This window comes from Anaeromyxobacter sp. Fw109-5, from assembly GCF_000017505.1.
In the GTDB taxonomy this organism is placed as follows: domain Bacteria; phylum Myxococcota; class Myxococcia; order Myxococcales; family Anaeromyxobacteraceae; genus Anaeromyxobacter.
In genome coordinates, this window is the sequence record NC_009675.1 from 1,186,240 (window position 1) to 1,240,825 (window position 54,586).

General features: G+C 71.1%; 55 protein-coding genes, 1 tRNA gene and 3 pseudogenes (1 of these 59 cut by a window edge). 27 read left to right on the forward strand and 32 right to left on the reverse strand.

Annotated features, from left to right (window positions below; all coding sequences use genetic code 11):
• Positions 1 to 149: 149 nt before the first annotated feature.
• From ANAE109_RS05325 to ANAE109_RS05340, 4 genes are read right to left on the reverse strand one after another with little or no spacing between them, the layout of a single operon-like run.
• On the reverse strand, positions 150 to 854 hold the full coding sequence (locus ANAE109_RS05325) for an ABC transporter ATP-binding protein (RefSeq protein ID WP_011985358.1): 705 nt from the start codon (positions 852 to 854) through the stop codon (positions 150 to 152).
• A 1-nt stretch (position 855) separates the two neighbouring features.
• Entirely contained in the window at positions 856 to 2,058 is a 1,203-nt protein-coding gene (locus ANAE109_RS05330) for an ABC transporter permease (RefSeq protein WP_011985359.1), read from the reverse strand.
• Positions 2,055 to 3,248 carry an efflux RND transporter periplasmic adaptor subunit gene (locus ANAE109_RS05335; protein ID WP_011985360.1) on the reverse strand — a complete coding sequence of 398 codons (1,194 nt, stop codon included), beginning with the start codon at positions 3,246 to 3,248 and terminating at the stop codon, positions 2,055 to 2,057. The genes ANAE109_RS05330 and ANAE109_RS05335 overlap by 4 nt, the downstream gene beginning before the upstream one ends.
• Positions 3,245 to 3,850, reverse strand: a complete 606-nt coding sequence (locus tag ANAE109_RS05340) for a TetR/AcrR family transcriptional regulator (protein ID WP_011985361.1) — start codon at positions 3,848 to 3,850, stop codon at positions 3,245 to 3,247. The genes ANAE109_RS05335 and ANAE109_RS05340 overlap by 4 nt, the downstream gene beginning before the upstream one ends.
• Positions 3,851 to 4,050: 200 nt before the next feature.
• Here ANAE109_RS05340 and ANAE109_RS05345 point away from each other — a divergent pair, with 200 nt between their 5' ends.
• From ANAE109_RS05345 to ANAE109_RS05355, 5 genes and pseudogenes are all read left to right on the forward strand, one after another.
• Positions 4,051 to 4,521: an HAD family hydrolase gene (locus tag ANAE109_RS05345; protein WP_011985362.1), complete on the forward strand. Its 471-nt coding sequence runs from the start codon at positions 4,051 to 4,053 to the stop codon at positions 4,519 to 4,521.
• 30 nt (positions 4,522 to 4,551) lie between these two features.
• Positions 4,552 to 4,681: pseudogene (locus ANAE109_RS26115) on the forward strand (DUF6125 family protein); the annotation flags it as partial.
• On the forward strand, positions 4,661 to 4,828 hold the full coding sequence (locus ANAE109_RS26120; protein ID WP_369730633.1) for a DUF6125 family protein: 168 nt from the start codon (positions 4,661 to 4,663) through the stop codon (positions 4,826 to 4,828). The pseudogene ANAE109_RS26115 and the gene ANAE109_RS26120, both read left to right, overlap by 21 nt.
• 184 nt (positions 4,829 to 5,012) lie before the next feature.
• The gene (locus tag ANAE109_RS05350) at positions 5,013 to 5,498 is read left to right on the forward strand and encodes an SRPBCC family protein (RefSeq protein WP_011985364.1); all 486 of its coding nucleotides are present in this window, start codon (positions 5,013 to 5,015) and stop codon (positions 5,496 to 5,498) included.
• Between the two features lie 340 nt (positions 5,499 to 5,838).
• Positions 5,839 to 6,801 carry an NADP-dependent oxidoreductase gene (locus tag ANAE109_RS05355; RefSeq protein WP_011985365.1) on the forward strand — a complete coding sequence of 321 codons (963 nt, stop codon included), beginning with the start codon at positions 5,839 to 5,841 and terminating at the stop codon, positions 6,799 to 6,801.
• A gap of 22 nt (positions 6,802 to 6,823) precedes the next feature.
• Here the strand turns inward: ANAE109_RS05355 and ANAE109_RS05360 are convergent, their stop codons facing one another.
• From ANAE109_RS05360 to ANAE109_RS05395, 9 genes and pseudogenes are all read right to left on the reverse strand, one after another.
• Positions 6,824 to 8,245, reverse strand: coding sequence for an NAD(P)/FAD-dependent oxidoreductase (locus ANAE109_RS05360; RefSeq protein ID WP_234945247.1), 1,422 nt, complete (start codon positions 8,243 to 8,245; stop codon positions 6,824 to 6,826).
• 658 nt (positions 8,246 to 8,903) lie between these two features.
• Positions 8,904 to 9,194: a DUF6510 family protein gene (locus ANAE109_RS05370; protein ID WP_011985368.1), complete on the reverse strand. Its 291-nt coding sequence runs from the start codon at positions 9,192 to 9,194 to the stop codon at positions 8,904 to 8,906.
• A complete protein-coding gene (locus tag ANAE109_RS05375; protein WP_011985369.1) occupies positions 9,191 to 9,937 on the reverse strand; it encodes a ferredoxin reductase in 747 nt (248 codons plus the stop codon). Before ANAE109_RS05375 ends, ANAE109_RS05370 begins: the two co-directional genes overlap by 4 nt.
• Before the next feature lie 3 nt (positions 9,938 to 9,940).
• The gene (locus ANAE109_RS05380) at positions 9,941 to 10,549 is read right to left on the reverse strand and encodes a sulfite oxidase-like oxidoreductase (RefSeq protein WP_011985370.1); all 609 of its coding nucleotides are present in this window, start codon (positions 10,547 to 10,549) and stop codon (positions 9,941 to 9,943) included.
• A gap of 59 nt (positions 10,550 to 10,608) precedes the next feature.
• Positions 10,609 to 10,986 (reverse strand): SDR family oxidoreductase, encoded by a 378-nt coding sequence (locus ANAE109_RS23965; RefSeq protein ID WP_234945322.1) that lies wholly within the window; start codon positions 10,984 to 10,986, stop codon positions 10,609 to 10,611.
• An 80-nt stretch (positions 10,987 to 11,066) separates the two neighbouring features.
• Positions 11,067 to 11,150: pseudogene (locus ANAE109_RS26125) on the reverse strand (hypothetical protein); the annotation flags it as partial.
• Between the two features lie 18 nt (positions 11,151 to 11,168).
• Positions 11,169 to 11,888 carry a VOC family protein gene (locus ANAE109_RS05385; protein WP_200860882.1) on the reverse strand — a complete coding sequence of 240 codons (720 nt, stop codon included), beginning with the start codon at positions 11,886 to 11,888 and terminating at the stop codon, positions 11,169 to 11,171.
• A gap of 22 nt (positions 11,889 to 11,910) precedes the next feature.
• Positions 11,911 to 13,335: an epoxide hydrolase family protein gene (locus tag ANAE109_RS05390; protein WP_011985372.1), complete on the reverse strand. Its 1,425-nt coding sequence runs from the start codon at positions 13,333 to 13,335 to the stop codon at positions 11,911 to 11,913.
• A 281-nt stretch (positions 13,336 to 13,616) separates the two neighbouring features.
• Positions 13,617 to 14,681, reverse strand: a complete 1,065-nt coding sequence (locus ANAE109_RS05395; protein ID WP_011985373.1) for an alpha/beta fold hydrolase — start codon at positions 14,679 to 14,681, stop codon at positions 13,617 to 13,619.
• A gap of 116 nt (positions 14,682 to 14,797) precedes the next feature.
• On the opposite strand from ANAE109_RS05395, the gene ANAE109_RS05400 reads away from it, so the two are divergent.
• Together ANAE109_RS05400 and ANAE109_RS05405 are read left to right on the forward strand one after the other, a co-directional pair.
• Positions 14,798 to 15,064, forward strand: coding sequence for a hypothetical protein (locus ANAE109_RS05400; protein ID WP_011985374.1), 267 nt, complete (start codon positions 14,798 to 14,800; stop codon positions 15,062 to 15,064).
• A gap of 228 nt (positions 15,065 to 15,292) precedes the next feature.
• A complete protein-coding gene (locus ANAE109_RS05405) occupies positions 15,293 to 17,104 on the forward strand; it encodes a sigma-54-dependent Fis family transcriptional regulator (RefSeq protein ID WP_200860883.1) in 1,812 nt (603 codons plus the stop codon).
• 48 nt (positions 17,105 to 17,152) lie between these two features.
• Here ANAE109_RS05405 and ANAE109_RS26130 read toward each other — a convergent pair whose 3' ends face one another.
• Genes ANAE109_RS26130 through ANAE109_RS05420 form a run of 4 tightly spaced genes read right to left on the reverse strand, consistent with a single transcriptional unit; the run spans position 17,153 to position 19,218 of the window.
• Positions 17,153 to 18,058: a DUF1801 domain-containing protein gene (locus ANAE109_RS26130; protein WP_011985376.1), complete on the reverse strand. Its 906-nt coding sequence runs from the start codon at positions 18,056 to 18,058 to the stop codon at positions 17,153 to 17,155.
• On the reverse strand, positions 18,055 to 18,309 hold the full coding sequence (locus tag ANAE109_RS26135; protein WP_011985377.1) for a DoxX family protein: 255 nt from the start codon (positions 18,307 to 18,309) through the stop codon (positions 18,055 to 18,057). The genes ANAE109_RS26130 and ANAE109_RS26135 overlap by 4 nt, the downstream gene beginning before the upstream one ends.
• A 13-nt stretch (positions 18,310 to 18,322) precedes the next feature.
• Positions 18,323 to 18,889 carry an SRPBCC family protein gene (locus tag ANAE109_RS05415; protein WP_011985378.1) on the reverse strand — a complete coding sequence of 189 codons (567 nt, stop codon included), beginning with the start codon at positions 18,887 to 18,889 and terminating at the stop codon, positions 18,323 to 18,325.
• On the reverse strand, positions 18,886 to 19,218 hold the full coding sequence (locus ANAE109_RS05420) for a helix-turn-helix transcriptional regulator (RefSeq protein ID WP_041448138.1): 333 nt from the start codon (positions 19,216 to 19,218) through the stop codon (positions 18,886 to 18,888). The genes ANAE109_RS05415 and ANAE109_RS05420 overlap by 4 nt, the downstream gene beginning before the upstream one ends.
• A 42-nt stretch (positions 19,219 to 19,260) precedes the next feature.
• On the opposite strand from ANAE109_RS05420, the gene ANAE109_RS24740 reads away from it, so the two are divergent.
• Complete coding sequence (locus ANAE109_RS24740; protein WP_143827905.1) at positions 19,261 to 19,461, forward strand: hypothetical protein; 201 nt, start codon at positions 19,261 to 19,263, stop codon at positions 19,459 to 19,461.
• 125 nt (positions 19,462 to 19,586) lie between these two features.
• On the opposite strand, the gene ANAE109_RS23275 is transcribed toward ANAE109_RS24740, so the two are convergent.
• Positions 19,587 to 22,325, reverse strand: coding sequence for a hypothetical protein (locus ANAE109_RS23275; RefSeq protein WP_011985380.1), 2,739 nt, complete (start codon positions 22,323 to 22,325; stop codon positions 19,587 to 19,589).
• 405 nt (positions 22,326 to 22,730) lie between these two features.
• Between ANAE109_RS23275 and ANAE109_RS05430 the strand changes: the two genes are divergently transcribed.
• On the forward strand, positions 22,731 to 23,081 hold the full coding sequence (locus ANAE109_RS05430; RefSeq protein WP_011985381.1) for a nuclear transport factor 2 family protein: 351 nt from the start codon (positions 22,731 to 22,733) through the stop codon (positions 23,079 to 23,081).
• Between the two features lie 579 nt (positions 23,082 to 23,660).
• Positions 23,661 to 23,828 (forward strand): helix-turn-helix domain-containing protein, encoded by a 168-nt coding sequence (locus ANAE109_RS25475; protein ID WP_200860884.1) that lies wholly within the window; start codon positions 23,661 to 23,663, stop codon positions 23,826 to 23,828.
• Positions 23,829 to 23,874: 46 nt separating this feature from the next.
• Here ANAE109_RS25475 and ANAE109_RS05440 read toward each other — a convergent pair whose 3' ends face one another.
• The 3 genes from ANAE109_RS05440 to ANAE109_RS05450 are packed head-to-tail and all read right to left on the reverse strand — an operon-like array spanning position 23,875 to position 26,029.
• On the reverse strand, positions 23,875 to 24,531 hold the full coding sequence (locus tag ANAE109_RS05440) for a hypothetical protein (protein ID WP_011985383.1): 657 nt from the start codon (positions 24,529 to 24,531) through the stop codon (positions 23,875 to 23,877).
• A 23-nt stretch (positions 24,532 to 24,554) separates the two neighbouring features.
• Complete coding sequence (locus ANAE109_RS05445; RefSeq protein WP_011985384.1) at positions 24,555 to 25,454, reverse strand: nucleotidyl transferase AbiEii/AbiGii toxin family protein; 900 nt, start codon at positions 25,452 to 25,454, stop codon at positions 24,555 to 24,557.
• Entirely contained in the window at positions 25,451 to 26,029 is a 579-nt protein-coding gene (locus ANAE109_RS05450; RefSeq protein ID WP_011985385.1) for a type IV toxin-antitoxin system AbiEi family antitoxin domain-containing protein, read from the reverse strand. Before ANAE109_RS05450 ends, ANAE109_RS05445 begins: the two co-directional genes overlap by 4 nt.
• Positions 26,030 to 26,213: 184 nt before the next feature.
• Here ANAE109_RS05450 and ANAE109_RS05455 point away from each other — a divergent pair, with 184 nt between their 5' ends.
• The 12 genes from ANAE109_RS05455 to ANAE109_RS05510 all read left to right on the forward strand — a co-directional run bounded on the left by ANAE109_RS05455 (position 26,214) and on the right by ANAE109_RS05510 (position 41,762).
• Positions 26,214 to 27,752 carry a DUF2397 domain-containing protein gene (locus ANAE109_RS05455; RefSeq protein WP_158305868.1) on the forward strand — a complete coding sequence of 513 codons (1,539 nt, stop codon included), beginning with the start codon at positions 26,214 to 26,216 and terminating at the stop codon, positions 27,750 to 27,752.
• On the forward strand, positions 27,749 to 29,056 hold the full coding sequence (locus tag ANAE109_RS05460) for a TIGR02678 family protein (protein ID WP_011985387.1): 1,308 nt from the start codon (positions 27,749 to 27,751) through the stop codon (positions 29,054 to 29,056). The genes ANAE109_RS05455 and ANAE109_RS05460 overlap by 4 nt, the downstream gene beginning before the upstream one ends.
• The gene (locus tag ANAE109_RS05465) at positions 29,053 to 33,216 is read left to right on the forward strand and encodes an SbcC/MukB-like Walker B domain-containing protein (protein ID WP_011985388.1); all 4,164 of its coding nucleotides are present in this window, start codon (positions 29,053 to 29,055) and stop codon (positions 33,214 to 33,216) included. Before ANAE109_RS05460 ends, ANAE109_RS05465 begins: the two co-directional genes overlap by 4 nt.
• Complete coding sequence (locus ANAE109_RS05470) at positions 33,213 to 34,553, forward strand: DUF2399 domain-containing protein (RefSeq protein ID WP_011985389.1); 1,341 nt, start codon at positions 33,213 to 33,215, stop codon at positions 34,551 to 34,553. The genes ANAE109_RS05465 and ANAE109_RS05470 overlap by 4 nt, the downstream gene beginning before the upstream one ends.
• Before the next feature lie 267 nt (positions 34,554 to 34,820).
• Positions 34,821 to 35,999, forward strand: coding sequence for an IS256-like element ISAnsp14 family transposase (locus ANAE109_RS05475; RefSeq protein ID WP_011985390.1), 1,179 nt, complete (start codon positions 34,821 to 34,823; stop codon positions 35,997 to 35,999).
• A complete protein-coding gene (locus ANAE109_RS23280; protein ID WP_049768523.1) occupies positions 35,996 to 36,358 on the forward strand; it encodes a DUF6572 domain-containing protein in 363 nt (120 codons plus the stop codon). The genes ANAE109_RS05475 and ANAE109_RS23280 overlap by 4 nt, the downstream gene beginning before the upstream one ends.
• 120 nt (positions 36,359 to 36,478) lie before the next feature.
• Positions 36,479 to 37,231: a uracil-DNA glycosylase family protein gene (locus tag ANAE109_RS05485; protein ID WP_011985392.1), complete on the forward strand. Its 753-nt coding sequence runs from the start codon at positions 36,479 to 36,481 to the stop codon at positions 37,229 to 37,231.
• Between the two features lie 890 nt (positions 37,232 to 38,121).
• A complete protein-coding gene (locus ANAE109_RS05490) occupies positions 38,122 to 39,483 on the forward strand; it encodes a hypothetical protein (protein WP_041448140.1) in 1,362 nt (453 codons plus the stop codon).
• Between the two features lie 262 nt (positions 39,484 to 39,745).
• The gene (locus ANAE109_RS05495) at positions 39,746 to 39,925 is read left to right on the forward strand and encodes a hypothetical protein (protein ID WP_041448141.1); all 180 of its coding nucleotides are present in this window, start codon (positions 39,746 to 39,748) and stop codon (positions 39,923 to 39,925) included.
• Positions 39,925 to 40,173 (forward strand): AlpA family transcriptional regulator, encoded by a 249-nt coding sequence (locus ANAE109_RS05500; RefSeq protein WP_011985395.1) that lies wholly within the window; start codon positions 39,925 to 39,927, stop codon positions 40,171 to 40,173. Before ANAE109_RS05495 ends, ANAE109_RS05500 begins: the two co-directional genes overlap by 1 nt.
• A complete protein-coding gene (locus ANAE109_RS05505; RefSeq protein ID WP_011985396.1) occupies positions 40,173 to 41,090 on the forward strand; it encodes a hypothetical protein in 918 nt (305 codons plus the stop codon). Before ANAE109_RS05500 ends, ANAE109_RS05505 begins: the two co-directional genes overlap by 1 nt.
• Positions 41,091 to 41,762, forward strand: a complete 672-nt coding sequence (locus ANAE109_RS05510) for an ATP-binding protein (protein ID WP_011985397.1) — start codon at positions 41,091 to 41,093, stop codon at positions 41,760 to 41,762.
• A 323-nt stretch (positions 41,763 to 42,085) separates the two neighbouring features.
• Here the strand turns inward: ANAE109_RS05510 and ANAE109_RS05515 are convergent, their stop codons facing one another.
• On the reverse strand, positions 42,086 to 43,000 hold the full coding sequence (locus ANAE109_RS05515; RefSeq protein ID WP_011985398.1) for a restriction endonuclease: 915 nt from the start codon (positions 42,998 to 43,000) through the stop codon (positions 42,086 to 42,088).
• Positions 43,001 to 43,539: 539 nt separating this feature from the next.
• Between ANAE109_RS05515 and ANAE109_RS05520 the strand changes: the two genes are divergently transcribed.
• Positions 43,540 to 44,562, forward strand: a complete 1,023-nt coding sequence (locus ANAE109_RS05520; protein WP_011985399.1) for an abortive infection family protein — start codon at positions 43,540 to 43,542, stop codon at positions 44,560 to 44,562.
• Between the two features lie 163 nt (positions 44,563 to 44,725).
• Positions 44,726 to 45,445, forward strand: coding sequence for a hypothetical protein (locus tag ANAE109_RS23285; protein ID WP_049768525.1), 720 nt, complete (start codon positions 44,726 to 44,728; stop codon positions 45,443 to 45,445).
• A gap of 59 nt (positions 45,446 to 45,504) precedes the next feature.
• Here the strand turns inward: ANAE109_RS23285 and ANAE109_RS05530 are convergent, their stop codons facing one another.
• The 7 genes from ANAE109_RS05530 to ANAE109_RS05560 form a co-directional block, all read right to left on the reverse strand.
• Positions 45,505 to 46,047, reverse strand: coding sequence for a hypothetical protein (locus ANAE109_RS05530; protein WP_011985401.1), 543 nt, complete (start codon positions 46,045 to 46,047; stop codon positions 45,505 to 45,507).
• A 97-nt stretch (positions 46,048 to 46,144) separates the two neighbouring features.
• A tRNA-Pro gene (locus ANAE109_RS05535) sits at positions 46,145 to 46,218 on the reverse strand.
• Positions 46,219 to 46,521: 303 nt separating this feature from the next.
• Positions 46,522 to 47,079 carry a hydrolase gene (locus ANAE109_RS05540; protein WP_011985402.1) on the reverse strand — a complete coding sequence of 186 codons (558 nt, stop codon included), beginning with the start codon at positions 47,077 to 47,079 and terminating at the stop codon, positions 46,522 to 46,524.
• Between the two features lie 57 nt (positions 47,080 to 47,136).
• Positions 47,137 to 48,789 (reverse strand): thiamine pyrophosphate-binding protein, encoded by a 1,653-nt coding sequence (locus ANAE109_RS05545; protein WP_011985403.1) that lies wholly within the window; start codon positions 48,787 to 48,789, stop codon positions 47,137 to 47,139.
• A gap of 95 nt (positions 48,790 to 48,884) precedes the next feature.
• Entirely contained in the window at positions 48,885 to 49,187 is a 303-nt protein-coding gene (locus ANAE109_RS05550) for a YfhL family 4Fe-4S dicluster ferredoxin (protein WP_011985404.1), read from the reverse strand.
• Positions 49,188 to 49,368: 181 nt separating this feature from the next.
• The gene (locus ANAE109_RS05555) at positions 49,369 to 49,557 is read right to left on the reverse strand and encodes a YfhL family 4Fe-4S dicluster ferredoxin (protein WP_011985405.1); all 189 of its coding nucleotides are present in this window, start codon (positions 49,555 to 49,557) and stop codon (positions 49,369 to 49,371) included.
• A gap of 141 nt (positions 49,558 to 49,698) precedes the next feature.
• Positions 49,699 to 50,079, reverse strand: coding sequence for a hypothetical protein (locus tag ANAE109_RS05560; protein WP_011985406.1), 381 nt, complete (start codon positions 50,077 to 50,079; stop codon positions 49,699 to 49,701).
• Positions 50,080 to 50,148: 69 nt separating this feature from the next.
• On the opposite strand from ANAE109_RS05560, the pseudogene ANAE109_RS05565 reads away from it, so the two are divergent.
• A pseudogene (locus ANAE109_RS05565) lies at positions 50,149 to 50,775 on the forward strand (SAM-dependent methyltransferase); the annotation flags it as partial.
• A gap of 291 nt (positions 50,776 to 51,066) precedes the next feature.
• Positions 51,067 to 51,207: a hypothetical protein gene (locus tag ANAE109_RS25215; protein WP_158305869.1), complete on the forward strand. Its 141-nt coding sequence runs from the start codon at positions 51,067 to 51,069 to the stop codon at positions 51,205 to 51,207.
• Here ANAE109_RS25215 and tyrS read toward each other — a convergent pair.
• From tyrS to ANAE109_RS05580, 3 genes are read right to left on the reverse strand one after another with little or no spacing between them, the layout of a single operon-like run.
• Positions 51,204 to 52,454 carry a tyrosine--tRNA ligase gene (gene tyrS, locus ANAE109_RS05570; protein ID WP_011985408.1) on the reverse strand — a complete coding sequence of 417 codons (1,251 nt, stop codon included), beginning with the start codon at positions 52,452 to 52,454 and terminating at the stop codon, positions 51,204 to 51,206. The genes ANAE109_RS25215 and tyrS overlap by 4 nt on opposite strands.
• A 2-nt stretch (positions 52,455 to 52,456) precedes the next feature.
• Positions 52,457 to 53,251, reverse strand: a complete 795-nt coding sequence (locus ANAE109_RS05575; RefSeq protein ID WP_041448142.1) for a TIGR00282 family metallophosphoesterase — start codon at positions 53,249 to 53,251, stop codon at positions 52,457 to 52,459.
• 35 nt (positions 53,252 to 53,286) lie between these two features.
• The gene (locus ANAE109_RS05580; RefSeq protein WP_011985410.1) at positions 53,287 to 53,904 is read right to left on the reverse strand and encodes a 5-formyltetrahydrofolate cyclo-ligase; all 618 of its coding nucleotides are present in this window, start codon (positions 53,902 to 53,904) and stop codon (positions 53,287 to 53,289) included.
• A gap of 389 nt (positions 53,905 to 54,293) precedes the next feature.
• On the opposite strand from ANAE109_RS05580, the gene ANAE109_RS05585 reads away from it, so the two are divergent.
• On the forward strand, positions 54,294 to 54,586 hold the beginning of the coding sequence (locus ANAE109_RS05585) for a serine/threonine-protein kinase (protein WP_011985411.1). The gene runs 619 nt beyond the window's last position; the window shows 293 of its 912 coding nt (coding positions 1–293); its start codon is at positions 54,294 to 54,296; its stop codon lies beyond the right edge, outside the window.

Sequence of the window (54,586 nt, forward strand, 5' to 3'; positions counted from 1 at the left end):
AGGGCGATTCGCCCCCCTCGAGGTCGGCTCGACGGCGACGAGCGCAGGTCGACCCGCGCCCGAGGGTGAAGCGCCTACGTGTCGCGGTGCGACGCTGCCAGAGCGACCCTACGGTCGATGCTCCGGGCGCGAGAGCCGGCCTCGCCGGGTCACGCGATCGCTCTCCCCTCGCCGGCCTCCTCCTCGGTGCGCCCGTCGCGGATATGGTAGATGCGCCGGAACGTCGGGATGATCTTCTCGTCGTGCGTCACGACGATCACCGCCGTCTCGAACCGGCGCGCCATGTCGTTGAGGATGCGGATGACGCCGAGCGCGCGAGTGCTGTCGAGCGGAGCGGTGGGCTCGTCGGCCAGGATCACCGGCGGGTGGTTCACCAGGGCCCGCGCGATGGCGACGCGCTGCTGCTCGCCACCCGAGAGCCGCGACGGCATGGCGCCGGCGCGGTGGCCGACCTCGAGCGCCTCGAGCAGCTCCTTGGCGCGCGCGCGCGCCTCGCCGTCCGGACGCCCGGCGAGCATCGGCAACAGCGCCACGTTCTCGATCACGTCGAGGAACGGGATGAGGTACGGCGCCTGGAAGACGAAGCCGATGCGATCGCGCCGCAGCGCGCGCAGGTCGGGGATGCGCCAGCCGCCGTCGTAAACGGTCTCGCCGCCGAGCAGGATCCGGCCGGCGGTCGGCTCGATCACCGCGCCGAGGCACTTGAGGAGCGTGCTCTTCCCGGAGCCGGAGGGGCCTATGAGGCCGATCACCTCGCCGGGCTCGACGCGCATGTCCACGCCTTTCAGCGCGTCGACGGCGGTGTCGCCCTCGCCGTACCTCTTTCGGACGCCGTGGACCTCGATGCCGTGCACGTCAGCCTCCCACCGCGTCGGCCGGGTCCACCGCCAGCGCCGCGCGGATCGCGACGCCGCTGGCGAGGACGCAGATCACCATGACCGCTGCGAAGCCCCGCACGGCGTCCCCTGGGAGCAGCAGGACGTACTTCGGGAAGACCGGCGCCCATGCGGTCGCCGCGAGCTTGCCCACGACGAACGCGATCGCGCCGAGGGCGAGCGCCTGCTGCACGATCATCGCGGCGATGGTGCGATTCCGCGCGCCGATGAGCTTCAGCACCGCGATCTCGCGGATCTTGCCGGCCGTCATCGTGTAGATGATGAACGCCACCACCGCGGCGCTCACCACGGAGAGGATGACGAGGAACATCGCGATCTGCCGCGCCGAGGTCGCGATGAGCTTCCCGACGAGGATCTCCTCGACCTGCGGGCGCGTATAGACCTGCAGCCGCTTCCAGCGCTGGATGTCGGCCGCGACCGCCGCCGGCTCGTACCCGGGTTCCACCTGTACGAGCACGGCGTTCACGTAGGGGCTCTTGGTCTGCGACGCGACCACCGCCCCCACGACACCGGGGGCGCCGGGCGGGTTCAGCGAAGCGTTCGCGGCGGTCCGGCGGCGCTGCTGCACGATCGCGTCCGCGTCCTTCAGGAACTGCGCCTCCTGCGCGTCCTTCAGCGGCACGAACACCATCGGGTCGCCGCTCGAGGACACCGCGCGACGGGTGAGCCCGACGACGGCGTACTCGGTGCGGCGGATGCGGATGCGGTCTCCCACGCGGAAGCCCGTCGCGACGTCCACGACGGCCTCGTAGTGACCGCGGGTGATGTGCCGGCCCGCGACGAGGTGGCCGGGCTGGCCGGGCTCTCCGGGGCCGCCGGGCACGATGCCCACGACCATGGCGCGCACGTCGCGGTCGCCGAGCCGCACCTGCATGGTGAGGTAGGTCACGTTCGACGCCCGGGCGACGCCGGGCATCGCGAGCACCCCGCGGTACGCGTCGTCGTACACGCTCGAGGGCTCGGCGTACGGCCCGAGCGTGCCCTGCTGCACGACCCACAGATCGGCCCCGCTGTTGTCGAGCAGCACCTGCGCGTCGTCGACCATCCCGCGGTAGATGCCGGCCATCGAGAGCGTCACGCCGACGAGCAGGCCGAGGCCCACGCCGGTGAACACGAACTTTCCCCAGGCGTGCAGGATGTCGCGGCCAGCGAGGCTGATCACGGCGACGCTCCCGGGATCCGCTCCACCACCTCGACGCGGGTGCGAGCCCGGAGCGCGCGCTGGCTGTAGACCACGACGCGCTCGCCGCCCTGGAGCCCCTCGACCACCTGGACACGGCCGTCGAGGTCGTTGGCGCCGGTCTTCACCGGCGTGAACTGCAGCTCACCGTCGGCGACGGTCCACACGCCGAGCCGCCCCGCGACGCGCTGCACGCTCGCGTTCGCCACGACCGGCGCCGGCGGCGATCGCGGCAGCGCGACGGTGACCTCGGCCAGCTCGCCCACGGCGGGCAGCGGCTCGGGCGGGACCGCGAAGACGACCTTCGCGACGAGCTCCTCGGTGATGGGGTCGGCGACGGGCTCCACGCGCAGCAGGCGCCCCTTGACCGCCTCACCCGTTCGCGACCGCAGCGCGATCCGGGCGGGAAGCCCGGCGCGCAGCCCCGCCGCCCGGAGCTGGTCGAACCGCACGTTGATCCACAGCGTCGTGGGGTCGATCACCTCGATCACCGGCTGCCCCGCGACGACCGTGCTGCCGGGGTCGGCGCCGCGAGCGCTCACGAGGCCGTCCACCGGCGCGACGAGCCGCAGGCTCGAGCGCTGCCGTCCGATGGCATTCGCGTCGGCGCGAGCGCGCGCCAGCTCCTCGCGAGCCGCCTCGAGCCCGGCCCGCGCGGACGCGACAGCGGCCTCGCTGACGAGCAGCTCCTGCCGCTTCGTGTCCGAGACCTCCTCGCTGGCGGCGCCCTGCCGCGAGAGCTCACCGTAACGCCTCGCCTGCGTGGCGGCGTGCGCCGCTCGCGCGCCCGCGTCGCTCAGCTGTGCATCTGCGGCGTCGACGTTCGCCTCGGCTCGTGCGAGCGCGGCCTGCTGCGCGGTGAGGCGCGCGTCGAGGTCCACCGGATCGATCTCCGCGAGGAGCTGCCCCGCCCGTACGCGCTCGCCGACGTCGACCTCGACGCGCAGCACGCGCCCGGCGCTGGTGGGGCCGACCCGGTGCGTGTAGCGCGCCTCCACCGTGCCGATCCCGTGCAGCGCCGGCTCGAGCGGCTTCGTCTCGACCGTCGCGACCGTGACCGGCACGGGAGCGAGCGGGCCCGAGCGGGCGGCCACGTAGGCGAAGGCGGCGCCGAGCGGGACGAGGAGGGCGGCGAGGACCATCCAGCGACGGCTCTTCCACGGCAGCTTCATGAGGTGCTCCCGATGCCGCGCCGATAGATCGAGAACGCCCCTGGTGCCGCGGCGCGGAGCCGCGCGGGGCGTCCGCTGATCAGAGACGACAGCACGAGCCCCTGGATCGTGCCGATGAAGAGGGTGGCCGCCGCGGTCGCGTCGGTGACGGCCGCGACCTCGCCGCGCTCCTTCCCCTCCTCGATGAGCGACCGGATGCGCTCACCGTAGCGGCGGAGCAGGCCGTGCACGGTGCGCTTCGCGGCGGTGTCCTCCGCACGTTGCAGCTCGGCCAGCAAGACCCGCGGCACGCCGGGGTGACGGGCCACGAACTCGACGTGGCCCATGAACGTGGCCTCGAGGGCCGCGAGCGGGGAGGCCGTCGACGCGGTGCAGCGGTCCACGTTCGCGAGCAGCCGCTCCGCGACCCACTCCATCACCCCCGCCCAGATCGCGTCCTTGGTCGCGAAGTGCCGGAAGAGCGCGGGCTGCGTGACGCCCATGGCCTGGGCGATGGCGCCGGTGGTCACGTCGCTGGGGTTCTGCTCCCCCGCGAGCTGGACGGCCGCCTCGATGGTGGCGATGCGGCGCTGATCCGCGGGAAGGTGTCGAGCGGCAGGCATCCTCTGTCCTCTGAAAGTGAGTTATCAATAACTAACTGCGGGGGGCCGCCAGGTCAACCGGGCGCCCCCAGCTGCCGCGCGCTGGGGTCGAAGTACCCCGTCGAGCCCCGCTTCAAGGCTGCACCGATCGCTGGGTCGCCGGCTCGAAGCAGGAGAATGGGTCAGCCCCGGGGTACGACCTCGCATCGCGGAGGAACATCATGCTGACCATCCCCATCCCCGGATTCGGCGAGCTGCGCCTCGTGCATCTGGTTTCCGACTTCAATGGAACCCTCGCTCGAGACGGGCGGCTCGTTCCCGGGATGCGCGAGGTGCTCGCAGACCTCGCGCGGGACCTGCGCATCCACGTCGTCACGGCCGACACGCACGGCGGCGCCGCGGAGGAGCTCGATGGCCTACCGGTGTCCGTCGAGATCATCCCGCCCGGCGGTCAGGGAAGGGCGAAGCGCGCCTTCGTCGACCGCCTCGGCGCGGAAACGGTCGTGGCGCTCGGGAACGGCCTGAACGATCGGGAGATGCTCGCGGCCGCGGCCCTGGGAATCGCGGTGGTGCAGGGCGAGGGCGCCGCCGCGGCGACGCTCGCCAGCGCGGACGTGGTCGTCACGGCTGCGAGCGACGCGCTCGACCTGCTCCGGCACCCGAGGCGCCTCGTGGCCACCCTGCGGGACTGAGGACGCGAAGCCTCCGAGAGGAACGACCGCATGGCCCAGCCGCGCACCCCCGCAGACGTCGCCGCCGACCTCCGCTCGCTCGACGAGGAGGAGCTGGTCCGGATCGTGATGGACGACGCCAAGAACTGGCTCGCGCACGATGGGCTCTGGTTCCAGGCGGTGGAGGCGGCGCACGGTGTTCGCGCGGACCGTCGACCCGAGAATCCGGACGCGGTGCCTCGCGTGCCCGCCCGACGACCACCCGGACGAGCTCTGGTGCGCGTGGGAGTTCACGATCGGGAGCTCCCCGGGCTCAGACCCAGAGTAAGTGATCGCTCGCCCGGCGCCCCCCTCGAGCACCTCCAGGCCGGCCGTCCAGCGCGTGATCGGGTAGTCGCCTGCCCTCGCCGAGGCCATGAGCGCAGGCGGCGGCGCTCGCGCAGGCTAGAAGCCACACATGACGAAGGGGAGCCGCCCGGCTCGCGCCGGCGATCGCCGGAGAGGAGATAGCGATGGCTCATGTCTCGGTGGACAAAGACACCACGCTCCCAGCGCAAGCCGTCATCGGCGCGCTCACCGACTTCACGGAGAGGCGGGTCGAGCTCTGGCCCAACATCGATCGCAAGTACTACAAGGTGCACGACGTCGCCCAGACCTCGGCCGAGGTGACGGAGGGATCCCGCGGCGTGTGGGAGAGGACGCGCTACGACTGGTCGGAGGCGGGGAAGGTGCGCATCCAGGTGCAGGACTCGAACGCGTTTCGTCCGGGGAGCTGGTGGCTCTACACCGTCCAGCCACGACCGGAGGGCGGCAGCCACGTACACCTGGAGTTCCAGCGAAGGGCACAGAACGTGAAGGGGCTGCTCCTGAGCGGGCTGCTCACGCTCGCCGGAAGGAGGATCTTCGGAGACTTCCTCGCGGAGACGCTCCGGCGACTGGAGAGGCGCGGGCAGGTGGGCGCACAGGAAGCTGCGCCGCGGCACGCACCTTCTTCCTAGCGGCCGCGCGCCGGGTCTGAACGAACCTCGGCCCCGGGCCGCGCCCCGCGGAGCCGGACTCCGCGGCAGCGTGCCGGAGGCTCGGCAAATGCCGACCGTTCGGCGTGCTCCTGCGAGCCCACGTCCGGCGGACCTCGAGCGGGCGCCGAGCCGAAGTGGTGGTGGTCGTACGCCGAGAGGATCGCACGTCATCCCGGTTCGGAGGCGCACTGGCGGGCACTCCTCTTGCTGTCACCACGATGCACGGCGACTCCGCAGGAGGAGCGAAACGTTCATCACGAGGGCATGTCTTCGAGAGTAGTTGCCGCGGCGGCTACGGTGGCGGAGGAGGCGATCTGAAATGGCGAAGACGACCATGAAGGCGATCCGTATCCACCGCCGGGGAGGCCCGGAAGCGCTCGTCTACGAGGATGCCCCCATTCCCGCGCTCCGGCCGGGCGACGCGCTGGTCCGCGTCCATGCCGCCGGGATCTCCCCGGCCGAGTTCACCTGGCACATCTGGGAGACGCCCGACGGCCGCAGCCGGCTTCCGTTGATTCCCTCCCACGAAGTCTCCGGCGTCGTCGCGGCTGTCGCACCGGAGGTGCGAGAGGTGGAGGTCGGCGGGGCCGTCTACGGGCTCACTGACTTCTTTCGGGACGGAGGAGCGGCCGAGTACTTAGCGGTGCGCGCTGCCGAGCTCGCCCCGAAACCCCGCAGTCTCGACCATGGGAGCGCCGCGGCAACCCCGCTCTCCGCCCTGACCGCGTGGCAGGCTCTCTTCGACCACGCGCGGCTTGCGCCCGGGCAACGGGTGCTGATTCATGGTGCGGCGGGCGGGGTTGGCAGCTTCGCCGCCCAACTCGCCCGCTGGCGCGGGGCTCACGTCATCGGGACGGCCTCCGCCCGCAACGTGGACTTCGTGCGCAAGCTCGGCGCCGACGAGGTCATCGACTATGGCGCAACGCCGTTCGAGACCGTGGTGCGGGATGTCGACGTGGTTCTCGACACGATCGGCGGCACGACTACGGAGAAGTCCTGGTCCGTCCTGCGGCGGAACGGGCTGCTCGTCACCATCGTCAGGCAGCCATCGGCGGAGTGGACGGCGGGTCGCGCGGCGAGAGGATTGTTCTTCATCGTAGAATCGAGCCGCACGCAACTGAACGAGCTGTCTCGCCTGATCGACGCCGGGGTGATCCGACCGATTGTCGAGGCGGTCCTGCCGCTCCACCAGGCCCGCGAGGCCTATGAGCGCGGGATCAGGGATCACCCCCGAGGAAAACTGGTCCTTTCGGCCGTGGGCGAGGACGGAGGAAGCGGGTGAGGTGCACGCCCCTCGGCGTCCGTCAGGCGCGTTCGGGCGCGTCCGGAACCGCGACCTCCGGCGGCGGCGGGCGCCGCAGCTCGTGCTCGAATCGGCACTGCTCGGCGGTCTCGGTGATGACGCGCGCCTCGCGGGTGAACGTGGCGTAGGACCAGGCCCACTCGAGCAGCACGGCGACCCGGTTCCGGAAGCCGATGAGGAACGCGATGTGCACGCCGAGCCACGCGAGCCAGGCGGGGAGCCCCGTCAGCTCGACGTGGCGCACGCGCCCGACGGCCGCCGCCCTCCCGATCGTCGCGAGCATCCCGCGATCGAAGTAACGGAAGCGGAGCGTACGCCGGCCCTGGACTCGGCGGAGCGCGTTGCGCGCCGAGCGGCGCCCCGCCTGGATGGCCGCGGGCGCGATGCCCGGCACCAGCTCGCCGTCCTGGACGACGCGCGCGAGGTCGCCTGCCACGAAGACCTCGGGCCTCCCCGGGACAGAGAGGTCCGGCAGCACCTCGACGCGGCCGCTGCGGTCGAGCGGGACCCCGAGCGACCGCGCGAGGGGCGACGCGGCGACGCCAGCGCTCCAGAGCACGGTGCGGCTCCAGATCCGCTCGCGGCCGACGTGGACGCCGTGATCGTCGATGCCCGTCACCGTCGCTCCCGTCTGCACCTCGACCCCGATTCGCTCGAGCTGGGAGCGCGCCGCCTCCGAGAGGCGCTCCGAGTACGTGGGGAGGACGTGGGGCGATGCCTCGACGAGCACGACCCGGGCGCTCTCCGGCGCGATGTGGCGGAAGTCCCTCGCGAGCGTGTTGCGGGCGATCTCCGCGAGGGCGCCGGCCAGCTCGACGCCGGTCGCCCCGCCGCCCACGACGACGAACGTCATCAGGGCGCGCCGCACGTCGGGATCGCTCTCCCGCTCGGCCAGCTCGTACGCGGTGAGGACGCGTCGGCGGATCTCCAGCGCGTCCTCCAGGGTCTTCAGCCCCGGGGCGAGCGGCTCCCACTCCGGGTGGCCGAAATACGAGTGGGTCGCGCCGGTCGCGACGACGAGCGCGTCGTAGGGGACGACGGCCCCGTCGGAGAGGTGGAGCACCCGGGCGGCGGCGTCCACCCGCTCGACGTCGCCCAGGATCACCTCCGTGTTCCGCTGGTGGCGGAGCACGTGGCGGATGGGCGCGGCGATGTCCGCGGGCGAGAGCGCGGCGGTGGCGACCTGGTACAGGAGCGGCTGGAAGAGGTGGTGGTTGCGCCGGTCCACGACCAGGACCCGGACCGGCTGCCCCGCGAGCGCCCGCGCGGCGTTGAGGCCGGCGAACCCCGCGCCGACGATGACCACGCGGGGACCCGCGTCCGGCGCGGGCCGGCTTCGTGCGGTCCGGCGCGCGCGCCACGTCTCCACCGCCGCGATCGCGACCGCCGCCGTCCCGAGGATGACCCCGACCCGCGCCCGCACCGGGCAAAGGTAACACGCACCCCCCGCGGCTGCCGGCGCGCGCGGCCGCCCGCGCCCTCGCCCGAGGCGCGAGCGCCGGGCGACAGGTTCCGAGCCGAAGCGCTGCCAGGCGTCGTCCGCGAAGCCCGAAATCGCCGTCCGATTCTTGCACGCTCAGGTCGTTGAATCTCGAGTGCCGGCTGTCCCCGAGCGACGAATCGCCGAGCGCGCGCTCCCATCAGGAACCGCTTCGGCGACCCTACGGTCGGTCAGTCGTCGCGACGATCGGAGAAACGCGATGCCCCCGAGCTTCGGCGAGATCTGCGCTGTCCTTGCCTGGGGTGCGGTCTCCTCGGTCGGGCTGGTGGTCGGAGCCGTCGCCGGGTCCTTCTCCCGGCTGTCCCATCAGAAGATCGCTCTGGGCATGTCGGTGGGTGCGGGCCTGCTGCTCGCCGCAGCATCGCTGGAACTCGCGGCCGAGGCGATCCGGATCGCCGGTCCCGTCCCAGCCGTCATGTCGCTGCTGCTCGGGGCAGCCGTCTTGAGCGCGGCCAACGCGCTCCTGGCCCGTTTCGGCGCCGCCCACCGCAAGCGCTGCGGGGAATGCACGCGGCAGCCATCGGAGTCCTCCTCCTGGTCGACGCTGCCACGCACTAGCGAACGCGTCGGCGTAGTGCGTTCACCCTTCGCCTGCGCCGAAGGGCCGGACGTGCATGACGGCGTGCAACTCGATGAAGTGCCCCGTCGGCCCGCTCGTGACGCGGAGCACGAGCGCCTCGCAGCTCGGGCAGCGCAACACGGAACCCAGCGCTCCGCCGTAGAGGTGAAGCCCGCCGACGGCGGAGATCCGACCGCAGTCCAGGCACGTGCACGACGCGGTCGTCATCTCGACCGCGAAGACCTCTCGCAGGAGACCTGCGGCTGCGTTCCCGTCGAGGTGAGTGCGTTCGTTGCTTGCGCCGCCGGTCATCGTGCGCCTCCCGTGGGCCCGAACCGCTCGGTCCGGATCCGGTCCGGCGCGTGCCCGAGCGACACGAGCAGCGTCGCCACGGATTCGACCATCGCCGTCGGACCGCAGACGTACGAGAGCGGCCGCGCGTCCGGTCCGGGCAGGCGCTCCGAGAGCATCTCACGGTCGATCCGGCGCGTGAGACCTCGCCAGTCCACAGGCGCGCGCCGAGTCAATGTGTGCGTCACCTCGAGGCCGTCCGCCTGCGCCGCGAGACGGGCGAGCTCGTCGCGGTAGATGACGTCGTCCGCCGTTCGCCAGGAGCACAGGACGTGCGTCGGGACGTGGCTCCCTCGCGCCGCACGGTGGCGGATCATCGCCATGAGCGGCACGATCCCGCTTCCCCCGGCCACGAGCGCGAGCGGACCACGTCGAGCCGCGGTCCAGGTGAAGTACCCCCCGAGCGGCCCTCGCAACTCGAGGCGATCGCCGGCCCGCAGCTCGTCCGTCAGGAACGTGGAGACCTCGCCGTCGTCGAGGCGCTCGACCGTGAGCGCGATCCCATCCTCCTCGGGCGGCGAGGAGATCGAGTAGCTCCGCTGCGCCTGGTAGCCGTCCTCCGCCGTGAGTCGCACGTCCACGTGCTGGCCCGGGAGATGCCCGGGCCAACCCGGGACCTCCAGGCGGATCGTCTTCGCGCGTGGCGTCTCCACCACGATCTCCCGCACTTCCGCGGAGCGCCACGCGATCGGTGCCGTCGGCATGGCTCAGTCTCCCGCGTACCGCTCCTCTTTCCAGGGATCTCCGCGGAGGTGGTAACCATGAGTCTCCCAGAAGCCGGGCTCGTCCTCCTCCATGAACTGAAGCCCGCGCACCCACTTCGCGGACTTCCAGAAGTACAGGTGCGGGACGAGCAGCCTCGCGGGGCCTCCGTGCTCGGGCTCGATGGGTGCCCCGTCGAACTCGTAGGCGACCATGCCTCGTCCGTCGAGGAGATCCTCGACCGCCAGGTTCGTCGTGTACCCGCCGTCGCAGAAGGCCGTGACGTAAGGTGCAGGCGGATCGAGGCCTGCGGCCTCGAGGAGAGCGTCGATGGTGACCCCTCTCCAGCGCGTATCGAGCTTCGACCAGCTCGTCACGCAATGGATGTCGACCGCGATCGGGGTCGAGGGCAGCGCGAGGAACTCCTTCCAGCCCCAGGTCGCGAGCTCGCCATCTCCGTCGACGTCCCGCAGCGCGAACGACCAGTCGTCGAGTGACGTACGCGGGGTAGGGCCGGCCGACAGGACGGGGAAGTCGCTCGTGACGTACTGACCGGGCGGAACTCGGGATGGGTCGGGGCGCTGTCGCTTGTTCCTGAATCCTCGCGTGATCACGACGGGCCTTCTTGCCCCCCGACGGCAAGGGGCGGTTTGCGGGAGACGGTGGTACCGACTCAGCGCTGCGCAAGCCCCCGCCGGCCACCTCGACGCCGGAGAGGTTGGCTGGAGGCGGCGGGCGGGCGGCAACTCCTCAGGCACGGCCATAAACAGGGATCACGGCTCCGCTCACATCGCGCGCCGCGTCCGAGAGCAGGAACTCCGATGACCGCGGCGAGCGACTCGGGCTGGACCCAGCGCGCCGCGTCGCCGTCCGGCATGGCACGGCGGTTCGCGGCAGTGTCGATCGTGCTCGGCAGGACGGCGTTCACGCGTACGCCCGCATCGAGGACCTCGACAGCGAGCGCGCGGGCGAGCGCGACGACGGCGGTCTTCGCGACCGTGTACGCTGCGGCGGGTGCACGCCGCGAGGACGAACACGAGGAGCTCTGCATCTCCACGCCCGCTCGCCGCGAACTCCAGCGCGGGCCTCATTCGTGCCCACCGTCGCGGCGCGTGGCACGTGGCCGTTCACCGTGAGATCCCCGCGAGCTACCTGCAGCCACGCCGCCCGGCCAGGCGGGATCTCGTGATGGACCTGCTCTGCGCTCGAGAGGTCCGCGCTCGCGAGCGTGAATCATCGGGGAAGAACATGATGGACCTCTTCCATGTAGCGGTCGGCGGCGGCGCCTGCATCCTCCGGACTGCTGCCGTTCTGACGGGCGCCGAGGTAGGGCGCGTACCAGTCCCACCAGCGGTGCTCGGCGTGCGTCTTCTCGTAGCGGTCGTGGTGCTCTGCCGTCTCGCGGAGGAGCTCTGCGAGGTTTGCGACGTCCGAAGCTCCCGCTCGCGTCGACTTCCACTCGCGGCCGGGGAGCCGCGTCCGGATCTCCTGGAGGAGCCAGCAGTTCCCGTCCGGATCCTCGAACGAGGCAAACGAGAGGTAGGGACGACCTTGCGGGTCGCGCCCGCGGACGCGCGGGTTCTCCAGGGTGTTGTTGAAGGGGCCGCCGGCGTAGTGGAAGACCTCGCTCACGTCGACGCCGCGAGCGATCAGGTCGGCGCGGGCGGCGTCGATGTCGCTCACGGCGAGGACCAGGCTCTCCGCCGAGCCAGCGTTGGTCGCCGTGACTCCCTTGCCGATGATGATCGAGGCTTCGGAGTTGTGCGGCGTCAGCTGCACGCCGCGGAAGCCGCCCGCCGCGACGTCGATGTCCAGCCGCCAGCCGAGCTTCTCGTAGAACGCCTTCGCACGGTCGACGTCGGAGACGGCGATCAAGATGACTTCGAGCTTCATGTCGACTTGTGGTTCGGTCATCGTGTGTTCTCCTCCAGACAGCACGTACCGCGGAGCCACGGGTGGACCAGCACGACCTCTCCTACGGGTTCGTGGAGGGCGCCGGTGCCGGTGACGTGGGCGGCCGCCGCACTTTCGGTGGGTCGTCTCCCTTTTGCGCGGAGCGCAGTGACCGGAACGCAGCGCGGAGCTCGGACGAGAACAGGTCCGGGTGTTCCCACGCCGCGAAGTGTCCGCCCTCGTCGACCTCGTGGAAGTAGATCAGGTTGGGATAGGCGCGCCGGGCCCACGTCTCAGGGGTTCGATAGACTTCCTCGGGGAATACCGTGATGGCCACCGGCAGCGAGATCTCGGCGGTCCTCTGTCCGGTCGCGCTCGTGACGCTGCGTCCGCCGTTCTCCCAATACAGCCGCGCCGACGACGCCGAGCTGTTCGTCAGCCAGTAGAGCGTGATGTCGTCCAGCACCTCGTCTCGCGTCGGGGACTCCTCGGGATCGTCGCCGTACGTCCACCGCGCGAAGCCGGGATGCACGAGAATCCACGCCGCGAGGCCGGCCGGGGAGTCCGTCAGCCCGTACCCGACGGCCTGCGGCCGCGCGGACATCAGGACGAAGTAGGCCGAGCTCCCCGTCTTGCGGTACGTATTGAGCGCCTCGAACACCGCGCGTTCCTTCTCGGAGAGTCCCGTGGGCGCGGGCCCGCCGCCGGCGAGCGCCGCCTCCACCTCGAGCGGTACCGTTGCCGGTAAGTTGACGTGGATGCCGAGCAATCCTGCCGCCGCCTGGCGCGCCATCGCGCTCGCGACGGGGGCGCCCCAGTCGCCGCCCTGGGCGACGTAGCGGGGGTAGCCGAGGCGCTTCATGAGCTCCGTCCAGGCTCGCGCGATGCGGTCGGGGCCCCAGCCGATGCCAGTCGGCTTGCCGGAGAACCCGAAGCCCGGCAACGACGGGATCACGACATCGAAGGCGTCCTCGGCGCTCCCTCCGTGCGCGGTGGGATCCGTGAGCGGACCGATGAGCTTGGTGAGCTCGAGCACGGAGCCCGGCCAGCCGTGCGTGATGATCACCGGAAGGGCGTTCTCGTGACGAGAGCGGACGTGGATGAAGTGAACGTCGAGCCCATCGATCTTGGTCGTGAATTGCGGCAAGGCATTCAGCTTCGCCTCCGCCTTGCGCCAGTCGTAGGTCGTCCCCCAGTAGCGAACGAGCTCCTGTAGCTTCGCCAGCTGCGCGCCCTGGGATCGATCGTCGACCGTCTCTCGATCCGGCCACCGTGTGGCGGCGATGCGTCGACGGAGGTCGACGAGGGAAGCGTCCGGAACGTCGACGCGGAAGGGACGGATTTCACCTGTGTCCGCTTTCCGCTGGCTGGGGTCGGGGATGTGCTCGGCGGCCACCGCGATCGCGCCGTACGAGGAGGCGGCGAGCAGGATGAGGCAGAGGGCGCTCGCAGCCGCCGAGGTGGCGAGAAGGGCGCACCGGAACGTCGACGACGATGCTGCGGACATGATGGCCTCGGAATGGGTCTCATTGCCCGGGGCGACAGCAGGCGGGAAGGCGGCGCGACGGCGGAGACCCCCACGCCGCGCGGGAGCAGCAAACGGCATGCCCTCCGGACGCGACACGGATCCCGGATCACGTGAGCCTCGCGGCAGACGGCACCGAGGCGGATGGTCCGTTCGGCGCCGCTCGAGAGGAGGGCGCCTGGTGGGCTCGCACGCGCACGCCGAGAACCGGGCAATTGCCGAGCTTCGGGCAGCGGGCGTGGAGGAGCTCTCCTGCGCGAAGGTCAATAACGATCGACCTCGACGACCGCGTCGGCGAACGCCTCCGGTGCCTCCTGAGGGAGGTTGTGGCCGACGCCCTTCACGACGCGGTGCGTGCGCTTCCCGGAGAACTTCCGGGCATAGGACGTCCCGTCCGAGGCAGGGGCGACGCCGTCGGAGTCGCCGTCCAGGGTGATCGTCGGCACGCCGATCACGGGACCCTGTGCGAGTCGCCGTTCCAGCTCGTCGTACCGAGGGTCGCCTTCGGCCAGGCTCAGCCGCCAGCGGTAGTTGTGGATGACGATGCTGACGTGATCCGGGTTGTCGAAGGACGCCGCGGTGCGATCCAGCGTCGCTTCCGAGAAGTTCCACCTGGGGGAGTTCACCTTCCAGACGACCTTCGCGAAGTCGCGCCGATATGCCTCGTAGCCGGCGCGGCCGCGCTCGGTCGCGAAGTAGTACTGGTACCACCAGCCGTGCTCGGCGCACGGCGGCAAGGGCCGCTTGTCGCGTTCGCGGTCGTTGATCAGGTACCCGTTCACCGACACCATGGCCTTGCAGCGCTCAGGCCAGAGCGCCGCGATGATGTTGGCCGTTCGCGCTCCCCAATCGTAACCTGCGAGGATCGCCTTCTCGAGGCCGAGCGCATCCATCAAGGCGACGGTGTCGAGCGCGACGACGGACTGCTGCGCGTTCCGGAAGGCGTCGCTCGCGAGGAAGCGTGTCGTCCCGTGGCCGCGCAGATGAGGCACGATCACCCGGTAGCCCGCCGCGGCCAGCAGGGGCGCGACGTCGACGAAGCTGTGGATGTCGTAGGGCCAGCCGTGCGGGAGAAGGACCGCGGGCCCGCCGACGGGACCGGCCTCGGCGTATCCCACGTTCAGCTCGCCGGCGTCGATCTGCTTCAGCGAGGCGAACGAGGTCGCGGGCCCGGACGCGCGCCGGCGCGGCGCCCGCGTCTTCCCTGGCTCCGCCGCGCGTGCAGCGCCGATGGGGCCGATCCGGGCGGCCGCGAGGGTTCCGACCGCCGCGCCGAGGAAGCGGCGACGATCACGGCTGATGTCCTCGGACAGGTGGCTCTCGCGCATGACCACGCACTCCGGCGCTCCCGCCCTGCGTCCAGGCGGCGAACCTGTCGTACTGGCGACGTCGACGGCGCGCTCCATGCACCAGCGCAAGTCGATTCTTGCGCCCCGAGGGGTCCATGACGTTTCGAATCGACGAGACGCGTGAGCGGCGCCGGGTGTCGTTCCGGTTGATCGGTCGGCTCCGGGGCGAGAATCTTCGCGAGGTCGGCCAGCAGATCGCCGGCGGGGGCGGGTCGGTCGTTCTGGACCTCGACGATCTGACGCTCGTCGACCTCGAGGTCGTCCGTTTCCTGAACGACGCCGAAGGGGCGGGCATCGAGCTACGCAACTGCCCTCCCTTCATCCGGGCGTGGATCGACAGGGAGCGGGACGGCGGACGCTGACACGCGAGCCCGCGTCGACTTTCTCGACACCGCCCGCCGAAGGCCTCCGGTGCGTGCCCGGACTCCCGCGCTCAAGCGGCCGATGGGCTTGCGCTCGGATAGCCGGTCCTCCCCATCGGGTGAACTGCCGTCACGCAGCCCTCCGCCCGCGCCGCTTGTAAGCCTCAACGCGCACGGGGCGCGGCTCAGCGACGTGCCACGAGACTGCGACGGTGAGCGGAGCGGAACATGATGCAGCAGACGACCGACGACGTCAGGCGTTTGCAGGGCTCCATTGACGACTTGATCGGTGTCCTCGCGCCGCTCGCGCTGTGGAGCGGCCAGGCCCCGGCGCACCTCGTCGACAGGCTGATCGAGGTCCTGGCGCGACTGCTGCGCCTGGACTTTGCGTATGCGCTGCCGGAGGACGAGGGCGGCGCGCCGCACGTCGAGTGGGCGCGGCTCGCGCCGGCTGGAGGGTCGACGTGCTCGCGCGACGTGGCGGCGAATCAGGCCGCGATCGGCCTGCAGGAGACTCGGCACCTGGGCGAGCAGGAGCGAGTCGCGAGGGAGCTCGACCACCGCGTCGCGCAGCGGACCCGAGAGCTCGCCGCCGCCAACGAGGAGCTGAGGAGGGAGATCGGCGAACGCAGACGGATGGAGGAGAAGCTCCGTCAGGACGAACGAGAGCTCCGTCGCATCACCGACGTCATCCCGCAGGCGATCATCGTCCTGGCCCCGGACGGAACCATGCTCCACGCGAATGCTTTCGTGCTCGAGTACACGGGCCTCTCCCTGGGAGACATCAAGGCCGCTGGTGCTCGAGGCAGCATCTTCCACCCGGACGACGTGGAGAAGCTCTGGGACGAGCGCCAGAGAGCGCTCTCACGCGGTGAGCCCTTCGAGCTCGAGCTGCGCGCGCGACGGAAAGACGGACGGTATCGCTGGTTCCTGGTGCGGTATGTCCCGTTTCGCGACGAGCGCGGGAGGCTGACGCGCTGGTACGCAACGGGAACCGACATCGAAGATCGGAAGCGAGCCGAGGAGAAGGTGCGGAACGAGAACCTGGCGTTGCGCGGGGAGATCGACGGGTCGTCGATGTTCGAGGAGATCGTCGGTTCCTCCGAAGGGCTCCGGCGGGTGCTGGCGCAAGTGGCGAAGGTCGCCCCGACGGACTCGACGGTCCTCATCCTGGGCGAGACGGGAACGGGGAAAGAGCTGATCGCGCGCGCGATTCACCGGCAGTCCTCCCGCTCGACGCAGGCCTTCATCCGCGTCAATTGCGCGGCGATCCCGTCGTCGCTGATCACCTCCGAGCTGTTCGGTCACGAGAAGGGTGCCTTCACCGGCGCGGTGCAACGGCGCACGGGGCGGTTCGAGTCGGCGAACGGCGGCACGATCTTCCTGGACGAGGTCGGCGATCTCACGGCAGAAACGCAGATCGCGTTGCTTCGAGTGCTCCAGGAGCGAGAGTTCGAGCGCATCGGCAGTAGCCGGCCGATATCCGTGGACGTGCGCGTCCTGGCGGCGACCCACCGCGATCTGGAGGCGGCCGTGGAAGCGGGTACGTTCCGGCAGGACCTCTTCTATCGCTTGAACGTCTTCCCGCTCCAGATACCACCCTTGCGCGAGCGGCGGGACGACATCCCTCTGCTCGCCGAGTACCTGATCGCGCGCTACGCCCGCACCGCGGGGAAGAGCATCCGGAACATCGGCAAGCGGACGCTCGAGTCGTTTCGCGCTTACGACTGGCCCGGAAACGTGCGGGAGCTCCAGAACGTCGTCGAGCGTGCCGTGATCCTGTGCGACGGAGAGACCTTCGCGGTCGACGAGACCTGGTTGACGCGGGAGACGAGCGCGCCGGCAGGGCGGAGCGTGTCGCTCGCCGGTTCGCTCGCCGACAGCGAACGGCAGATGATCGAGGCCGCTCTGGCAGCGTCCCGCGGGCGCGTGTCGGGTCCGTCCGGGGCGGCGATCCGGCTGGGAATCGCTCGTCAGACGCTCGAGTCGAGGATCCAGGCCCTCCACATCGACAAGTATCGCTTCAAGTCCCCCTCTTGAAGGCGCGCCCGTCGAGGAGGATGCGCGAGCAGCGCTTTCACGGCCGCGCTACGGGGTCCAGCCGGGCAGCCGCGATGCCTGCCGGATCCAGCTCGTCACGAGCTGCTCGTCGAGCTCGTCGTGCTCGCGGAGGTCCAGGTGGCGCACGTCCTCGTGCTTGGATTCGCCGGGCGGTAGAGGACGCAGTGACGCACCGTGGAAGAACGTCACCTTGACGTACTTCGTGAAGCAGTGAAAGGAGAGGAACCAGCCCTGGCCCTCGAGGCCGTAGAACGGCGAGTTCCACTTGACCGCCTTTCGTACGCCGGGGACGGTGCGGACGACGAGCGCGTCGAGGCGGCGCCCGACCTCGCGTTTCCAGCCCGGGATCGCCGCGATGTAGGCCTGCACGGGCGCGTCGCCGTCCGCCTTCGCGATCTGGGGATTGCCGCCGGAGAGGAGAGCCGGCCTGGGGGCCGCCGACGGGTCCTTGCTCCTCGTGATGGCTCGCTCACCCTTGCGCGCCGTCGCGCCGGCCCTGGCCGCGGCGGGCTTCCCCTTCGCGGCGCGCCCTGTGTTCAGGGCGACGGCGGCTCGGACCAGCGCCTTCAGGCCGTCCTCGTCGAGGACATCGCCCTCGCGCAAGTCGATGGCGCGCCTGGTGTGGCCCTCGAGGCTCGCGTTGAACAGGCCTGAAGGGTCCTCGAGCGAGGCGCCTCTGGCGAACGTGAGCTTCACCTTGTCCCTGTAAACCTCCCCGGTGCAGATCAACCCGTCGTGAGACCACACGGGGACCCCGGGCGACGAGGGCTTCACCCACTTCCACTCCTCGACCGCATCCGGGTCGGCTTTCCTGATCAGCGCGCGGACGCGCGAGAGCGTCTTGCCCCGCCAGTCGCCCAGCTCCTCGACCCTGGCTCGAATCCGTTCGGAAGGAGACGGAGCTCCTGCCTCGTTCACGGCGCTCTTCTTCATGGTTCCGCCCTGCGGTTGGAGTTCGGTCGATCGCCCCTCGTCTTCAGCTGCCGCCTCCGGGCTGCACGCGGCGCCAGGTGACGTACGACACGCCCCAGGCCTCCGGACCATCGCCCGACCGGGAGGTGCGCGACGACCGCCGAGGCGAGGTCGACGGCGAAGCCGGCGCAGGACCACTCCTTGAGCCGCGCCGGCACCGGCGCAAGCAAAAGCACCACGCCGAGGAGCTTCGCCCACGAGAGCGGTTCCATCCTGCTCCGCCCTTCAGCGCTTCGGTTGTTCAGCCGGCCCACCGGAGGTCTCGAGCCCGAACTGCTCCGCGTACTCGGCGGTCAGTCGCTGCCAGCCGTCGAACTTCAACGCGTCCGCGCCGACGATGCGTCCGATCGGCTCGCCCGCGAGAAGGCGATCGAGGACGTCGAGGCAGATGTGCCATCCCGCGGCGCCCCACGAGATGAAGCGGCGATCGATGCCGTGCCAGAGCGTCAGGCGCGTGCCGCCGCCGAGCGGCTCGAGCTCCCACCTGAGGTCGCTGCCTCCCCAGCTGAGCTCGAGCAGCCTCGGCGCCTCGGCCCGCCTCACGACGGACTCTGAGACCTGCGGCGTCGGCGTCCCGACCGTGGAGAGCCTCACCGGTCCCACTGCGCTCAGGTTTCGATCGGCGTCGAACGGCGCCCATTCGGACAGGTGTGCAGGATCGGTCAGCGCCTGCCAGACCATCGCGGGCGGATGACGGAGATCTCGGACGAGGACGAGCGTCCACGTCTCGCCGCCCTTCTGGACCTCGGCTCCGGTTGCGGCGCCGGGCTCGTACCTCTCGCGGTCGCTCATCGGTTCCTCTCCTTCCTTCGTTCCTGTGCCATTCGATCGAGATGGCGTTCGAGCGCGTCGACATGGGCCGTCCAGAGGCGCCGGAACGGGGCGAGCCACTCGTCGAGCTCCACGAGCGGCTCGGGTCGGATCCGGTACACGCGCCGCTGGGCCTCGACCCGAGCCTCGACGAACCCGGCCTCGCGCAGCACGCGGAGGTGTTTGGAGACCGAGGTCTGGGGCATCCGCAGCCGGCGCTCGATCTCGCCGACGGATTGCTCGGAGGCCGCGAGCAGGCTCAAGATGGCCCGCCGGTTCGGCTCCGCGATGATGGCGAACGACGATTCCATGTAAGCGTATATGCGCATCGGGTCATATGCCCGGCAAGTCACATGAGGGGGCCCCGCGGGCGTCGCGTGATTCACGCGCTCGTGAAGCAGGTCGCGCGGGAGCGCGCGGTGGCGTCGTTCCCGGCTTCCGGGCGCGAGCGGATGGCGCGGGAGATCGCAGGTGAGCTCGCGGATCACCGCCGCACGGTCGAAGCGATCGAGGCGTTACGCCTCTGGCTCCTCTCGGTGTTTCTCGGGACGTGACACACTCACCATCCGTCCGACCGCGGTGGCGCGACGAGAATGACCGTGGCTGGCGTCGCCGACGCGCCGCGGGATCTCGGGCGCGAGCCGCGGGGCGGGTCGCCGGCGAGCTCAGCGAGCGCCGTTCACCGGCATGTCGCGACGCTCGCGCCTTCACCGTCGTCGCTGCATACGAGCACCTTGGACACGAATCCACTCCAGGGCGAAGGCAGGCCGGCGAAACTCCACGTGCCGGGATCGGCTCCGGCGTTGTTGCCGATCGCGACGTGCCCGCCGAGGAGATCCGGGGCCGGGGCGACGCCGGATACCGTGCTCCCTACCTGAACGTCGTCGGCGAACAGCCTCATCTGCCCCGTGCTCGAGACGCACCCCTTGAGATTGTGCTTGGAACCGGCGGACCACGTCGGGCGCCAGCACGTCGGACCGCTCGCTCCGGTCACCCAGAAACAGAGCTCGCTCGACGGACCGCCCGTGGCGTACAGCTGCGCGGTCGACCGTTGCTGTTCATTCAACCAGGCGACGAGCCCACGGGGATTCACGAACGGCGCCTCCCAGCCGAGCCCTTCGGATGGCTGCGCGTCGACGGACAAGCAGAACCCCGTCGAAGCCGTACTGACAGGCACCGGCGGAAGCTCGAGGACGTCGATCAGGTATTCCGGATCGTCCTGCACGCGGTACAGCTGACCGATGCGGGCCCCCGCCGCGCGCGGCGCCGGGGCGCTCCAGTCGTACATCGCGGGCCCCGGATCGAAAGCGCCGAGGTCGCCCCCGCCCCCAATCTGCGTGAGGTCTGCCCCCCAGGCATAGAACGCGACGGGAGCTTGATTGTTTGCCGCCGCGCTCAGCGTGAGCGTGCCGCTGGCGCCATCCGTCGTGAGCTCCTTGAGCCAGACACGCGTCCAGACGTTGGGCGCCAGAGTGCCGAGATCGACGACGTGCTCGCTGGTTCCGCGGACACCGCCGACGACGGCAGGGTTGCTCGTCGCGAGAACGATCCTACCCGTGGTCGCCGCCGGCACCCGGATCCAGATCTGGCCGTGAACGACCCCGGGCGAGTCGAACGCTCCGAGAGCGGTGGACAGCGAGGCGCCTGGCGAGAGCTCCACGAGCTCCGCGGAGGGCCTCTCGCTGTCGCCCGGCGGCTCGAGCTGGTCCTTCTGGACCGTTGCGCCGGCGCCTGCGGTCCAGAGGTCCAGCGCCTCGCCAGCTGCCACGACGAGGGTGGCGGTCGGATCGGTGCACGCCACCGGGGCCCCCTCGTCGGTCGTGCAGTAGCTGGCCCGGTTCCAGCCCTGGAGGCCGAAGAGGAACCCCTTCGTCGGATCGATGCGCGGTCCATGACGCCAGGTCGAGTGATACTGACCGTCGCGCCCGATGAATGGGCCCTCCCGGTTGCGCGTGTAAGCTGGGACGGCGGGGTCGCCGGCGCCGAGCCCGAGGCCCAGCACCGCGAGCTTGGCCTGGATGTTCTCACGCGTCGCGGGCTCGTCCCACACCGCGATCTCGTAGATCCTGCCCCCGAAGACGTGGTCCGTGCCGGTGTCGTAACCGCCGATGGTCGCGCGGTGACCGCCGCTCGAGTCGAGCACGATCGCACCGTCCCCGAGATGGTGCATGTTGAAATCGGTCGCGACGACATTGTTGGCGCCAATGCGAATGTCGTTGCCGCTTCGGCCCGCGCAGATCGCGACGTAGGACGGGTTCAGTGGACCGTTGTCAGGGATGTTCTGGTCCGCAAAGAACGTGGGCGTGTACGCCATCGACATGCGGCTGGTGTTCGTCTCGTCGAGCCACTCGTAGTGGAAGCAGAACTGGGCGTGCATCTGCATCAGGACCCAGCCACCGCCGGGCTCGGGCTGCTGCCCCAACGCGAAGCCCTTGGCGACGATCGGCTTCTCCATGGTGTCGCCGAGGTACGTGGGGTCGTAGTCGGGCTTGACGATGGCGCAGACGAGCATGTCTCGCGGGAGATCGAGCGCGTCGTCCCCGACGGTCGCTTGGTATCTCGTTCCGTTGAAAGGGCCTGCGCCCCAGCGCGTGCGGGAGGGAAACCCTTCGAACCTCTTCGGCGGCGGCAGTGGCCCGTTCACGAGCTCCCAGCCGATACCGGTCTGCTCGAGGATGTCCGTGGCGTTGCCGTCCGCGGATCCGAAATAGGCGTGCTGCACCATGTGCCCGTCGTCCTGCCAGACCGGTCCCCACGTGACCGGCGCTTGCCACCGCTGAACGACCGTGGCGGCCAGCTCGCACCCCACAACCAATGACATCACGTCTCCGCCGTGGACCGTCCCGCCCCCGTGCCCGTCGTCACCGCCAGTCACAGAACAGAGCTGAGGAGGCGTCGTCGGTTGCTGCGCCGCCGTGACCTCGTAGGGGGTGCCATCCGCGGCACGCACGGAGAACGCGAAGGGACCATCCGCGGTGATCGACAGGTCCTCACCGAGGTTGCTGTGGAGGACGAGCGTCGAACCGTGCAGGCCCGTGACGGTTCCACCAATCGTGTACTTCGTGGCGACCAGCTCGCACCTCACGACCAGTGACATCACGTTTCCGCCGTGGACCGTCCCGCTCCCGTGCCCGTCGTCGCCGCCAGTCACGGAACAGAGCTGAGGAGGCGTCGTCGGCTGCTGCGTCGCCGTGACCTCGTAGGGGGTGCCGTCCACGGCACGAACGGAGAACGCGAAGGGACCATCCGCGGTGATCGACAGGTCCTCACCGAGGTTGCTGTGGAGGACGAGCGTCGAACCGTGCAGGCCCGTGACGGTTCCACCGATCGTGTATTTGGGATGCCGGTCGTTGCATGAAGTGGTCGTCATCGAGAGCGCGGCCATGGCGACGACCACCACGAGCTGGTTCAGGTTCACGAGCGAACCCCCATTCGGGCAGAGCGAGCAGAGCTAAGCTAGGCATCGTTTCACCGCCCGCGCGTGGCATGTGCGAACGCTTGCCGGCCCGGCGATCCCGAGCGGGGCGAATGAACGCTGCAACCGGACGAGGACACCGCTACGGTGCGACGACGCGTACGACCGGACTTCCTCCTGTGGTCGCCACAATTCGCAAAGACCTCCCCAGATCGGGCCGTGCGTCCCGAGGTCGTCGGGCCGCAGGAGCCTGGCAGTCCGTCGCGCGACTTGGCCTACGCGGCCGCGCGCCAGGCAGTAGCGATGGTGTAGCCCACCGACCCGAACTACGAAGCGGGCGGTGATGTCGGCGCCGAGCCTCGCATGTGTCGACGATGAAGGTGCCTCCTGGGCACGGGAGCTATTCGAATGTCGTCAGACTCCAACAAGCTGACTTTGGAGAGAGCCAACGCGGCCATCGTCAAAGGTGACTACGAAGGGTTCTTGGGCCAGTGCACCGAGGACACGGAATGGGTCTTCGAGGGGGACAGGACGCTGAAGGGCAAGGAAGCTGTTCGCCAATGGATGGCAAGCGCGTACAGCGAGGCACCCAAGTTCGACGTTCATCGCATGATCGCCGAGGGCGAGTTCGTCGTGGCGCTGGGCGAGATCATGCTGAAGGACGAGCAGGGAACACCGACCCGCCATTCGTATTGCGACGTCTGGCGCTTCGATGACGGCCGGATGGCTGAACTGCGCGCCTTCGTGATCAAATCATAGGCGAAGTGCGGGGTCGGGCGCTTTCACGCGCAAGCTGCCGCGCCCCGCTCTGAGGACGATTCCAGCCGGGCAGATCGAGGCGAGGAAGGCCAGACACGTGACCTCTGAGGTGCAAGCGAAGCTCGAGGCGCTGACGAAGTTGCGAGCCCGCGGAAAGTGCTGCCCCCTGCGCCGATCAGTCAGACGGGTCCAACGGCATGGCCGCGACCTCGTCGCCGGGCCGCGAGTGCGCGCGTCCCGTGCGTGGGCGCAGCCCCTTGTCCGGTGACTATGAACCCGACGAGAACGCAACCTCGGCGCAACCTTGGTGCAGGCGCGACCGAAAAGTCGAAGGCCCTGAAGCCCCTCTATTCCGAGGAACCTCAGGGCCTTCCGTTGTCGGGGCGACTGGATTTGAACCAGCGACCACTTGCACCCCAAGCGAACATGGGCCGAATGGACGGGGTGGCAACGCGTGGCAGCGCCTCGCACCCCCGCGATATAGTTCAGCCTCGCGTCGGGCCCGGATCCCACGGCGTGGCACCGATCGCACCCCGTGGCACGGTAAACGGTGCGCCGGCGGTGCGCGACGCTCAGTCCGTGTCGGCTCTCCTCACCGTCGCCGAGGTCGCCCGGCGCCTATCCGTCTGCCGCGCGACCGTGTACCGGCTGTGCCGGGAGGGACGGCTCCGGCACGTCCGCGTCTCGAATGCCATCCGGGTGCCCGAGCCGTCGCTTGCGGAGTACCTGCGCCGCGGCGGGGAGTGAACCGCGGGGCTCGCTGACGAGGGGGGAGCGGAGCCGGGCCCGGGGTCTACTCGTCGTACTCCGGGAGTTCCGGGCGCCGGTGCTCGAGGTTCGTGAAGTAGATCGGCTCGGTCCCGACCTTCTGGAACTGCAAGTAGCGCAGCGCCCGCTCGAGGCGGACGTCGGGCATTTCCTGGACGCCACGGAAGTAGACGGCACCGAAGCACCCGGAGGAGTGGTGCCGGATGACGTGCTCCATGAGCTCGACCGCCATCGCGTACGTGTCCTGGGCCGGCGCGACCTCGATCGCGTCGATGTAGAGCAGCGAGCTGCCGAAGCCGGGCTCGCCGAGCGTCGGTCGGAGCTCCTCCTTGAGCATTCCAGCGTCGTCGAGCAGCACGAAGCCGAGGTGGCCGAGGTCCGCATCCACGTCGTCGGCGAAGACGAGCGGGTTCTCACCGCCGTTGACCAGGACGTCGTACCGCAGCAGTTGCCACCGCACGTGGGCGACCGCCTCGGCCGTGTCGGGACGCTCCTCCGGCCACTCGTCTTCCCCCACCAGGAACACGTGCGCTTCGAAGAACTGTCGGAACTGGTCCGCCAGGTCCTCGGTCCGGAGCGGCCGTGGATGAAGCGTGGGCCAGACCATCATGTGGTGCGGATCGAACGATCGCTTCGACTCGACGGCGGGTCGTCTTCCGCGGCCCTTCGGAGTGGTCGACATCGCTTCGCGCTCCGCACTCGTCTCTAGGTGAAGTCCCATGTCCACGAGCCGGGATCCCAGCTTCCGTGTGCGTCGGAGCCGAGCACCGGGTCGAGGAACCCCCGGGCCGCCGCCACGACGTCGTCGAGCGTGGTCCAGGGGAGCGCATCTTCCTCGGCGATCGCCGCGTACGGCTCTCTCCAGTCCGTCGGCGGATCGGGGAGGCGCGACGGCGCAGGGTGCGTGGCGCGGAACCCGAAGGTCTGCTCCAGCGCAGCTCGGACCCGCCGCGCGTCCCGCGGACCGATCTGCCCGAGCAGCGCTAGGTCCGGCAGGTCCTTCACGCGCGTGCTCGGTGTCGCCCGTGGAAGCGTGTAGGCGTGGAGCTTCTCCGCGACGTGCGTCTCGACCGGATACACCCGCAGCTCGGGTGCGGCGATGCCGGCGAACGCCAGGAGGTCGTCGCCGGTGATCAACTCCGGCCCGCCGAGAATGGGATCGCCGAACGCGACGTCGACGCCGAAGGGCTGACCGTAGAGCATGCCGGCGAGACGGCACTCCGCCCGGAACCGCTGACCCTCGTACTGGACGCCGGGTCCGGCGATGTCGGGGTGGCGGGTGTCGACCGTGACCTCGAAGAACATGAAGTCGCCGAGGTCGAGCCTGCCCGCCCGCTGGAGGCGCGCGAGCAAGCCATCGGGCGATCCGACCAGGCGGAGGTCGATATCGCGGGTGGTCCGCGCCCGCTCGAGGCGCAGCTCGAGCACGAGGCCGCCTTTGAGGATGGCCGCGTCGCCGAGGACGCGCACGAGTCGCGCGAGGTACCGATCGAACACGAGCAGCTGCCGCCTCCGCGCGATGCCGCCCGGCTCCGCGACGTTCCGCAGCCGCTGGTCGAGCGCCGCCTTGAACGCCGCCGGTGTCGCGTACGCGCGGGGCTTCATCCTGGCACCTCACGCAACCCCGCGGCCCGCGAGACCTCCGCGAGCCGTTCCGGCGACACGAGCCCCCGGGACCGCGCTTGCTGGAAGGCCTGGGCGAGCAGCTCCGGGGAGAGGTGTGCCATCGCACAGTCGAGGAGGGTTCGGCCCGGCTCGGTCACGGGGACGGCGCCGAACCACGATCGTTCGTCCGCGCGAACCGTAGCGGGGTGAAGCACCACTCCACGGGGAATCTTGAGGCGTCTCCCCCGCCAGTCCGCCGGAACCGTGAGATGGAGGCGCTTCGGGAGGACGTCGGAGAGCCCGTGCAGCGAGAGCGCCGTCTCGTGCGAGAAGACCCCGGCCTGCTTCGACCAGAGCCAGACCTCGGCGAGCTCCTCGTGATCGCCGGCCGGATAGTGAACGAGCCGGTAGATCCCGCGGCGGACCCGTCTGACGCGACCGAACTCGACGTACCGTTTGAGGAGCTGGTGGTAGTAGCCCGCCTCCGCGGCCTGTTCGGTCGTGAAGAGGCCGTCCTGACCGGAAGCTGTCGCGAAGAGCTTGTCCCAGCTCGGCTTTTCGGCTGGACGCGCCACCGCACGAATCTAAACGTTACGTTGCCTTTTCTGCAAGCGCGCGGCTGTGCCCGGGCGCCGATCCGCTGCGGGGGGGGACTCGCAGTCGAGCTTCAGCGACTCCGTGTCCGCCCCGTTTGCTACGGTGAAGGCGGGGGGTTCTGCGCCGATCGCGAGGATGGCGCCGCGGTGCACCCTCGCACGCATGGCGATCCGGGACGACACGACAACTGAGTCGCTCGTCGCGTCGGTCACCGACGCGCGGACGGCGCTGGTCTACCTCGTCGTCCGCGAGTCCGATCAGTACGTCGCGGTCATGGATGCGCTCGAGTCGTCGATCACCGACCTCACCCCGCGCGAGGTCGGCTCGCGGGTCCGGGCGGCGACGGGCCTCGCGCTCGAGGACGCGGTGGTGGAAGCTCGCCTCGACAAGCTCCGGGACTGGGGAGCAGTGTCGGCCCGGACCGACGCCTCCCGGATCCTGAGGCACGCGGACCTGCTCGCCCGGAACTGGCGCTACACGGCGACGCCCGTCGGACGCCAGGTCCAGCGGTTCTACCGGGAGGTCCTCGCCGGTACGCCGACCGTTCGCGAGATCCCGCTCTCGAGCCTCGCCCGCGTCGTCGAGACGGCCGAGGCGCTCGTCGGATCCACCCAGCTCGGCCCGGACACGGCGGGGCTCGTCGGGCAGCTTTTCGTCAACCACGACGACCTCGACTCGGCGCTCGTCGGCGCCGAGGACAACCTTGCCGCCCTCGTCGACCGGTTCGACCTGGACGAGGAGTCGACCGCCGAGCTCAAGTCGCTCCTGGTCGGGTACGCCACGCACGTGGCCGTCGAGCTGGGACGTGGCTCGGCGCGCGCGCACCGCGCGCTCGTCGCGCTGCGCGGCCGGTTCCCCGAGCTCGCCGCTGCGGCGGTCCGTGCTTCGGATGCGCGTGCGCTGATCGAGCGCGGTGCGATCGGAGCGTCGCGCGGTGGCACCGTCGAGGACTGGAGCGCGCTCCTCGCGTGGTTAGATCCCGACTCCGGACGCTCGGAACGTTTCGCCCTGAGGCTCGTGCGCGCCCTGCCGGGCATGCACGTCAACCTGCGCCGGCTCCACACGTCGTCTGGAACCGCGACGAACCGCAGCCGTGCGCTCGCGCTCGCGCGTGCCTGTGCGCACCCGACGCTGGGCACGGCGGTTCTCCTCGCCGCGCTCGGCGACCACCCGTGGCGAAAGCTGTACGCCGAGGCGCCGGACGCCGATCTCCCTCGCGTGCGCTCGTGGCGCGACAGCCCGCGGGTCGACGTGCCGGAGCTCCTCCGGCTCACCGGGCGCGCCGGGGCTCGCGGGCGCGCGCCCGCCGCCCGCGACGACGCTGCGGCGCGGAGCGCGGTGGCCCAGGCACGTGCGAAACGAATGGCCGAGCACGCCGCGGCCATCGAGGAAGTGCTGATCGCGGGGGCGGGAGCGTCGCTCTCCGAGCGGGCGGCTCGGGTCGCGCTGGCGGCGCTCACCGCCGCCGCGAGGGCGAGGAGCGACGGCGGGCGCCGGGTCGCGGTCCACGACGGGCTCGGATGCACGCTCTTCCACACCGGCGCCGGCCTGGGGTGTGTCGTCGCACCGACGTGGCGCGTCCTCACGCCGGGACGCGTTCCGGTGTTTCATCTTCCGACCGAGACCGCCCGCGCGCCCGAGGTGGCCGTGCGCCACGAAGACGACCAGCCGCGGATCGTGCTCGCGGGCGGTGCGACATGAGCGAATCGGATCGCCTCGACGTCGCGGGGGGAGCGAACGGTGGCCCCGATGACGAGCCGCGCTCGAGCGAGCACTCCCGGCGCCGGCGCTGGGCGCCGGAGGCCAGCACCGAGACGGCCGCGGTGCTTCGGCTGCTCGCCGTGCGGCCCTGGCTTGTGTCGGGACGCGACGACGAAGGGATCGCGGCCGTCCGACGGAACCTCCCGGCCGTCCGCGATGCGCTTTCGCGGCTCGGGTGGGTTCTCGTCGTCGAGCGCGACCTCGTGCGCCTGCGCAAGTCGCCGCCGGCGCGCCTCGGAGCGTGGGCGGCGGATGGTCCGACGCCGCTCCAAGCGTCCTGGTTCTTCCTGCTCGTCGCCGGTGCCGAGTCCGTCGCGCCGCGCGTCGGACTCGCGCAGCTCGTGGCCGCCGCGCGCGCCGCAGCGGCCGAAGCCGGCCTTCCCGTGACGCACGACATCGCGGAGCGTCGAGCGATCGTGCGCGCCCTGCGCATGCTCGACGAACGCGCCGTCGTCGTGCAGGTGGACGGTGAGCTCGATGGCTTCATCGAGGACGAGGACGCGCCCGTGCTGCTCGCCGTCCATCACGCGCGGCTCGCGCACGTCATCGCGAACTTCGGCCCGGGAGATCCCGCGGAGGACCCCGCGGCGTGGCTCGAGCGAGTCGAGCGCGAGCCGGACCCCGCCCGCAGGATGCGCAGGCGGCTCGTCGACGACGCCGTCGTGCACGTCGTCGATCTAGACCCCGCCGAGTCGGACTGGCTGTCACGGCGCGTGCGTGGCGACGACGGCGCGCCGCTCGCGATGGCGTTCGGCCTCAGGGTGGAACGGCGGGCCGAGGGCGCTGCGTTCGTGGTTCCCGAGGAGGCGTTCCGGCATCTCCACGAGCTCGGGCCCGTCGCGTTCCCCGCTCCCGGAACCGTGCCTCACGCGGCCCTCCTGCTCTCGCAGGCCGCCTCGCTGAAGGGGGCGCTCGGCTCCACGACGGAAGGGCCGGGACCGGGCTGGAGAGGGCTCCGCGAGGACGACGTCGTCGAGGAGCTCCGGCGTCTCGCGGGGTCGCGCGCCGACGGTCGCGGTGGCTGGCGGCGCGAGCTGGCGGACGATCCGCGGCGGCTCGCGGAAGCGGTGCAGGGTCTCCTCTGGGCCCTCGATCTCGTCCGCCTGGGCGCGAACGGCGGAGGCGGCACGTGGTGGTGGTTCTCGCCGGCGACCGCGCGGTGGTCCGCGCCACCGGACCCGAAGGCGAGCAAGCGCGCGGAGGCGCTCGCGTTCGACTTCGATACCGATGGGAGCTCGGAATGAACGCTGCGCCGCAGATGCCGGAGGTCGCCGCGCCGAAGGGGCAGGCGGGCGCGCCGGACAGGTTCGGGCGCCGGTGGCGTCTCGTCGGCGCTGGCCTGAGCAACGTCTGGCGCTTCGGAGATCTCGAGCTGCCGGCAGCGAGCGGGCGGCTCCTGCTCCGCGGGTTGAACGGGACCGGGAAGACGACCGCGCTCGAGGCGCTCTGGCCGTACCTGCTCGACCTGAACGCGACGCGGCTCGCGGCGGGCAAGGCGCGGCCGACGAGCCTCTCGTCGCTCATGCGAGAGGGGGCGGCCGGCAAGCGCCGGTTCGGGTACGCATGGCTGACGCTCTGCGGTCCCGGGGACGAGGGCGTCTGGTCGTACGGCGTGAGGCTCCAGTTCTCCGAAGGCGGATCGCCGCCCGTCCGCGTCGTCCCGTTCGCGGTGCCGGGCCGCCCGCTTCACGACCTCGCGCTCTACGTCGAGGGGAGGACGCCGCTCACGGCGGAGCAGTTCGAGCACGAGGTCATCCGCTGCCGCGGGCAGGTCTTCGCGGACGAGGACGCGTACGTGGCGCACCTCTCCGCCCGCCTGTTCGCCGTGGCAAACACCGAGCCGGTGATCACGCTCGCGACACGGCTCCGGCAGGTACGCAACCCGACGTTGCTCGGGGAGGTGTCACCGCAGGCCGCGGCGGACGCCCTCCGCGAGTCGCTGCCCGGCGTGGCGGACGAAGTCGTCGCCGCGACCGCCGAAGCGCTGGCCGAGTCGGAGTCGACACGGCAGGCGTTCGCGAAGGACCGGGAGGCGTCGGAGCTGCTCGGCGAGTTCGGTGCGGCGTGGTGCGCGCACGCGGCGGAGGTCGTCACGGGCGCGCACTCCGCGGCGCTCGAGGCCGCGAAGAAGGTGCGCGCGTGTCAGGGGCAGCTCAAGACGCGCGGCACCGAACACGAGAAGGCGCACGCCGAGCTCGAGACGGCCGCGTCGGCCGTCCGGCGCCTCGAAGGCGCCGTGGCGGACGCGGAGGCCGAGGTCCGAGCGCTCGAGGCCCACCAGGCGTACCAGGATGCGGGGCGGCTCGCCGACCTCAGGACCACGCTCGACGTCCGCGCTCGGGCGAGCGACGCCGCGGCCAGAGCGATGCAGGGAGCGGCGCGGGCCGCCGTGTCGCGAGGCGAGTCGCTCCGCCGCGAGCTCGACAACCTCATCGAGGACGTGAACGAGTGCGTGGCCGACGCGGTCGAGGGGGGGAGCACGCGCCGGCCGCCGATCCTGTCGTGGACCGACGCTCCACGGCCGGTGCTTCGCGCGGGTGCGGTGACGGCGGACGCGGGTCCCGAGCTCGTGATCCACGGCACTCCGGATCTCCTGAAGACCACCGCCGCCTCCTGGAACGAGACCGCCGACGCCCGCGCGCGAGAGTCGGACGCGGCGGCGCTCGCGCTCTCCGACCGCAGGACGGCGCAAGTGGCCGAGGCGGCGGCCGTGGAAGCGGACCGCGCCGCGCGTGAGGCCGCGGCGACCGCGGACGCGGCCGTCGCAAGGGCGGAACGCGCGGGCGCAGCGGCGCGCGAGGAGAGCGCGGCGCTCCTGACCGCGGTCGCGGCGTGGACGCAGGCGAACTCGCGCCTCGCGATGCCGGCTGGCATCGCTGGCGGCGAGGAGCGGCCGGAGGAGGCGCAGGACGAGGGATGGTTGCGGTCGGACGTCGACGAGCTCGCGACCGCGGAGCCGGGACAGGTGCTCGCGACCTGCGAAGGATGGCAGAGGGAGGCGCAGCAACGCGCCGAGGCAATGGCTGCCGAGCTCCGCAGCCGGTCGCAGGCGGAGGCCGGCGCGGCGCGCGACCTTCGCCGCGACGCGGCGGCGCTCCGCGCCGAGGCGCGCGAGCTTCGGCAGGGTCGGCTGCTGCCGCTTCCGAGGCCGGAGTGGGCGGGCGCCGGTGATGACGAGGTCGCCCTCGGCTCGGCGCTCGAGTGGCAGCCCACGTTCGGCGACGAGCGGGAGCGAGCGCTCCTCGAGGAGGTCTTCGCTTCCGCGGGGCTCCTCGGCGCGACGCTGAGCCCCGGCGGCGCCTCCTCGCCGGCGTGGCGGGTCGACGCCCTGGGGCGCGAGGTCGCCCCGAGCCTCGCGAATGTCGTCGCCGTGGATCCGGAGCACCCCCTCTCCGGCGCGGCGGCCGCCGTCCTCGCGCGCATCGCGCTCGCGCCCACTGCCGACGTGCCCTCGTGCGACGAGGCGGGCTTGATCGTCGGACGCGACGGCACCTTCCGCGCGGGTGTCCTCCATGGGCGTGTTCCAGGCGCGGCCGATCCGGCGAAGCTGGTTTCATCCCGGCATGTCGGCGCGCGCCGGCGGAGGGCGGCCGCGCTCCGGAAGGCGGAGGAGCTCGACGCGCAGGCGGTCGAGATCGAGCGACAGGCCGCCGAGCGGGAGGGGCGCTCGACTCAGCTCCGAGCGGAGGCGGACGGGATCTCGACCTCCTCCCGGAGGTTTCCGCCGACGGCCCACCTCCGCGCCGCCGAGTCGAAGCGTGCGGCGCTCGTGAGCGCCGCGCGCGAGGCGCAGGACCACGCGAGCGAGGCTCGGACCCGCGGCGACGAAGCGCATGCGAATGCGCGCCAGGAGCTCGCGGCGTGGGTCGAGCGGACTCGCGCCGTCGGGCTCCCGGCCGAGCTGCCCCGCCTCGAGCGGATGCGCGATGGAGGAGCCGCTGCGGCAAGCCGCCTGCGACTCGGCGCGACGCGCCTCGCGAAACTCGCGGACCGGCTCGCCGGCGTCATCGCCCGGCGGCCCGTCGGGGAGGTGGAGGACCTCGAGCGATTCGAGGCCGTCGCGTGCGAGGCGTTTAGAGAGGCCGCAGACACGAGAACGGCCGTCGAGGTTCTCGAGCAGACCGCGGGCGCCGCGATCGCGGACGTTCTCGCGCGGCACGAGGCCGCGCAGAAGCGGCTCGCACCGCTGCGGCTCGAGCTCAACCCGGCGCGCAAGACTCAGCTCGAGGCCGTGCAGCGAGAGACCGCGGCGCGGCACGCGCTCGATGAGGCCGGGCGCAAGCTGCGCGACGCGGAGCCCGGGGCGGCGGAGGCGCTCGGCGCCCTGCGTGCGCTGCTCGAGGTTCCCGGCGTCGCGGACGCGGTCCTCGATGGCGAGCCGCCCAGGAACGACGAGTCGCTTCTCCGACAGGTGGAGTCCAAGCTTCGGGACCGCCGGACGATCACGAAGAAGACGCTCCGCGAGCGCGCCGACACCGTTCGAGCTGGGCTCGCGGGGACGTGGTCGCTCGATCCGGGCGAGGACCACGGTGAGCTGCTCACGTGGGTCCTCACGCATCGCGACGAATCGTACACGCCGACGCAGGCGGCCGCGCACGCCGCGACCCTGCGCCGCCGCGCCGAGCAGGCCCTCCAGGCGACGGAGGAGAGGGCGCTCCGGGAGTTCGTCCTCGGTCGCCTTCCGGGAGCGATCGGCACGGCCTGGACACGGCTCCACGACTGGGTGTCCGAGGTGAACCGGAAGATGCGCTCCGCGTCGGCGTCGTCGGGCGTCGGCGTGCAGGTTCGGGTGCCGCGGCGCGGCGGCGACGATCTCTCGGCCGCCTCGAAAACCGTGCTCGAGCTCGCCTGCGAGGTGTCCGACGCGGAGCGCACGCCCGACCAGCAGCGGTGCCTCGGGGAGGCGCTGCAGGCGCTCCTCGCCGCGGCGCCGGGCGAGACGATGCAGCAGCGCGTCGCCTCGGCCGTGGACGTCCGGGAGTGGGTGGACCTCGAGTACGAGATCACCCGGCCCGGCGGCAAGTCGCAGCGCTGGAACTCGAAGACCGGTTTGTCCGGAGGTGAGCGCCGCCTCGTCGTGCTCGCCCCCATGCTGGCGGCCATCGCGGCGGCGTACGATCGGTTCGGACCGCAGGTGCTGCGCATCGTTCCGCTCGACGAGGTTCCGGCGGAAGTCGATGAGCGCGGGCGCGAAGGCCTGGCGCGGTACATCGCCGCGCTCGACCTCGATCTCGTCTGTACGAGCTATCTGTGGGACGGGTGTCCCGGGGCGTGGGACGGGATCGACGCCCACGACCTGGAAGCGGGACCGGACGGCACGGTCGTCGCCTTCCCGATGCTCGTGCGCGGACTCGCCGCGATCCCGGAGCTGGGACGGACGCCCGCGCCGGAGCGGCGGTCATGAACGGCTGCCGCCTGTGCGGCGGCGCGTGCGTCGGTGCCGACCTCGGGCCGCTGTTGGTCCCGCGCCTCGCGTGGCTGTGGGAGCAGGTCGCGGCGGCGGCGGATCGGCGTGGCGACCCGGCGCTCGCGTCTGGGATCCTGGACATCCGCGCGCCGACTGAGCCGGACCCGCGCGCCGCCGCCGGCGGACTCCTTGGAGGACGCGGGCTCAGGGCCGGTCAGTCGCGGCGAGTGGACCTGTCGGATCTCGCTGACAGGCTGCGCGTGCGGGGCCCGCTCCTCACCCCCGGTGCCGTCGCCGCGCACGCGATGGGGCGCGCGCTCGCCACGCGGGCGAGGGCGGAAGCGGACCGGACCGACGGCGAGCGGCGCCTTTACGAGGCGTTCGTGGAGACGCTGTCGGCGAAGTCGCCGCGCGTCGCGGGTGGCCTTGACCGCGAGGTCGTCTGGGCGGCCCTGCGGCGCAACGGCTGGGTCGCGAGGCTCCTCTCCGCGCCGGACGCGTCCTCGCTGCTCCAGCGCGTGAACGGCGTGTTGGCGGCCCTCCCTCCGGACACGGCTTGCGTCGATCGCCGCAGGCTCGCGTCCGACGTGACCGGAGATCCTCACGGCCTCGACGGTGGGACCCCGTTGGCTGGCCTGACGCTCGCGATCCTGGCGGCGAGCGGAACAATAATGCCACGGCAGCGACCGCGTTCCGCGTGGGCCGAAATCGGCGTGGAGTGCGACGACGTAACGGGTGGTCTTGTCGCCGTTGGGATGATCCCGGAGGGCTGGAACGTACCCGCTGGTGCGGCGATCACACTCTCGCCGCGTGTTCTGAGTCGCTGCGAGTGGCCGCGAACGGGGGAGGGCGAGCGATGGGTCTTCGTTACCGAGAACCCGTCCGTCGCTGCGGCGGCTGCGGATTTGGCGGACGACTGTGACGTCCGGCTTCTCTGTACGGACGGTACTCCGTCGCGACGCGAGATCGACGCCATCGCTCGACTCGCGGCTGCCGGGTGGCGCGTCGCCGTGCGAGCGGACTTCGACGAGGCAGGCCTCGGACACGTCGCGGCGGTGCTCGCGGCGGTTCCCGCGGCGACGCCATGGAGGATGGCGGCCGGGGACTATCTCTCAAGCGTTCCGGCGGACGTCGCCGCTGGCACCAGGCTCGATGTTGATCGCTTGCCCGAGGCGCCGTGGGACGCACGCCTCACCGAGACGATGCGCGCGACAGGCGCGGCAGCGTACGAGGAGGCGCTCCTTCCTTTATTGATGCAAGACCTCCGCGTCGGAGCGCCACCGGCGATGGACGGCGCCGAAGCTCCGGCGATAACGGCGGCGCCGACTCCGTAGTCAGGGCGTCAGCTGTAGCCGCCTTCATTCCGCATGCGCGAGGCGCAGAAGGCTCTGGACAGTCTGTACAAGGCGTTCGAGAAGTTCGGGCGATAGTCGGCTTTCCGCAGGCTGGTGCAGGCCAGGCGGGCGCCCGGAATGCCGTCGCGTTCGTGTCCCTAAGATTGTGTGAAACGGAAAGTCGCGGAGGGTGAAGAGAGAAGGGAAGCTCCTCGAAACCAGTAGTGAACAGGGCCTCGCTTGGCGGCGAGGTCGAGGAGCCTTCCCATGAACGAGGTTGCCGAGCTTGAGCTGCCCACGCAAGAGAACGTCCAGGCCGATCTGCGAACCGTCTTCCAGGGGGCCGTCCGGCTCGCGCTGGAGACGGTGCTGGAAGAGGTCGTCCGGGACATGATCGGCGCCCGCCGCTGGCAGCGTCTCGGCTCGCGAAAGGACTTGCGGAACGGCACGTACCTGCGGCGCCTGCTCACGACCATGGGCGCGATCGACCTGGCGGTGCCGAGGACCCGCGAGAACGGCTCGCCGATCGACGTAGTCGGTCGCTACCGCCGGCGCGCCGCCGAGGTCGACGCCGGCATCGTGAGCGCCTACGTCTCCGGCGCGTCGACCCGCGACGTCGGCAGGATCACCGAGGCGCTGATGGGCGAGCAGGTGAGCCGCTCGACCGTGAGCCGGGTGACGAAGACGCTGGACGAGAAGGTGAACGAGCTCCGCAAGGCGCCGATCGCTGGCCCGATCCCGTACCTGTTCCTCGACGCCACCTTCCTCGACGCCCGCTGGGCGCGGACGGTCGAGAACGTCTCTGCGCTCGTCGCGTACGGCATCGGCCTGGACGGCAAGCGGCAGCTTCTCGCCGTGACCATCGGCGCGGAGGAGTCCGAGGACTCGTGGAGCGACCTCCTGGCGCAGCTCACCGAGCGGGGCCTCTCGGGCGTCCACCTCGTCGTCGCGGACGCCCACGCCGGCCTCGCGAAGGCGGTCCGCAAGCACATCCCCGAGGCGCCGCTCCAGCGGTGCACGGTCCACCTCCAGCGGAACGTGCTCGCGAAGGCGCCCCAGCGCCTCCGAGCGCGGCTGGCGAAGGCCGTCACGCACGTATTCGAGGCACCGAGCAAGGCGGAGGCGAAGAAGCGGGTCGAGGCGCTCGCCGCTGGCCTTGGCAGGCAGGTGCCGGAGGCGATCGCGTGCCTCGAGGCCGGCTTCGAGGCGGCGACTCACTTCTACGCCTTCCCCCGCGAGCACTGGCACCGCATACGCTCGACGAACGGGCTTGAGCGGCTCCACGGCGAGATCAAGCGCCGCACGCGGGCGGTGGGCGCCTTCCCGGACCGGGCCAGCGCCCTCCGGCTCGTCACCGCCGTCGCGCTCCAGGTCACCGCCATCTGGAGCGACCGCCGCTACCTCGACATGGACCTGCTCCCGGAATCGATGCAGTTTGCGGCGTGACCCAGTACGCGAGGCGCTACATGAGCATTGCCGAAACCGACTCCATCGACATCGTCGCCGCACGTCCAGACAGCGACGTCGTGCAGTTGGTGATCGCAGATCACCTCGCGTGGGACGACATCGACGCCCACACTCGCCAGCTCCAAGCAAAGATCAACACGTACATCGCCTTCGTCGAGTCGGGCCAGCTGTCCAGGCTGAAGGAGCCAGCCATCCCGCCGTCACCCATCATCCGCATCGTGATCGCGGCGCAGCACACGCCACCGACGGCCGCCTCAGACTTCCTGGACCGCGCACGCGCGTTCCTGGCCGGAATCAACATCGGGCTGGAGGTGAACGCGAAGTACAGCGGGGAGTAGGGCTGCACCGAAGCGAGCGAGGAGCTTCACCGCGCGTACGTCTTACACATCACTCGGGACTTGACCAGCGTCGCAGCGCAGCACGCCTTTTCAGTCAGGTCGTTCAGGTAGTCTGAGACCATGAACGCCACCGAACAGCTTCGCCGAGACATCCTCCGCGAGTACGCCGCCAGCGTCGGCCTGCCCGCAAACGCGAACTACATCAGCGGTGCGCCGCTCCGCCCGGTGGTGCCGCTCGACACCGGCAGCGAGGTCTTCATCATCGGCGCGTACCCTTCCGCGCGGTTCGGCGTGATGAACGGCGAGCGCGACGTCCCCATGGCCGACAATCTCGGGCCGTTCGAGCCGGAGCGGTACTACGACGGTGAGCGCGTGCGGGAGCAGAACTCGGCGGCAGAACTGGAGAAGGGCTACCTCGCGCCCCTCGGGATCGAGCGCGACAGGTGCTGGGTCACGGACCTGGTGAAGGTCTTCCTGTTCAAGGAGGGCCACCGCGACAAGTACGCCAGGCTCGGTGGCACGCCGCCCGCGGGCTACGAGCGCGAGAAGTTCGAGGAGCTCGGGGACAAGTCTCTCCGCTGGATCGAGGACGAACTGAAGCTGTCGAAGCCGAAGCTCGTCATCACGCTAGGCGCCGAGGTGGCGGGCATCGTCACGAGGACCAGCGGCGTCGCCGCACGGACTCGGCTCCTCGGTGGAGACGTTCGACGCCTGCGGATCGGCGACGTGGAGGTCGACGTCGCCCACCTCCCGCACCCCGGCATCGTCATGCGCGAGGCGAAGGACGCCGGCGCGGCGACGAACCCGTGGCCCGAGCGGAACAAGGGGTTCGTGGCCGTTCTTGGTACCTGGCTACGTGACCAAGGGTGCTGACGCCAGCGGAAGCGGGCAACTTGGAGCACCGCGTTCCGGGCTTCTAGTCTAAGTCGAGTCTCCGCCCTGGAGCCAGGTTGCGCCGCGTATCGACCGTAGGCGAGCGACGCGCTGGAGGCGCGCGGGCCGGGCGAGACTCAGGCGGAGGAACGGGCTCGATATCCGGAGGCGGGGCTCCCGTCGTGATCGTGCGTAGGAGCCACGTCCTCGGCTCCCACCGATGTTGGCACGAGGCGCACCGGAACCAGGGGCGCGTCGGAACCCCCTGACCATCGACTACCAACATCCCGCGGCGTCCATCGAATCCCTCGGCAAGGTTGTAGCTGTACGTGATGTTCACCTGGAGGGCTTCGTGGCGGCACTTCGGGCAGCGGGGCATCCCCACCGTCTACCAGACCACCGCCCAAGGCGCTCCATCTCGCACTGGGACTGCGGTTCGCGTCTACTCCTCGTCGCCGGCGTGGAACACGACGCGGATCCGGACGGTGCGTGTTTTGATCATCGGCGTGGAGGTCACGCGCGAACGCCGACATGGCGCCGCCGCGGGTAGGCGCGTGCTGTGTGAGAAGGCGAAGTTGGCACGGGGGAAATGGCAACCCCAGGGCAACTTTCGGCTCGCGGCGGCTCAAAGAAGAAGCCCCCGAAGCAGCCGCTTTCGCGAGCAACCTCGGGGGCTTCCGTTGTCGGGGCGACTGGATTTGAACCAGCGACCACTTGCACCCCAAGCCCGACGTCGCCCAACGAGCAAAGGCCGTCCCTGCTGAGGTCGGTGCGCTTTCGCTGAATCCACAGCGTTTCCACGCGTGTTCCACATTGCCTCACGATGTCTCGTCGTGCTAGCCGGGACGCACCACAAGCGCACCACGAGCGCACCACGCGACGAGGCGGGCATGAAGCACATCGAGCTGACGAGCGAATGGCTCGACAACTGGCGACCGGCGCGCATCCAGGAAGTCGCCGACCGGGGCACGAGGGGCCTCTCCGTGCGATGCGGCCCGACCGGGAAGAAGGTCTTCTACACCTGGGTGAACGAGCTCGCCGACCCCGCCGCCATCACGAGGAAGGACGGGGCGGCGCCGCGCCGGTACCGCCGCCGCCGCCTGCCGCTCGGAGAGTTCCCGATGCTCTCGCTCGCGGGCGCGCGCAAGATGCTCCACGACCGCCGGGAGACGCGCGCGCAGGCGACGTACAACGCGACGGTCGGAAGGCTGCTCGACCTCTTCATCGAGCGCGGGCAGGCGTCGGAGTACACGGCGGACCTCCTCAAGAAGCACGTCGCGCCGATCCGGTCCCTCGTCGCCGTCACCCTCCCGCCCCCGACGTTGCCCGACCTCGTCGCGAAGGTGCAGAAGGGCTACGTGGACGAGAAGGGACGCGCGGTGGGCGGCCCCGCTGTGGCGGACAAGGTCCGCGGCGGGCTGCGGAGCCTGTTCGGCTGGGCGCAGCGGCAGGGGCACTTCCCGGCCGATCGGCCCCTCCCGACCCTCGGCCTCGTCCGCGAGGACTTCAAGGGGATCGGCTGGCAGGCTCGCGAGCGCAGCCCGTCGGAGGGCGAGCTGCACCGGCTGTTCGCCGCGCTCGGCATCGGAGCCGCGGAGCACCTTGAGATCGACCTCGCGGTGAGCCCGCGTATCCCGCTCGCATCGCGGCTCGCGGTTCTCCTGCTCATGCACGTTCCCGTCCGCAGCGGGGTCGGCCTCCTCGCGCAGCCGGCGGACGCCGCGGACTTGGACCGCGGCGTCCTGCGCTGGGCCACGCACAAGGGCAAGCGCGACGACACGATCGAGACCCCTCTCAGCGCGACCGCAAAGGAGATCGTCCAGCGGCTGCGGAAGCTCCCCGGTGGCGCGACCTGGCTCATTCCGAGCCCGGAGGATCCGACGCAGCCGATCGATACGAAGGCCCTGGCCCGCCTCTTCGCTCGCCTCCAGGCGCCCGGACGCGACGGGAAGCCGCCCCGCGTCGCCCCGGACAAGGGGAAGGAGCCCTTCGTGCCGCACACGCTCCGGGCCCTGTGGTCGTCGCTCGCGGGCGATCTCGGGATCCACGACGGCGTCGCGGTGCGGGTCATCGGTCACAAGCCGGAGGGGGCGTCGGCGGCGCAGAGGTTCTACGACCACTCCCTCCGGCTCGACCTCCAGCGCGAGGCCGTCGAGCGCGTGAGCGCGGAGCTGGAGCGGATCCGCAGGCGCGAGGTCGCGAAGACGGCCGCCGCGCTTCCGCTCCGCCGTCACGCGGTCGGAGCCGGATAGCGCGTCGCAACGGCGACCCTGCGGTCGTTCACCATGCCCCGGCACGCAGTAATTGGGGTGGTGTCACACCATTGTTGTATCCATTGCAGAGCGGAGGCAGAGCAGGGCGCGGGCCCGATTCGTCCGGTCGGATTACTCGCGAGCACGCAGGTGGACGGGACATAGCAGGACGCGGGCCCAGCTCTCCGGCTGGACTACTCGCGGGCACGAGGATCCCACCGGGATCCTCCATCGCCCGCGGGTTGCGGGCGGAGAGGCAGAAATGGCTCGCAAGACCCAGCCGCAGGGTAAGCAGCAGCACGCGGCGACCATCCTCATCGACTCCGAGCTGAGGCGGCGTGCCCGCTACTTCCAGGCGGAGCGCGGCGTCTCGTTCGCGACGGTCGTCCGGCTCGCGCTGACCGAGTACCTCGGCCGCGCGGGCAACGAGGTGCGCTCGTGATGGCGAACCGCTCGGCTGCGGCGGCGCCCCGTCACTACCTGACGCGGGCCGACGTGTGCCGTCGCTGGAACATCTCCCGCGCGACGTCCTACCGGATGCAGGCGGACGGCTACCTCCGTCCGCCCGTGAAGCTCGGCCCCGGCATCGCGCGGTGGTCGCTCGCCGAGATCGAGGAGATCGAGGCGCGAGCCGCCGAGGACCGCTCGGCGGGCGTGGCGAACGCCGCGCCCGCCACGGAGCGCGAGTGATGGCGCTCGGTCACGCCGGCCGGAACCGCGCCGGCTTCCTCGCGATCCCCCGCGAGTGGTTCTCGGCCGTCGCGCGCGGCGACATCACGGTCGAGCAGCTCGGGATCCTCGTCCTGGTGGCGAGCGAAGGGAACTGGGCCGCCGCGACGACGGTGTTGGCGAAGGACGGCACCCGCTACGGCGTCGGCATCGGCGAGACGCTGCTCGGCCGCCGAAAGTTCGCCGCGCGCTACGGTCTCGGGAAGGGCGGCAGAGAGCGGGTGACGCGCGCGCTCCGCCGGGGCGAGGCGCTCGGGATCATGTCCATCACCGCGGCCGAGCCCGCGCCACCCGCAGCCCCTAGCTCCACGCCACCCGGTGCGCCACCCGCCGCACCACCCCCGACGCTCGTCAAGTTCAGGAACGACGCGGAGATCCTGTTCCCTGCCATCGAGCCGGCACCACTCTTCGCACCGCCGCCCGCGCCTCTCCCCGCACCTGCGTCCACCCCGATCCAAGAAGGGAACAACGGAACAACGAACATCCCGTCGCCGTCGCCTGCGGCTCGCGGCACCAGGAGCACCACTAAGGCGCGGAAGGAACCCGACCCGCGCCACCGCGCGCTCACCGACCGGCTCGTCGCCGTCTTCGCGGAGCTGCGCGGCGTCCCCTACGGCTTTCACGGGGGCAAGGACGGCAGGGCCGTCGCCGAGCTGCTCCGACTCTCGGGCGGCGACCCCGGCGCCGTCGAGGCCCGGTGGCGACGCGCCCTCGCGATGGGCGACCGCTTCCCTGGGTGCGGGTCGCTCTCGGCCCTCGCGAGCCGCTGGAACGACCTCGCGACGGCCGGCGCCGCTCGGCCGAGCGGAATCGCAAGCCGCAACGCCCCCCAGCCGCCCAGCACCCAGTTCACCACCACGTTCGCGGAGGTCAGCTAGATGGCCGAGCACACCTTCATGAACCCGGAGATCGGGGAGTGGGCCAAGCGCGTCATGGCGCGCGCCGAGGACCCGCAGTACCAAGAGAACGTCCGCCGTCTCGCCGCGGAAGACGCCGAGATCGCCGAGGCCCACGCCGACTTCGCGCGGCGGCGCAGGTTCGTCGAGGGCAGCGTCCCGCAGGCCTTCTGGGAGTCCGTGCAGAACCCCGACAACACGGAGGCGCTCGCGGCCGTGAGGCACCACCTCGCAGTCGCCCCGCCGGAGTGCGTCTTCCTCTCGCTGGCCGGCCCGCGCGGGCGCGGGAAGTCGACGGCGCTCGCATGGGCCGTGACCGAGCACGGCGGCCTGTTCGTCGAGGCCCACGCGCTCGTACGCCTCGGGATGTTCGATCGGATCTGGCGCGACGCCCCGGACGTTCCTGTTCTCGCCCTGGACGAGATCGGCGCCGAGTACCTGAACGACGGCTACCGGGCCTCGCTGTACGAGCTGCTCAACAGGCGGTTCTCGAACAACCGCAAGACGATCATCGCGACGAACCTGGACGCCGCCGCGTTCAAGGCGCGGTACTGCCCGGACGCGAACGATCGGCTCGCCGAGCGGATCGCCAAGGGCGGGCGCTGGGTCAACCTGCCCGGTGAGTCGATGCGCCGGAACTGGCGGGAGGTCTAGGTTCGCGGCGGTGACGCCAGCCAAGGGCGCCGCCCCACATTCGTTATAAGCTATTAGTGAAAATTCGGAGAATCGTAGCGAACGGCCGCGGTGCGAGCAGCTCAGCGCGGTCGGGGCGGCCGCCCAGTTTCCGGGGGGGGGGGGGACTGGGGGCCGACGGGGGGGGGGGCGTGTCGTCCCCGCTCACGCTGGCCGAGCCCGGTCCGGGCGGCGCCGGCTACGAACTGGGCCGGGAGGCTGCCCGGCGGGGTGGTGGAAGGGGAAGGTGTGGGAACGGAGGCCGCTGCTGCGCGCGAGGCCCAGCCCCGCCCGGCCGCCGCCGGCTACTCCTCGGAGAAGTAGTCGCTGTCGACGCGCTTCACCGCGTACGTCTCGACCGTGTTCACGCCGACGTCGTGGTCCACCATGAGGCCGGCCAGGGTCGCGCCGTCGATGAGGATGATCTTCGCCTCGATCTGCCCCACGTACTCCCGAGCCTCCTTCGAGAACGCCGATGTCGTGATGAAGACGCCCTTTCGCCCGCGCCGGCCGAGGAGGCTGCCCGCGAACCCCTGGATGTCGGGCCGGCCCACGGTGTTCTGCCACCGCTTCGCCTGGACGTAGATTGCGTCCAGGCCGAGCTTGTCCTCCTTGATGACGCCGTCGATCCCGCCGTCGCCCGTCCGCCCGAGCGCCTCTCCGGCATCCGCGATGGTGCCGCCGTAGCCCATCTTGACGAGCAGCTCGATCACGAGCTTCTCGAAGAACTGCGGCGAGGCGGTCTTCACGGCCGCGAGCACGTCGGCCTCGGTCTTCTGCCGGATGCGCCGGTAGGCGACTTCGAGTTGCTCCTCGGGCGTCTCGGTCGGGTCCGTCGAGGGCGAGAAGCTGCTCTCGTCGACGTCGCCGTTGTGGCGCAGGGTGAGGAACTCGCGGAACGGCTCGAACCGCTCCAAGTAGCTCTTCGTGATCTCCCTCGGGCGCTCCGTCAGGACGGAGCGGCCCTCCTTGGTGATCTGGTACACGCCGCGCCTCACGGAGGAGATGAGGCCGGCCTTGTCGAGGTACGTCTTCGCCCAGCCGACGCGATTGTCGAACACGCTCTGCTTGCCGCTCGGCAGCATCTCCGCGCGCTCCTGGGCGGTGAGGTTGAACTCCGCCGCGAGGCGATCTCGGACGTCGCGAACGTGGTGTTCGTCGCCGTCGCCGACGGCTCGCAGCAGGGGCAGCATGAACGACTCGTAGTCCGGTACCGGCATGGGACGACTCTAGCGCACGCCGGCGGAGGCACGCCTGTCGGGATACGAGCCATCCGCCCTGTGCGCACCGTTGCCGTCGCCCGGCACGGTGATGGCGATCGTGGTCGCGTTGCTGTGGCGGCGAGGTCTGCGCCGCGATGCACGGCAAGCGCATCGCGCGGTTCCGACCTGTTAACGTGTGGATCGACCACTTGCTCACCAGGCAGGTGACGCGGTAACTGGGCCGTGTTTTTGTGGGTTTAGCTGCTCGTGGTGCGCCGCGTGGTGCGTTCGCAGGTGAGGAAAGGTTAGCAGCCGGCGGGGGACCTTGGTGACGTGCCGCAGCAGCTCGTTCGCGGGCGCGCCGCTCGTGGACGGGTGCGGTCCCGGCGCCGACCGGAGGCCAGCACGGCCCGATCTAGAATCGCGCCGTGCTGATCCTCTACGCGCGGCCCGGCCTGGAAGGGATCGCAGAGCTACTTCCGGCTGGCGACGGTTCGGTTCGTCGGGATCACGTTCCGGCGAACGCTGTGCGCCTCCTGACCGCTCGCGGCGATCGCATGGCGGCCCAGGTTCTCACGAGTGTGCCGTTCGAGGTCAGGGACGCGATCGACGTGTTCGGCGAGACCGTCCCCTTGCTGTACGCGGTCGCGCCCGTGGCGGCATATGAACGGCTGCGCCGAGCTGCCGAGACGCCTTCGGGGGCTCTCGCTTTTCGGCTCATCGCCCAGGTGGCGTGCGAGCTGGGGGTAGACGTCCACTTCGTCGCCGCCGACGTCATGGCCCAGACCGCGGCCGACCTCGCGGAAGCGTCGCGCGCGCTGGCGCCGCTCGAGATCAAGCGGCTCGTGAACCAATGGATCGGCGTCGCCGGGGGCTACCTCGGGGACTTCTCATACAGCACGCACGAGGCGTTCTACGCCGACCTCGGGTTGCCGATCGAGCCGTCGGGCATGGAGGGGACGACGCGCTCGAGGTTCATGCAGATCCTCGCGGCGAACGACCCGCGGACGCAGGCGAAGATCCTCGAGGGGATCCTGGCGAAGTATCCGCCGGGCAGCCCCGTCCCGGACGGAAGCAGCGCGGCCCGCACCCCCGAGATGCACTCCGAGCTCCTCGGCTGGATCTCGCGCCTGCGCGGAACCGATCCGGTTCCGGCTCCTCGCTTGGCGACCACGAGCGCCGTGGTGGAGCGGGCGCTGCGCGACGCCGAGGAGCTGCTCAATCGCAACGGGCCGACGAGCTGCGTGGACCGCGTGCATACGGCCTTGCACGGCTACCTCCGGGAGGTCTGCGGCTCCGCGGGCCTGGACGCACCCGCAGACGCTTCCCTGCCGCTCCTCCTGAAAACTCTGCGGGAGCGACACCCGTCGTTCACGGCGCCTAGCCCGAGGTTCGACGACATCTCGGCGGTGCTCCGGTCGCTCGGGTCGATCGTGGACAAGCTCAACCCGATTCGGAACAACGCGACCGTCGCGCACCCGAACGCCGAGTTGCTGCCGCCGGCCGAGGCGATGCTCGTGGTCAACGCCGTGCGCACCATCCTCCACTACGTCGAGGCCAAGCTCGCGCCGATCGCGTAGTCGTTCGCGGGCGCATCCTGGTGAACGGGGGCGCCGGGTGCGCCGGCAAGCGCGCGCCGTCCCGAGCGCCAGCGATGGGGGGTGCGCTGGCCGGTTCTTTCTAGCAGGCGCGCGCGAAGAACACCGGCGCCGCGCCTCGCCCGGAGGCGAGTATCGTTCGACCATGCCGATCAAGCTCATCGACTCGACGCAGTACCACCTCTGGGCCGATGCGCTTCACGCGCGCCAGCTCGCGCGGACGACGAAGGACGAGTGGGATCGCGGTGCTTACGTCCGCTGGGCTGTGAACACCGCCTGGACGGCGTTCGAGAACTATGCGACCGACCTGCTGTCCGCGCAGGGGCTCGGTATGCGATTCAAGAAGCGGTTCGATGACGCCCTCGCCGCCAACAGGCTGCCGAAGGTCAACTGGGGCAGCGGGGTTTGGCAGCGCGCGCTGGCGGTGTACCAGTTGCGCAAGGACTTCACCCACGTCGCGGCGATCACGAACTCGGCTGTCCTGCGCCCTCCGATTGCGGACGCCGAGAAGGCCATCGAGACGATGAGGGAAGCGGTGAAGGCGCTTGCGGCACACGCGGGTGCTGCCTCTCCTCCGTGGGTCGAGGACGATGGCGCGGCCGGGTTCGGCTCGCGCACCGGCGATTACGCGATCGGCGTGCTCACGATGGCCGGCGCCGATCCCGAGCATCCTGAAACCGTCCGCATCACCTATGTCTGGGAGGGGAAGGAGTACGTCGACCTTTACGCGCCACCCGGCACCGCGTGGGAGCCGCTGCTCGATCGGCTCCAGGGCGCGCTGAACGTCCCCGCGACGGCGATCCGCGCGTACCGCGGGCAGACGCTCCTAAGCGAAAGGCTGCTCAACGCTCGCCGCTCGGAGTAGCGGGCACGACTCCCCCCGCGGTTTCGGGCGGACGAGGCCGGCGCTAGGGTGGTGTCGGCCTACGCCGTCGTGCTCATCGCCCGCGCCGCGGCGTCCGCGTCGATCGCGTCGAACTGCTCCTGCCACCACGCGATCGCCTCGGCGATGACCTCACGCTGATCGCGCCCGACGAACGGCCCGCGCGTCATCGGGTACGAGTACTCGGTCGGAGGTCGCACCGGTACTGTGGAGGGGCGCTCGTCCTCCGTGCCCCACATGGACTTGGGGGAGAACGGCAGCGGATGGATCGTAACGCTCTGGCCCGCGTGCAGGACGTACTCCTTGAGCGCGTCGTTGCGGGCGGCGTGGATGAAGTCCCAGAAGATCACCGGGCACGGCTTCGACGCGAGGATCCCGCGCCACCACGCCTCGATCGCGGCGGCGAGTTCCGGGGACGCGGTGCGGCGCTCGGAGTGAAGGACGTGCCCGACTGCCCGAAGCAGGGCGGAGATCGCGACCCATCGCCAGCGCCACGCCGAGCCGCTGATCCCGTCCGTCAGCTCCGACGCGGCGGTCTTGCAGTCCTCAAGCACCGTCCGCGACGCCTGTGTCTTTTCGATCATCCCGGCCCCCCTCGAGACGCACCACGAAGCGCACCATGCCGGCCGGAAAAGGAACGGCCCGTCACCGAAAACCTACGTGGTGACGGGCCGTTAGGTGTCGGGGCGACTGGATTTGAACCAGCGACCACTTGCACCCCAAGCAAGTGCGCTACCAGGCTGCGCTACGCCCCGGGAACTGCGGGGAGCGGATACGTAGCACCGCGACCGGACAGGGTCAACGGGGGAACGGTGGCGCCCGGCGGGCCGCCCGCTCCGTCGAGCCGCCGGTTCCGCTCGCCCTTCGACAGGCTCAGGGCGAGCGGGGCCTTGGACCGCGCCCTTCGACAGCTCAGGGGGACAGGCCTGGGACCTCACCCTTCGACAGGCTCAGGGTGAGCGGGCGGGCTCGACCAGGGTGGGCGTGCTGGACTTCGGGTGAGTGTGCTGGACTTCGGGTGAGCGGGCTGGACTTCGGCCAGGGCGAGCGGCCGGCGCTCACTTCACGAGCGGCGCCACCTTCCGGAACTCCGGCGTCGCGGCCTCGTGAAGGAGGTCGAAGATCGCGGTCTCCGCGGTGGTCACGATGGCGCCCACCTCCCGGCAGAGCTCGAGGCCGACGCGGCGGTGCTCCTCGGTCCGGCTCGACACGGCGTCCGCGCAGACGTGGACCTCGTAGCCCATCGCCACGAGATCGCGGGTGGTCTGGAACACGCAGACGTGCGTCTCCATCCCGACGATGATGACCTGCCGCCGCCCGGTGCTCTCCAGCGCGGCGGCGAAGCCGGGGTCGGCGCCGCAGGAGAAGCGGGTCTTCTCGAGGGGCGGGGAGGGCAAGAGCTCGCGCAGCTCGGGGAGGGTCCGCCCGAGGCCCTTGGGGTACTGCTCGGTGGCGAGCACCGGCAGCCCCAGCTCCTTCGCCGCGCCGATCATGGCGCGCGCGTACTTCACGAGCCGGGCGAGCGTCTCCTCCGGCATCGCCGGGGTGAGCCTGTCCTGCACGTCCACCACGAGCACCGCGGCCGTGGCCCGGTCCAGCTTCACCTTGCGTCCCATCGCGTCACCTCCGCCGTGCCGCCGCGGGCGCGGCGGACCTTGGTTGGAAACCGAGCCCTAGATCGCGTACCCCGCCGCCCCGCTCGCCGCCGCCGCCTCGGGGTCGATCGCCACGTCCACGCAGTAGACCGTCCCGGACGCGAACGCGCGCTCGAGGGCGGGCACGAGGTCGGCCGGATCCTCCACGTGCTCCCCCTCGCCGCCGAACGCCTCCACCACGCGATCGTAGCGGGTGGGCGCGAGCTTCGTCGCCACGGCGTGGTCGTCGCCGTACAGGCCGCGCTGCGGGACCAGGATCTGTCCCCAGGCGGCGTCGTTGCCGACCACCACCACCATCGGCAGCCCGAAGCGCACCGCGGTCTCGAAGTCGAAGCCGTTCAGGCCGAACGCCCCGTCGCCCTGGATCACGCACACCGGGCGCTCCGGCGCGAGCAGCTTCGCCGCGATCGCGAACGGCGCGCCGACCCCGAGGCAGCCGAGCGGACCGGGGTCGAGCCAGCGCCCGGGCTTCTTCACCTTCAGGACCTTCGCCGCCACCGCGACCACGTTGCCGCCGTCGCCGACGAACGTGACGTCGCCCGCGCGCGACGCGACGGTGTCGAGCGCCTTCGCGAGCCGGAAGTGGTGGATGGGCCGCTGGTCGCTCTCCTCGTACCCCCGCTGCTTCTCGGCGCGCGACGTCTCCTGCTGCCGGAGGAACGCGCGCCACGCCTCGGCGGCGGGCGCGAGCCTCGCGCCCGCCTCGAGCTGCTCGAGCACGCTCCGGGCGTCCCCGACGATGCCCACGTCGATGGGCCGGTTCCGCCCGATCTCGGCGCCGTCCACGTCCACCTGCACGACGCGCGCGCCGGGGGCGAAGGTGGGCTCGGTGCCGTAGCCCACGCGGAAGTCGAGCGGCGTGCCGACGACGACGACCACGTCCGCCTGCGCGAGCGCCTCCTTGCGCGAGAGCTGGAGCGCGGAGGGGTGATCCGGCGGGAGGCAGCCGCGGCCCATCCCGTTCAGGTAGACCGGGATGCCGGTGCGGTCGGCGAGCCGCGCGAGCGCGTCCACGCCGCCGTCCCACCAGACCGAGGAGCCGCCGAGCAGCACCGGCCGCTCCGCGCGAGCGAGGAGCGCGAGCGCCTCCTCGATCTTGCGCGGGTCGCCGGGCATCCGCGCGTCGGTGCGGTAGGAAGCCTGCGCCTCGGCGAGCGCCTCGTCGGCGCCGTTCGAGAGGACGTCCCAGGGGATCTCGAGGAAGACCGGGCCCGGCCGGCCCGCCCGCGCGACGCGGAAGGCCTTCGCGAGGAAGCTCGGCACGAGCTCGGGGGAGGGGATGCGGTCCGACCACTTGGTGATGCCCGCGAAGAGCTGGACCTGCGGCATCTCCTGCAACGAGCCGCGCCCCTGGTTGAACGAGGGCGCGGCGCCGCCGAGGAGCACGAGCGGCACGTTCGCCGCCCAGGCGTTCGCCACGCCGGTCACGGCGTCGGTGACGCCCGGGCCGGCGGTGACGATGGCCACGCCCACGCCGCGGGTGAGCCGGGCCCACGCGTCGGCCGCGTGCGCGGCGGCCTGTTCGTGGCGGGTATCCACGAGCCGAATGCCCTCGTCCACGCAGCCGGCGTAGATCGGCGCGACGTGCAGGCCGGAGAGCGTGAACGCGGTGGTGACGCCCTCCTTGCGCAGCATGCGCGCCACGAGCCGGCCGCCGGTGAGCGTCTCCATCGGTTCTCCCTCGGGAGGATCCACCTAAGACGACGGCGCCCCGCGCGCTGCGAGGGCGGGCGGGGCGCTCTGGACCACAGGCCGGACCGGCCGGGCTACTTGCGGAAGCGCGACAGCTCCGCGGTGAGCTCGGCGAGCGGCGGGAACTGCTTGTCCGGGTGGATGGTCGCGAGGCGCGCGTAGAGCACCTCCTCGGTCTCGCCCTTCTCCTCGTCCGGGATGCAGCAGTCCACCGGGCACACCGCCTGGCACGCCTCCTCGCCGTGGAAGCCGACGCACTCGGTGCAGAGGTTCGGGTCGATGACGTAGATGTCCTCGCCCTGGGTGATCGCGCTGTTCGGGCACTCGGGCTCGCACGCGCCGCAGTTGATGCACTCGTCCGTGATCTTGGTCGCCATCTGATGCTCCTGAGGATGCGGCGCGGGGGCAGCCGCTCTCCGGTCTCATGCCGTCGGGTGCCCGACAGGATACGCGATGCGCCCTCGCTGTCCTGACACCCGGCCGGGCCGTCCCACGAAAAGCGAAGCGCCGGCTCGTCCCCTGGGGACGGCCGGCGCGGGAGTCACCGCCCGAGTCCGCTTACGCGGCGACGCAGCAGTCGACCGGGCAGACCGCGGCGCACGCCGGCGTGTCGTTCTGGCCCTTGCACTCGGTGCACTTCGCAGCCTCGATGACGTACAGGTCATCGGCCTGCGTGATGGCGGTGTTCGGGCACTCGGGCTCGCACGCGCCGCAGTTGATGCACTCTTCCGTGATCTTCAGGGCCATCTCTTCGATCCTCTCGTTTCGCCGTTAGCGAGGCGGTGGGTTGCAGCGACCTTATGCCCTGGCCGCCGCCGCCGAGTCAAGCGTGGCCCCGCGAAATTGTTGGGGAAAATCCAGACCTTTCCAATCGACATTTGCCGCAGGTCAGGACCGATCCGGTCCGCGTTCGGCGCCCGGCCCGACGTGCAGGTGGTCCGATTCGACCTCCTGGGCGAGGCGCGAGAGCACGCGCCCGGCGGCGTAAACGAGCGCAACGCCGGCGATCGCGAGGGCTCCGAGGAGCCGGTCGCGGCGGGCGCGCGCGAGGGCCAGGGCGACCTCCCGGCGGCGGTCGAGCGCGAGCCGCTGCCGCTCGGCGTGCTCCCCGCGGAGCGTCTCGACGAACGAGGCGCCTTCCGCTTGCCCGGTCCTCAGCGCGGCCTTGACCTGCTGATCGAGGACCCGCACGCGCAGGGTCGAGCGGACGGAGACGGCCAGCCCGGCGAGGGCGACGGCGCAGAGCACGGCGGTCTTGGTGCGGGACATGTCGGCTTGACTGCTCTGCGGGAGCGCGCAGGATACCCGCCGCCGCCGGGGGGCGGCAAATCGAGCGCCATGGCCAAGCCCTACGATCCCAAGGACTTCTACTACCGCAAGGCGAAGAAGGAAGGGCTGCGCGCCCGCTCCGCCTTCAAGATCGACGAGATCCTCCGGCGCCACCGACTGCTGAGGAAGGGGCAGGCGGTCCTCGATCTCGGCGCCGCGCCGGGCGGCTTCCTCCAGATCCTGGCGGACGAGGTGGGAGAGACGGGCGTCGCCGTCGGGGTGGACCTCGAGCCCGTCCGCCGCCTGGGCAAGCCGTGGGTGAAGACCGCCATCGTGGACCTGCTCTCGCCCGGCGCGCTCGACCAGATCCGCACCCTGCACGCCGGTCCCTTCCAGCTCGTCACGAGCGACATGGCCCCGAAGACCATCGGGGTGAAGATCACCGACGAGGCGCGCTCGCTCGAGCTCGTGCGGATGGCGCTCGACGTCGCCGAGAAGACGCTCGCGCCGGGCGGCGCCTTCGTGGCGAAGGTCTTCATGGGCGGCGAGTTCCCGGTGCTCAAGAAGGAGCTCCAGGCGCGCTTCGACGAGGTGCACGTCATCCGTCCCGAGGCCGTGCGCGAGTCGAGCTACGAGGTGTACGTGCTGGGGAAGGGGCTCCGGCGGGCGGCCGCGCGCGCTGCCCCGACCGCGAACGCGACCCCGACCCCGACCTCGACCTCGACCTCGACCCCGACCTCGACCTCGACCCCGACCTCGACCTCGACCTCGACCCCGGCCCCGACCCTGACCCAGACCCAGACCCAGACCCCGAAGAAGCCCGCGCGGCGCGCGCCGGCGAAGGCCTCCACCGCCGGGAAGGCGAAGGCGAAGACGGGCGCCTCGCGCCGCACGCGCTGACCCGCCCCCCTAGGGGGCCGATGAGCGCGCCGCGCCCCGGCGGTCCTGGATCCCAAGCCGGCGCCTCCGCGCCGTGGAGGAGGATCGATGCGGCTCTTCGGCTCCGGCGCGGTGGCGGCGGCGTTCACCCTCGCCGGCACCCGCACCACGCGCAGCGGGGTGGTGATCGCCACCTGCCGCGCCGCCGGGGAGCCGAGGTACGGGAGGTACAGCGCCGACGGCACCTAGGCCAGCTTGAGCCGCACGAAGCGGCGCTTGCCCACCTTCACGAGCCACTCGCCCGCGCCCAGCGTCGCCTTCTCGTCCGAGACGCGCTCGCCGTTCACCGAGACGCCGCCCTGGGCGATGAGCCGGCGCGCCTCGCTGCCCGAGGCGACCACCTTGGCGTCGGCGAGGAGCCGCGCGAGAGGCAGGGCGGCCTGGCCGTCGAGCGCGACGGCGCGCTCCTCCACCTCGTCGGGCACCTCGCGGCGGGCGTGCACCTGGGCGAAGTGCTCCTCCGCGCGCGTGGCCGCGTCGGCGCCGTGGAAGCGGGTGACGATCTCCTTGGCCAGCGCGATCTTCGCGTCCTTCGGGTGGCCGGCGCGCAGCGCCGCGATCTCCGCGCTGGTGCGGTCGGAGAGGAGCTCGTAGTAGCGCCACATGAGGTCGTCGCTGACGCTCATGAGCTTTCCGAACTGCTCCTCCGGCGCCTCGGCGACCCCCACGTAGTTGCCGAGCGACTTCGACATCTTGTTGCCGACGATCCGCCGGGACTCCGGATCGAGCTTGGCGTCCAGCCCCTCGAGGATGGGGCCGGTGAGCACGATCTGCGGGGTGAGCTGGTAGTCCGGCATGATGGCGCGGCCGACGAGCAGGTTGAAGAGCTGGTCGGAGGAGCCGAGCTCCACGTCGGCCTTCAGCGCCACCGAGTCGTACGCCTGCGCGAGCGGGTAGAGGAACTCGTGGACGCTGATGGGGACGTTGCCGGTGTAGCGCTTCTTGAAGTCGTCGCGCTCGAGCATGCGCGCGACGGTGTAGCGCGAGGCGAGCCGGATGACGTCGGCGAAGCCCATCGCGCCGAGCCACTCGGAGTTGTAGCGGACCTCCGTCGCGGCCGGGTCGAGGATCTTGAACACCTGCTTCTTGTAGGTCTCCGCGTTCTGCGCGATCTGCTCGGGCGTGAGCGGCGGCCGCGTGGAGTTGCGGCCGGTGGGATCGCCGATGAGCCCCGTGAAGTCGCCGATGAGGAAGATGACGGTGTGCCCGAACTGCTGGAAGCGGCGCATCCGGGAGAGGAGCACCGTGTGGCCGAGGTGCAGGTCCGGGGCGGTCGGATCGAAGCCCGCCTTCACGCGCAGCGGCACGCCCGTGTCGTAGGCCTTCTGCAGCCGCGCGCGGAGATCCTTCTCGACGTGCAGGTCCACCGCGGCGCGGGTGACCTCCTGGAACTGCTCCTCCGGGGTCGCGCTCCTCAGCTTCGCGGTCGAGTCCATCGCTAGCTCTCCTCCAGCCTCTCCTGCACGCGCGCGATCGCCCGCGCGCGGCCGGTCTCGTCGTCGATCTCCACGACGGCGCCCTGCAGCCACACGTCGCGCTTCGCCGGCTCGAACGGCACCGGCCGCGCGGTGAGGAAGCGCTCGACGACGAGCTCCTTCTTCACGCCGATGACGGAGTCCCAGGGGCCGCACATGCCGACGTCCGTCATGAAGGCGGTGCCGCCGGCGAGGACGCGCGCGTCGGCGGTCTGCACGTGGGTGTGCGTCCCGAGCACCGCCGAGACCCGCCCGTCGAGGAAGTGGCCCATGGCGTTCTTCTCGCTCGTCGCCTCGCAGTGCATGTCGACGAGGATGGCCTTCACGCCCTCGGCGCGGAGCGCGGCGATCTCCGCCTCCGCCGCGCGGAACGGGTCCTCCAGCGAGCGCATGAACACCCGTCCCTCGAGGTTCACGACGCCGAGGCGGCGCCCGTCCGGGGTCGTGGCGACCGCGCGGCCCCGCCCCGGCGTGCCCGGGGGGTAGTTGGCCGGGCGGAGCAGGCGGCTGCCCGGACGCTCGAGGTAGGGGACGATCTCGCGCTTCGACCAGATGTGGTTGCCGCTGGTGAGGAGGTCGACCTCCGCCGCGAGGAGCTCGTCGGCGGTGTCGGGCGTCACGCCGATCCCCGACGCCGAGTTCTCGGCGTTGGCGATCACGAGATCGAGCCCTTCGCGCGCGATGAGCCGCGGGACGAGCCGCTGCACCGCCTGCCGGCCGGGCTTTCCGAACACGTCTCCGAGGAACAGGACCTTCAAGGCACCGGAGGTGTCGCAAGCGGGAGGGGCTTCCGTCAACGGGATTCTCGGCGGAACAGGAGCACCCTCGCCTCCGTCACGAGCGCGTCGAGGCGCGCGTCGTGCCCCTCCGCGGGCAGCGCCGGCACGAGCTGGAGATCGAAGGCGAGGCCGACGCGCGCCGCGCGCGGCATCGCCTCGAGGGTGGCGTCGTAGTAGCCGCCGCCGCGCCCGAGCCGATGGCCGTCGGGAGAGAACGCGACGCCCGGCATGAGCACGCAGTCGACCGCGTCGCGCGGAACGGGCGGAGCCTCGGCGGGCGGCTCGAGCGCGCCCATCGGGCCGCGCACCAGGGCCTCGGGCGCACAGCGCGCGAAGGCGAGCCGGCGGTCGCCGGGGACGATGCGAGGGTAGACGAGCAGGACGCCGCGCGAGGCGGCGCCGGCGGCGATCCCGCTCGCGTCGACCTCCGCGCCGAGCGCGGCGTAGAGCGCGAGCGTGCGTGCGTCGCGGAAGCAGGGGACCTCCTCGAGTCGCTGCGCGATGGCGTGCGATCGCTCGAGACGGTCGGCGGCGGGAAGGGCGCTGCGGGCGGCGAGCACGGCGGCGCGGAGGGCGCGCTTCTCCTCGACCGGCGTGAGGCCCGTCGCGCTCAGGATCGCCTCCCCGGGCAAAAAAAGAGCCCCCGCGTGGAGCCGTGTGGCCCGGTTGCTTGGACCTGTATTTCTACAGGTGGGGCACCCGAAGACCCAGCGTCCGTAGGCTTCTCCCTCGCAGCTGGGAGCTTGCTCATGGACGTGGGCGGGCGCTCCGCTTTGGACAAAGTCGGCCCAAACGACGCGGGGCCCAATCACGAGCTCGGCAGGGGCAGATTTAGATCAAGAAAAAAGAGCTAACACCGCAGAACGCGCGGCGTTTTTACGAGTCAATCGTAGGCGGGCGGGCGGGGACTGTCAAGCGATGACGTCAGCCTCCACGGGTAGAGTCCCCCCGTGCGGGCACCCTTTCGTACGCTCGGCTACACCCCCACCGGCGCGGCGCCGTTCGGCGCACGGACGGCCGCGTGAGCGTTCCCGAGCTGGCGGGCTACGCCCTCGAGGCGCTCGTCGGGCGCGGGGGCATGGCGGAGGTGTTTCGCGCGGTCGCCCGGCACGGCCCGCACGCCGGGAGGACCGCCGCGGTGAAGCGGCTCCTGCCCGAGCTGGCGCGCGACCCGGAGCACGTCGCGCTCCTCGCGGAGGAGGCGGCCGTCACGCGCCGGCTCCGGCATCCGGCGATCGTCGAGGTGCTCGAGACCGGCGTCGCCGACGGCGTTCCGTTCCTCGTGATGGAGTACGTGGACGGGCGGAACCTGCG

Coding starts and splice junctions, on each gene's coding strand:
- ANAE109_RS05335 (WP_011985360.1), bottom strand. CDS start 3,248: ATGAAGCTGCCGTGGAAGAGCCGTCGCTGGATGGTCCTCGCCGCCCTC.
- ANAE109_RS05340 (WP_011985361.1), bottom strand. CDS start 3,850: ATGCCTGCCGCTCGACACCTTCCCGCGGATCAGCGCCGCATCGCCACC.
- ANAE109_RS05345 (WP_011985362.1), top strand. CDS start 4,051: ATGCTGACCATCCCCATCCCCGGATTCGGCGAGCTGCGCCTCGTGCAT.
- ANAE109_RS26120 (WP_369730633.1), top strand. CDS start 4,661: ATGGGCTCTGGTTCCAGGCGGTGGAGGCGGCGCACGGTGTTCGCGCGG.
- ANAE109_RS05350 (WP_011985364.1), top strand. CDS start 5,013: ATGGCTCATGTCTCGGTGGACAAAGACACCACGCTCCCAGCGCAAGCC.
- ANAE109_RS05355 (WP_011985365.1), top strand. CDS start 5,839: ATGGCGAAGACGACCATGAAGGCGATCCGTATCCACCGCCGGGGAGGC.
- ANAE109_RS05370 (WP_011985368.1), bottom strand. CDS start 9,194: ATGACCGGCGGCGCAAGCAACGAACGCACTCACCTCGACGGGAACGCA.
- ANAE109_RS05375 (WP_011985369.1), bottom strand. CDS start 9,937: ATGCCGACGGCACCGATCGCGTGGCGCTCCGCGGAAGTGCGGGAGATC.
- ANAE109_RS23965 (WP_234945322.1), bottom strand. CDS start 10,986: ATGCAGAGCTCCTCGTGTTCGTCCTCGCGGCGTGCACCCGCCGCAGCG.
- ANAE109_RS05390 (WP_011985372.1), bottom strand. CDS start 13,335: ATGTCCGCAGCATCGTCGTCGACGTTCCGGTGCGCCCTTCTCGCCACC.
- ANAE109_RS05395 (WP_011985373.1), bottom strand. CDS start 14,681: ATGCGCGAGAGCCACCTGTCCGAGGACATCAGCCGTGATCGTCGCCGC.
- ANAE109_RS05400 (WP_011985374.1), top strand. CDS start 14,798: ATGACGTTTCGAATCGACGAGACGCGTGAGCGGCGCCGGGTGTCGTTC.
- ANAE109_RS05405 (WP_200860883.1), top strand. CDS start 15,293: ATGATGCAGCAGACGACCGACGACGTCAGGCGTTTGCAGGGCTCCATT.
- ANAE109_RS26130 (WP_011985376.1), bottom strand. CDS start 18,058: ATGAAGAAGAGCGCCGTGAACGAGGCAGGAGCTCCGTCTCCTTCCGAA.
- ANAE109_RS26135 (WP_011985377.1), bottom strand. CDS start 18,309: ATGGAACCGCTCTCGTGGGCGAAGCTCCTCGGCGTGGTGCTTTTGCTT.
- ANAE109_RS05415 (WP_011985378.1), bottom strand. CDS start 18,889: ATGAGCGACCGCGAGAGGTACGAGCCCGGCGCCGCAACCGGAGCCGAG.
- ANAE109_RS05420 (WP_041448138.1), bottom strand. CDS start 19,218: ATGGAATCGTCGTTCGCCATCATCGCGGAGCCGAACCGGCGGGCCATC.
- ANAE109_RS24740 (WP_143827905.1), top strand. CDS start 19,261: ATGAGGGGGCCCCGCGGGCGTCGCGTGATTCACGCGCTCGTGAAGCAG.
- ANAE109_RS05430 (WP_011985381.1), top strand. CDS start 22,731: ATGTCGTCAGACTCCAACAAGCTGACTTTGGAGAGAGCCAACGCGGCC.
- ANAE109_RS05440 (WP_011985383.1), bottom strand. CDS start 24,531: ATGTCGACCACTCCGAAGGGCCGCGGAAGACGACCCGCCGTCGAGTCG.
- ANAE109_RS05445 (WP_011985384.1), bottom strand. CDS start 25,454: ATGAAGCCCCGCGCGTACGCGACACCGGCGGCGTTCAAGGCGGCGCTC.
- ANAE109_RS05455 (WP_158305868.1), top strand. CDS start 26,214: ATGGCGATCCGGGACGACACGACAACTGAGTCGCTCGTCGCGTCGGTC.
- ANAE109_RS05460 (WP_011985387.1), top strand. CDS start 27,749: ATGAGCGAATCGGATCGCCTCGACGTCGCGGGGGGAGCGAACGGTGGC.
- ANAE109_RS05465 (WP_011985388.1), top strand. CDS start 29,053: ATGAACGCTGCGCCGCAGATGCCGGAGGTCGCCGCGCCGAAGGGGCAG.
- ANAE109_RS05470 (WP_011985389.1), top strand. CDS start 33,213: ATGAACGGCTGCCGCCTGTGCGGCGGCGCGTGCGTCGGTGCCGACCTC.
- ANAE109_RS05475 (WP_011985390.1), top strand. CDS start 34,821: ATGAACGAGGTTGCCGAGCTTGAGCTGCCCACGCAAGAGAACGTCCAG.
- ANAE109_RS05485 (WP_011985392.1), top strand. CDS start 36,479: ATGAACGCCACCGAACAGCTTCGCCGAGACATCCTCCGCGAGTACGCC.
- ANAE109_RS05490 (WP_041448140.1), top strand. CDS start 38,122: ATGAAGCACATCGAGCTGACGAGCGAATGGCTCGACAACTGGCGACCG.
- ANAE109_RS05495 (WP_041448141.1), top strand. CDS start 39,746: ATGGCTCGCAAGACCCAGCCGCAGGGTAAGCAGCAGCACGCGGCGACC.
- ANAE109_RS05500 (WP_011985395.1), top strand. CDS start 39,925: ATGGCGAACCGCTCGGCTGCGGCGGCGCCCCGTCACTACCTGACGCGG.
- ANAE109_RS05505 (WP_011985396.1), top strand. CDS start 40,173: ATGGCGCTCGGTCACGCCGGCCGGAACCGCGCCGGCTTCCTCGCGATC.
- ANAE109_RS05510 (WP_011985397.1), top strand. CDS start 41,091: ATGGCCGAGCACACCTTCATGAACCCGGAGATCGGGGAGTGGGCCAAG.
- ANAE109_RS05515 (WP_011985398.1), bottom strand. CDS start 43,000: ATGCCGGTACCGGACTACGAGTCGTTCATGCTGCCCCTGCTGCGAGCC.
- ANAE109_RS05520 (WP_011985399.1), top strand. CDS start 43,540: ATGGCGGCCCAGGTTCTCACGAGTGTGCCGTTCGAGGTCAGGGACGCG.
- ANAE109_RS23285 (WP_049768525.1), top strand. CDS start 44,726: ATGCCGATCAAGCTCATCGACTCGACGCAGTACCACCTCTGGGCCGAT.
- ANAE109_RS05530 (WP_011985401.1), bottom strand. CDS start 46,047: ATGATCGAAAAGACACAGGCGTCGCGGACGGTGCTTGAGGACTGCAAG.
- ANAE109_RS05540 (WP_011985402.1), bottom strand. CDS start 47,079: ATGGGACGCAAGGTGAAGCTGGACCGGGCCACGGCCGCGGTGCTCGTG.
- ANAE109_RS05545 (WP_011985403.1), bottom strand. CDS start 48,789: ATGGAGACGCTCACCGGCGGCCGGCTCGTGGCGCGCATGCTGCGCAAG.
- ANAE109_RS05550 (WP_011985404.1), bottom strand. CDS start 49,187: ATGGCGACCAAGATCACGGACGAGTGCATCAACTGCGGCGCGTGCGAG.
- ANAE109_RS05555 (WP_011985405.1), bottom strand. CDS start 49,557: ATGGCCCTGAAGATCACGGAAGAGTGCATCAACTGCGGCGCGTGCGAG.
- ANAE109_RS05560 (WP_011985406.1), bottom strand. CDS start 50,079: ATGTCCCGCACCAAGACCGCCGTGCTCTGCGCCGTCGCCCTCGCCGGG.
- ANAE109_RS25215 (WP_158305869.1), top strand. CDS start 51,067: ATGCGGCTCTTCGGCTCCGGCGCGGTGGCGGCGGCGTTCACCCTCGCC.
- tyrS (WP_011985408.1), bottom strand. CDS start 52,454: ATGGACTCGACCGCGAAGCTGAGGAGCGCGACCCCGGAGGAGCAGTTC.